A 55501-nucleotide genomic window follows, 5' to 3' on the forward strand; every position below is an offset into this window, starting at 1 on the left:
GAATCTGATTCGGAGGGAAGTTGAAGGACCTTCCGTCCTTCCGTCCCGGCCGGTCGGCCCGGACGCGGAGCTGTCCGTCGGGAGCCCGGGAAGTCTGAAGGTGCCGAGCCCGCCGCGTCCGACGGAGGGCATGGAGCTGCTGCTCGAACTGGGCCGCTGTGAACCGCGCATGGCGCTCGCGGGCAAGCCCCTGACGGATCAGGCCGCCCGGGTGGAGGGGCTGCTCGCGGGCGGCTGGACCCGGGACGCGCTGACGGGCATCCTGTCCGCCCCGCTCCCGGAGAAGATCACCCGAAGTGTCGGCGCCGTCCTGGCGGCACGGCTGACGAAGGTGCCCCCGTTCCCATCCGCCCACCGGCCGGCACCGTCCGAGGCTGCTCCGGCGCCTCGCCAGGCGTCTCCCGAGTGCCAGGGCGACGACGGCCTGTGCCGTCGGCCGGTCCCGAGTGCGGACCGACTGTGCTCGGAGTGCCGGGACCAACCGTGAGGACGCCACTAGCTTGATCTTTAACCTGTGCGTTCTGCCAGGTTGTGGCTGGTCGACGAGCCGGAGGTTGCTCAGATATTCGATCGTCGACCAGCGGGTAACTTGGCAGACTGCTCGTCATGAGCAACTCGTACGCGCAGGCAGTGCTAAGGACGACGGATGTTGCGGAGGCACTGCGAGTTGCTGGGCAACTGCTCGATCTCGCTAACACCGGGGAACTCGAAGTCGACTTCGAAGCACGGGTCTCCACGATCCGCGAGCTGGAGCGGTTGAGCGGAGTGATGCCGAACGCTGACTGGTGGTCCTACGGAGCCGACCGGCGTGGCTCCTCGCGCAATGGCGACTCCCCGTCAGAGTGCCTTCCGATCTTTATGAGCAGATGGTGCATGGCGCAGGAAGACGTGGAGGCGTTCTTGGCCGCGGCAGGGAACGTCCCGGCCATGGTGCGCTGGGATTTCAGTGGCTGGCCTGAGGCTCCGGAGGTAGGTCTCGGTCCCGGGGGTACCAGAGGCGCCTACGTGACGGTATGTGTGAACGCCCGCGATCTCTATCTTGAGGAGCCCGCGACAGATCACACGGTGTTCGTCCATGTCAAGCAGGTCGAAGCCCAACGGGCTGCCTGGCTGGCAGCGCGAGTCGGCCTTGAGGTTATCGGCGAGTTGCATATGGCACCCCTCTGAGCCAGGTTGCTCTACGAGGCGGGTCACGGCCTGCTTGTGATGAAGTTCCGGCATTCGCCGGACAGCGGTACGGCCCTGGCGTGATCATGTGCGTTGCGAAGCACCCATGATCACCAACCAAGGCCGTAAGGACGAGCGTGCTGGAAGACGCTGTACGCGTCGAGTCCCTGACCGTGCTGTCCAACTTCCGGACCGATGTCTACCGCTGCCTGACCGCCCGCGCGGACGCTCTGTTCGAACTCACCGACGCCCTGCTCTGCACGGACGGGCCGGTCAAGGCCCTGGTCGACCTGGCGCTGGCGCCCGAGCACCGTCGCGGGCATGGCGCCCTCTACGACGCGCTCAACAGTGGCCGAATCGAGGCAGAGCGGCTGCGGGCGGCACTGGCCGCTCTGCCGCTTCCCCGTACCAACGACGGGCGGATCGTCCTGGCCGTGGACGTCAGCTCCTGGCTGCGATCGGACGCGGCGACCAGCCCGGACAGGCTGTTCTGTCACGTCCACGGTCGTGCGAAGAACGCCGCGCAGTTCATCCCAGGCTGGCCCTACTCTTTCGTCGTCGCCCTGGAGAGCGGCCGCACCTCCTGGACCGGGATCCTGGATGCGGTCCGGCTGCGTCCCGAGGACGACGCCACGGCGGTGACCGCCGAGCAGCTCCGCGCCGTCGTCGAGCGGCTGATCGCGGCCGGGCACTGGACCGAGGGCGACCCGGACGTCCTGGTGGTCATGGACGCCGGCTACGACGTCACCCGCCTCGCGTTCGTCCTCGCCGACCTGCCCGTCGAGCTCCTGGGACGCATCCGTTCCGACCGGGTCCTGCGACGGCCGAAGCCATCCAGGGTTCCGGGCACCAACGGCCGCCCGCCCAAGCACGGGCCCGAGTTCGCCCTCAACCAACCCGCCACCTGGCCCCCGCCGCAGCACACCACCACGACCGCCACCACGCGCTATGGCACCGCCACCGCCGAGAGCTGGGACCGACTGCACCCCCGACTCACCCACCGCACCTGCTGGCTCGACCATGACGGTGAACTCCCCATCATCGAGGGAACGTTGCTTCGCCTGCAGGTAGACCACCTGCCCGGCGACCGTGATCCCAAGCTGGTGTGGTTGTGGTCCTCTGCCACCGGCGTCACGGCCGCCGACATCAACCGCTGGTGGCAGTCCTACCTCCGCAGATTCGACCTTGAACACACATTCCGGCTGTTCAAGCAGACCCTTGGCTGGACCCGCCCCAGGCTCCGCGCCCCCGAGGCCGCCGACCGCTGGACCTGGATCGTCATCGCGGCCCACACCCAACTCCGCCTCGCCCGACCCCTCGCCGAGGACCTCCGCCGGCCCTGGGGAAAGCCCGCCGCCCCGGGCCGCCTCACACCGGCCCGCGTCCGCCGCGGATTCAGGAACATCCGCCCGATCAGCGCACTACCCGCCAGAGCACCGAAACCCGGCAAACCCGGCCCGGGACGACCACCCGGCTGCAAAAACCGCACACTCGCACCCCGCCACGATGTCGGCAAAACCGTCAAACGCGACCTCACCATGACCGAACACCAAGATCGCAGAGGTTAAAGATCAAGACTAGGGCGTGTATCGAAAGTGCCTAGTGAAGAGGACGGAGAGCCCAATTGTGATCCAGAATGATTGGATGGTCACGCTTGAGACTCCCCGTTTGATCCTGCGTCGTTGGCGCGAGGAAGACGTTGCGCCCATGGCCGCCGTCAACGCCGACCCCGAGGTCATGCGGTGGATCCGCGACGGCAGCGTCCTTGACGAACAGCAGACACGCAGCCGGGTCCAGGCATGGGAGAGCGAGTGGGAGTCACAGGGCTTCGGCCTGTTCGCCGTGGAGATCCGGTCCACTGGCGAGCTGGCCGGGTTCACCGGCCTTTCGGTGCCCGACTTCTTGCCGGAGGTACTCCCGGCGGTTGAGGTCGGCTGGCGGCTGGGACGTTCACACTGGGGGCAGGGCTTGGCCACCGAGGCTGCTGCGGCCGCTGTACGGTTCGGGTTCGAAGAGCGAGGGCTGGAGCGGATCGTCAGCATCACGCAAGTGGGCAACGACGCCTCCGAACGGATCATGACCAAACTGGGGATGCATCCGGTCCGTGAGACCGTCAATCCCACCGGCGGTCGGCGAGTACGGGTGTTTGAGGTGTCGTCGGATCAGTACGTCACAACCACTCGTTGATGGCTGCGACGAGGGCGGTCGCCTCGTAGCGGACCGCGAGTTTGTCGTACCGTGTGGCTACAGCGCGGTGTCTTTTGAGCCGATTGATGCCGCATTCGACCGCGTGCCTTGCCTTGTAGTCTTCGGGGTCGAACTTCAGTGGACGACCGCCGCGTGAGCCGAGCTTCTTGCGGTTGCGGGCCTGGTCGGCCTTGTCCGGGATGGTGCAGCGGATTCCGCGACGCCGCAGATAGGCGCGATTCTTCCGGGAGGCGTACGCCTTGTCGGCGCGCACGCGATCGGGTCGTGTGCGTGGCCGGCCCGTTCCACGTGCCACGAACCAAGATCATCTCGCGTTGAGATCCACTTTCGATATACGCCCTAGCTGGCAGGCGTGCCGCGCTCCCACAGCTCTTCGGCGTGCGCGGCGAATCGATCGAACATGCCATCGTCCTGTTGGCGCCGCAGGTGCATCATGGGGGAGTCGTGGCCAACGAAGCGTGCCAGGTGCGGGGTCACAAGCGCATCGGTGTCGAAGCGGAAGACGCTGAGACTGACGTGATTGGAGCCGTCTTCAGGCGCGCTGAACCGCGCCTCTATCCCGTCGACGTCCGCCAGCTTGTCCAGATGCTCCAAAGTGATTCGGATCCTGGTGGAGACGGTCAGCGCCACGTCCTCGATGCGCTCGCGTTGAAGGGTGGTCTCCGATGCGGGGTCACCCATCAGAAACCGGATACGGCAGCCTGCAGCGGCTTTGCGACGCAACGTCTGCACGATCGCGGGTTGCTCCAGCCACACGAAGTAGTTGGTGTAGCCCGCCAGGAAGATGTCTGACGTGGCACCGGCGATCAGCTGACCCCACACGTCCCGAGGGCAGGCCGATCGGTACGGATACACGGCGAAGACCTCGCGATCGTGGCCGGTCTTGATAGACGCGCGCACCGCCGCCGGCCAGATCATCTGTTCATCAACCCCTAGGGCCGCACACGCGTCCAATCGGTTCTTCTGATGCGGCACGATCGACGCATCCGACACCCAGCGTTCCACGGTCTTAGGTGTGACCCCGACCCGGGTAGCCAGTTTGCGGGGAGTGAGCCCCGCAGCAGCCATACCTTGTAGCAACGCCGTGTTCAAGTGATTCCCCCGAGACATTTGGGCCTTCTTGCACGCTAGCGCCGAGACGACCCTCATGTCTCGGCAATGGGGGCGAATTGACCCGCCTGGACGCCGATGATCTGGGGTGTTGGCGAGTGGGAAGGGCCATGACCATGGCAGCAGTACGCAAGACCCAGTTCAGCCGTGAGTACACCGTGGACGCCTCCCCGCCTCGCCCCAAGCCGGGCCGAGTCGCCATAGCGCCGAAGTCCTGGGTGCCGTTGGACGACTACCTGAACGCCCGGCGTCCCAGCGCCTTCGACAGCACTGCCGAGGTGCTGAGCAAGGCTGCTGTCCTCGCGCACTGCGAGTGCGTCAACTGCACTGTGGGGAGGTCGGCGTGAGTGCCTTCCTGCCGGTTCCGCCCGCCGAGCGCCGGGGGCGCGGGCTGTGGCGGTTCCTGGAGTGGACGCTTCAGGCCGATGTCGCGCCGGACCGTCCTCCTGTCCGCCACCGGTTCCGGTGCGTGGGGGAGTACGAGGACGGTCAGTTGTGCGGGGAGGAGGGGCCGGTCTGTGACGACTTCGCGGACGCGCAGCGCTGGACGGCATCCCACCTCAAGGTTCACCAGGACCACCGGAACTACGAACACGTGGCCGTGACGCCGTGGTTGATGGTGCCGGCGGAGGAACCCAGCTGGTGAACGCTGCGAAGAAGGCCGTCGCCAACCGCGTGTCGAACGCGGGCGGCGCGTTCGCACACGAGTGGACCCACCTCGCCCAGAACAAGGTCTGGCCCGCCATGTCCTACGCCCACATGCGCATCGCCCTCCAAGCCGATGCCGACGGCCTCCCGCCCGAGCAGCGCCGCACCACCCACCACGTCATCGAAGGCCACGCCCAATGGGTCCAGCGCCAAGCGGTCGAGGAGCTGTGCGGCGTGGCCACCGCACAGCTCCGGCTGGACGGCGAACCGAAGCCCACCAAGTGATTCCGTTGGCTCAAGACGCAGTCGCCCCTGGTCAGCATCTACGACCAGGGTGACGCCTTCATCAGCGCCCTCCACGACACCGGCGGACACCCGCTGATCGAGCGCCTGCTCAGGAACGAAGACCTCCTGCCCACCCTCGGCGAGATCACCAACCCCACCGCCGGGCTGAAGCGCTACGCCCTGGCACTGAGCGGGGCGTGAGAACGGCGGCCCCGAACTGCCGCCAACCCCTGAGGGTAAGGGCTCTGGTTCGGAGGGAATTCGAGGCTGCTCCGGTGCCTCACGAGTGCCAGGACGACGGCCTGTGCCGTCGGCCGGTCCCGAGTGCGGGCCGGCTGTGCTCGGCGTGCCGGGACTGAAGGGTGCTGGAGACAGGGAGAGACCCCACCACATCGGGGAGAGGTGGCGGGGTCTCGGGTGGGGCGCGCTCAGGGCGCAGCATCAGATGGTGCCGAAGTCACCAGACTTGACGCCCGCGACGAACGCGGCGAACGCGGCGGCGGGGAAGACGAGTGCGGGGCCTTCGGGATCCTTGGAGTCACGGACGGGGACGACGCCGGAGAAGTGGGGGGCCACCTCGACACAGTCGCCGCCGTTGTTGCTGTGCCGCGACTTCACCCACCGAGCGTCGGTCAGATCGATGTGTGTCATTCAAGTCCCTTTCTCACCGCGCGAATCATGGCGAGCGAGGCCACCTTCGACAGTGACTCCACCTGTAGCTGATCGTAGTCTCTCTCCCACGCTGCGACGGCCTCGCGCGACCGCTCAAGATGGCCCCTGGCCTGGGATTCGGCATATCCGATGACCGTGTGATCGGGCAGCGTCAGCAGTACGACGGGCATCGTGAACGGGACGTGCTCCCCGAGGCTGAACGGGGCGACCTGGATCGTCACGTGGGGACGACGCGCCAAGTCCTCCAGGTGGTCGAGCTGGGCGAGCATCACATCACGCCCTCCCACCGGACGGGCCAGGCAGCTCTGATCCATGACCGTGTGGATGACCGGCGGCGACTTCTTCTCCAGCAGTTGCTGGCGGTTGGCGAGGAACGCGACCCGCTCGTCAGCCTGGTCCCGGGTGATGGAGCCTCGCTCCACGGCCGCCAAGGCCAGAGCGGTTGTGTAGGCAGGGGTCTGAAAGAGGCCAGGGACCACACTCAACTCGAACCTGCGCAGTCGGCGGCAGCGCGCTTCTGCCTCCGCGAACTCCGCGAAGCCTTCCAGCAGCGCGGCGCGCGTGTACCGCCGGTACAGCTCGGCGAACTCCCCCGCGGCGCCGAAGGCTTCGTCAGCTTTGACAGCGAAGTGTTTTGTTGGAGGTCGCTTCCCTCTTTCGAGGTATGAAACGAGGCTGGGGGAGAAGCCCATGCGCCGGGCCAGTTCGCTCTGGGACCATCCTCGCGCCCTGCGCGACCTGCGGACTTCGGCACTGAAGCGCGCCGCCGGAGATGATGACGGGTCAATTTCGCTTTCGTTCATGGCTGATGCCACCTATGACTAGACGGAATGGTCAAGGTCATACCCCTGGCAAGCCTAGCCGTGACTGCCGATCCTTGTAACGGAGCGACTACGGAAAGGAACGGCCATGGGTGCAACCGGATCGGGCGACTCCCTGCTCTCCCGCATGGTTGGGAAGCAGCGAAGAGCGGCCCGCAAGGCGTGTGCGGAGATGCGCGAGGCCACGGAAGAAGCCGGATGTCGGCTTCCATCACTGGGCCTTGACGCCCCGTCGGGCATCACCGGTGAAGTGCTGGTGGACATGGGGCGGGCTGCCCCGGACGTCATCACGCGCCTCGCGGAGGTCATCCGGGTGGGCGCGGCGGCCCTCGCCGCCGAGGCGCCAGACGGCCCCGACAGTCCCGACAGCCCCGAGGGAACGGTGACGCACCTCTGGGCGCCGCGTGTCGGTGACCTGGTGGTGGACATCTCGGCCGGGCTGGTCGGTGAGTTCTGCGGCGAGGACGGCGACCGGTGGCGACTCGCCCCGCTGGCCGGCGGGGACGAGTGGACGGCCGATCCCGTCACCGTGCGGTTCACGACCCCGGCGGACCGCGCACGGGGCGGCCCGATCCCCTACGCGGCCACCTGTAACCAGCCGAGGGCGGGATAGTGGCCAGATCCGCCAAGGTGACTCGCTTCGGCGACTGGCTACTGCGCGAGGACACCGGACCCGACATCGACCCGCCGGCCTACCTCATGGTGTGCAAGTCCGAGGGCGAGGACGGCGCCCCGTGCGGGAAAGACTCCGGTGAGGTCAACTCCGTTGCCGAGTCCGCCGAGTGGACTCGCAAGCATGGGTGGGCGCACCCCGACCACCGGTCCTTCCGCCTGCTGGCCGACGTGCCGATGGTGATCGTTCCCGAGGTGGAGCCGCTCTGATAGGGCGGCCCCCGTTTCTCCCGTCCCGGGCGTTCTTCCGTTCCGCCCGGGACGGGGCACCGATCCCGGCACGCGGTGGCGCGCCGGGCAGCTCCGGGGCTTGATCACGCCCCGTGAGCCCCGCCCCGGTCGTTTCGCGCCGACCGGGGCGGGAACCCAAGACCCCCGCCCCGGTGCTGTCATGGCCGACTTCCCCGGGGCGGGCACCAGCCGCCGGCCGCCTGTGCAGGGCCGGGCGGAGCACAACCCCCGCCCCGGTGGCGTGACTTCGGATCCACGGACGACCGGGGCGGGGGCTTCTACGAGGAAAGGCGCCATGGCAAACGGGCCCGACACGAGTCCGGTTCAGTCGCAGATCATCGCGGCCACCGCGGACATGATCCTCGGCTCGTCCGACGACGATCTGCTTCCGGGCGCCGGGGGATGTCACTGCCTCCACCGGGCCGCCGGGGGCTGTGTCACGGACCTGCGTCCGGTGCTCCACACCATCCTGACCGTCTTCGGACACACGGGTCTGGTGATCAGGATCAGACGGATCTACGACCCCGTGTCCCAGGTCCTCCGTCGCACGGAAATCCGTCTCCGAGGGGTTGCCCCGGACACCGGACGGCCGACCGAATGGATCGCCGAGTGCGCCCGCACGGCGCGGGCCGAAGGGGGGTCGCAACGTGCCGTTCGCTGAACTGGAATGGAGCCTGCCCGGCGGGGAGCGGTTCCCCGTGGCGTTCCGGATACCGGGCGAGCCGGCCCCGACCACGGCGCCCCGCCACTACCACCTGTTCCACAGCCATGCGGAGGAGCCCGTCGCCGGAGGGTACCGACTGGTCAGGGCGGCGGCATGGCGGTTGGACACCACCGTGCGGACCGCAGAACGGGCCGTCGAGTGGCTGGTGGCTGCCTGGGTGCGGGCCGGACGGCCGCACCCGGTACCGCCGATACCTTCGGCCGTGCGCACGCACCGCGCGCTGGTGTCCCTGGCAGCCGGCGTCGACATCGAGTGGGCCGGGTGGGTGCCCGGCGACCGGGGGCCCTACGTCCGGCTGGTGGCCGCGTGCTGTAGCCGTACGGGAATCCACCCCCCGGCACCGCCCCCGTTCTGATCCCGAGCCCCGGATCGGCGGCGCCGTGCGACCGCCGATCCGGGTGGCTCCGGGAGCACGCACCTGGCGGTGTCAGCCCGGGGCTCTGTACTGCTCAGCCCTCGGCGGGCTTGAGCGTCAGGGAGATGCTGTTGATGCAGTAGCGCTGGTCGGTCGGCGTGCCGTAGCCCTCGCCCTCGAAGACATGGCCCAGGTGGCCGCCGCAGCGGGCGCAGCGGACCTCCACCCGGCGCATGCCCAGCGAGGTGTCCTGGATGTACTGGACCCGGTCCTCGGCGAGCGGAGCGTAGTAGGACGGCCAGCCGCAGTGGCTGTCGAACTTGGTCTCGGAACTGAACAGCTCGGCGCCGCAGGCGCGGCAGCTGTAGACGCCCACCGTCTTGGTGTCGGTGTACTCACCGGTGAACGGGCGCTCGGTGCCGGCCTCGCGGAGCACGTGGTACTCCTCGGGGCTGAGCTGGGCGCGCCAGTCGGCGTCGGTCTTCTCGATCTCGTAGCTCATGTCGGCGGACTCCCGGTCGGGGCGGACTCAGACGTTGGTGGCAACGCTCGCGAGGTGCTCAAGGCCCTTCTCCAATTGTTCCAGGACGGCCGGCCCCAGGTTGGTGACATCGCCCGCGCCCATGGTGAGCAGCAGGTCGCCCGGGCGGGCCAGGCCGGCCAGCAGCGCGGGGGCGGCGTCGAAGGAGTGCTCGGCGGTGACCTCGGCACCGGCGCGGCGGGCCGCGTCGATGATCAGCTCACTGGTGACGCCGGGGACCGGGTCCTCGCGGGCCGGGTAGATGTCGAGCACCACCGAGGCGTCGGCGAGGGCGAGCGCCTGGCCCATCTCCTCGGAGAGCTGCTGGGTGCGGCTGAACAGGTGCGGCTGGAACACCACCAGGACCCGGCCGGCCCCGTCCAGGCCCTCGCGGATCGCCTCCAGGTCGGCGGTCATCTCGGTCGGGTGGTGGGCGTAGGAGTCGATCACCTGGACCCCGCCCGCCTCGCCCTTGAGCTGGAGCCGGCGGCGCACCCCGGTGTAGGCGCCGAGCGCCTTGGCGAGGTCGGTGGCCGGGACGCCGAGCGCGACCCCGGCGGCCAGCGCGGAGACCGCGTTGTGGGCGTAGTGCCGGCCGGGCACCGAGACGGTGAAGGCCAGCTCCGCGCCGTCCAGCAGCACGGTGACCTCGCTGGTCATGCCCCGGGCGACCACCGACAGGACCCGCACGTCGGCGTCCTCGGCGGCACCGACGGTGACCACGTTCAGGCCCTCGCGGCCGGCCACCCGGGAGGTCAGCTCGCGGGCGCCGTCGTGGTCGGCGGAGACCACCAGCGTCCCGCCGGGGGTGATCCGGCCGACGAAGGTCTCGAAGGACTCGTAGATCTCTTCGATCGAGGCGTAGTTGGCGTGGTGGTCCAGCTCCACGTTGAGCACGATCGCCACCTCGGGCGCGTACTTGTGGAAGCTGCGGTCGCTCTCGTCGGCCTCGGCGACGAAGATCTCGCCGCCGCCGTGGTGGGCGTTGGAGCCCGGCGCGTCGAGGTCGCCGCCGATCGCGTAGGACGGGTCCAGACCGAGCTCGCCGAGGGCGACGGCGAGCATACTGGTGGTGGTGGTCTTGCCGTGGGTGCCGGCCACGGCCAGCGCCCGGCGGCCGCCCATCAGCGCGGCGAGGGCGTCGGAGCGGTGCACCACCGGGATGCCGCGCTCGCGGGCCACGGCCAGCTCCGGGTTGTCGGCGCGGATGGCGCTGGAGACGACGACACTGCTGGTGCCGGCCGGCACGTGCTCGGCGGCGTGGCCGATCCGCACGGTGGCACCGAGGGCGCGCAGCGCGTGGACGGTCTCCGACTCCTTGGAGTCGCTGCCGGAGACGCTGGCGCCGCGGACCGCGAGGATCTTCGCCAGGCCGGACATCCCGGCGCCGCCGATACCGATGAAGTGCGGGGCGTGCAGATCGTGCGCGGCGTCGTTCAAGGCGGGACTCCGTACGGGCGGGGGCGGGACGGTGGAGGTGCGGACGATGTGCGAATCGTCCTCGCGGACGGGCCGCAAGGACGATTCTGCACCACCGGCGACGGGCTCCTCGCCCGCCTCCGGCCGGGAGCCACCCCGCCCGGGGGCGGGCGGGGAGCGACGGTCAGGAGTCGCTGGCGAACAGCCGCAGGACCGGGACACCCACCTTGTGCCGGGCCTGGGAGGCCCAGTCACGGTGGAAGAACTCCTCCACGAAGTGCGGCGAGGTGAGCACCACGACCTCGTCGGCCCGGTGCTCCTCGACCACCGCCCGCAGCCGCTCCAGCGGCTTCTCCTCGACCAGCTCGCCGACCGCCTCGGCACCGGCCCGGCGCAGGTGGCGCAGGCTGTGTTCGAGCGACTCGCCGGCCACCGTCGGCCCGCTCTCGGACTCGTCGTGCTCGTGTGCCAGCCTGTCGAGGTGGCCGAGGGCGACGTCGTCCAGCGCCCGCAGCAGCTCGTCCTGCTTGCCGCGGGGCTGCATCAGCACCACGAAGGACACCTTCTCCTCGCTGTGGAGCGTGGTGACCAGCTCCACATCGGCGTCCGAGAGCGCCTTTTCGATCATCAGTACCGTCTTGAACACGTGAGTCCCTTCCCATGGCCGGCCCCCGGGCTCCGGCGTCGCATCCCATACTGCCCGGCGGAAGCTTTCCGCACGCTGCTCACCCGGCACACGGGCCACGCGGGCGGAAACGCCGATGGGAGCAGGATCACCATCCGGAGGTCACGGGGTCGGCGGACGCAGGTAGCGAGTGAAGAGGAATCCTTTCTGCTCGATCAGTGAGACCAGCCTCATCCGCTGCACGTCAGGCATCCGCGCATGGTGGATGATGCGCGGCGCGTCGCCGGCCGTGATCAGCGGCGCCAGCGACAGGCACAGCTCGTCCAGCAGGCCGGCGGCGGCCAGCTGTCCCAGCAGCCGGGGGCCGCCCTCGCTCAGCAGCCGGGTCCAGCCCCGGTCGGCCAGCGCCGCCACCGCCGCCCGCAGGTCCACCGAGCCCTTCCCTGCCACCACCACGTCCGCCACCCCGGCGACCGCGCGCAGGTCCGCCGCCGGCACGTCCTCGGTGGTGATCACCACCGTCCGCACCAGCGGCTCGGTGAACAGCGGTGCCGTCAGGTCCAGCGCCAGCGAGCGGCTGACGATCGCGATCGCCGGCGCCGGGGCCTGCCCGGCCGCCCGGCGCGCCGCGGCGAAGTCGGCGCGGGCCCGGGCCGGCCGGTACCCCTCGGCGCGGACCGTCTCGGCGCCCACCAGCACCACGTCCGACAGCGCCCGCAGCACCCCGAAGATCCGCTTGTCGGCGTCCCCGGAGAGCCCCTCGGAGAGCCCGTCCAGCCGGGCCCCGCCGTCGAGACCGGCCACCATGTTGGCGCGCAGCCACGGGCGGCCCCGGTTCACCTGGTCGGGGTACGCGTACACGGCGGCGAGCGACTCCAGCGAGGCCGGGTCGGCGAACGGCTCGCTCAGCGGGCTGATCAACTGTTGCATGTCAACCAGTCTCGTTGCATGTCAACCCGGGTTCCACCCCCGGCCGGCACCGAAGGTCCCGCCCTGACCGCTCCACGACCAGGCGTACCCTCTACTAACGTGCCCGCAGCCCCACACCCCGACGCCGCGACCGAGTCCATAGCGACCGTGAGCGCGGCCGGCGCCCCCGTCGCGCTCACCGACCGCCGCCCCGTCGTCCCCGCCGAGCGCCTGGTCGCCGAGATGGTCCCCCCGCCGCGCTTCTCCGACGTCAGCTTCGGGACGTACCTCCCGGACCCGAACCAGCCCAGCCAGTACGAGGCCGTCCAGGTCCTGGAGCAGTTCGCCGGCGCGCTCAACAGCGGAAACGGTTCCGCCCCGAAACGCGGCTGGTTCCGCCGCACCGCCCCCGCGCCCACCGGCCCGGCCGGCGTCTACCTGGACGGCGGCTACGGCGTCGGCAAGACCCACCTGCTCGCCTCGCTCTGGCACGCCGCCCCCGGCCCCAAGGCCTTCGGCACCTTCGTCGAGCTGACCAACCTGGTCGGCGCCCTCGGCTTCCAGCAGGCCGTGCAGACCCTCTCCGGCCACCGGCTGCTCTGCATCGACGAGTTCGAGCTGGACGACCCGGGCGACACCGTCCTGGTCTCCACCCTGCTCGGCCGCCTGGTGGCGAACGGCGTCAAGCTCTGCGCCACCTCCAACACCCTGCCCGAGAAGCTCGGCGAGGGCCGCTTCGCCGCCGCCGACTTCCTGCGCGAGATCCAGGGCCTGTCCGCGCACTTCCGCCCGATGCGGATCGACGGCCAGGACTACCGCCACCGCGGTCTGCCGGACGCCCCGCCGCCCTACCCGGACGAGACCGTGGACGCCGTCGCCGCCCGCACCCCGGGTGCCTCCCTGGACGACTTCGGCGCCCTTCTCGGCCACCTCTCCGCCGTCCACCCCAGCCGCTACGGCGCGCTGCTGGACGACGTGAGGGCGGTCTGCCTGCGCGGTGTCCGGCAGGTCGACGACCAGTCCACCGCGCTGCGCCTGGTCGTCCTCGCCGACCGGATGTACGACCGCGAGCTGCCCATCACCGCCTCCGGCATCCCCTTCGACCAGGTGTTCCCCGAGGAGATGCTGCGCGGCGGCTACCGGAAGAAGTACCTGCGGGCGATCTCCCGCCTGGTCGCCCTCGCCCGGGACAGCGCCCGGGGCGGGACGGAGTAGTCCCCGCTTGTCACTGGTGGGTCGTACGGTGGACCCGTGCGACCCATCACGAGCATTGAGCGGTCAGAGGCGCCCTTCGAGGTCGTCAGTCCCTACCAGCCCAGCGGTGACCAGCCCGCGGCGATCGCCGAGCTGGAGCGCCGGGTCAGGGGCGGGGAGAAGGACGTCGTCCTGCTCGGCGCCACCGGCACCGGCAAGTCGGCCACCACGGCCTGGATGATCGAGAAGCTGCAGCGCCCCACCCTGGTGATGGCGCCGAACAAGACCCTGGCCGCCCAGCTGGCCAACGAGTTCCGCGAGCTGCTGCCGAACAACGCGGTCGAGTACTTCGTCTCGTACTACGACTACTACCAGCCCGAGGCGTACGTCCCGCAGACGGACACCTACATCGAGAAGGACTCCTCGATCAACGAGGAGGTCGAGCGGCTGCGCCACTCCGCGACCAACTCGCTGCTCACCCGCCGGGACGTGATCGTGGTCGCCTCCGTCTCCTGCATCTACGGCCTCGGCACCCCGCAGGAGTACGTCGACCGGATGGTCCGGCTGAAGGTCGGCGAGGAGATCGACCGCGACGTCCTGCTCCGCCGCTTCGTCGACATCCAGTACACCCGCAACGACCTCGCCTTCACCCGCGGCACCTTCCGGGTCCGCGGCGACACCATCGAGATCTTCCCGGTCTACGAGGAACTCGCCGTCCGGATCGAGATGTTCGGCGACGAGATCGAGGCGCTGTACACCCTGCACCCGCTCACCGGCGAGATCATCAGCCAGGACGACTCCGTCCACGTCTTCCCCGCCTCGCACTACGTGGCCGGTCCGGAGCGGATGGAGCGGGCGGTCAACGGCATCGAGCGGGAACTGGCCGGGACGCTGGCCAGGCTGGAGAAGCAGGGCAAGCTGCTGGAGGCCCAGCGGCTGCGCATGCGCACCACCTACGACATCGAGATGCTCCGCCAGATCGGCACCTGCTCCGGCGTGGAGAACTACTCGATGCACTTCGACGGCCGTGAGCCCGGCTCGCCGCCGAACACCCTGCTCGACTACTTCCCGGAGGACTTCCTCCTGGTCATCGACGAGTCGCACGTCACCGTCCCGCAGATCGGCGCGATGTACGAGGGCGACGCCTCGCGCAAGCGCACCCTGGTCGAGCACGGCTTCCGGCTGCCCTCCGCGATGGACAACCGCCCGCTGAAGTGGGAGGAGTTCCTGGAGCGGATCGACCAGACGGTCTACCTCTCGGCGACCCCGGGCCCGTACGAGCTGTCCCGCGGCGACGGCCAGGTCGAGCAGATCATCCGCCCGACCGGCCTGATCGACCCCGAGGTGATCGTCAAGCCGACCGAGGGCCAGATCGACGACCTGGTGCACGAGGTCCGCAAGCGGGTCGAGCGGGACGAGCGCGTCCTGGTCACCACCCTCACCAAGAAGATGGCCGAGGACCTCACCGACTACATGCTCGGCCTGGACATCCGGGTCCGGTACCTGCACAGCGACGTCGACACGCTGCGCCGGGTGGAGCTGCTGCGCGAGCTGCGGGCCGGGCGGTACGACGTGCTGGTCGGCATCAACCTGCTCCGCGAGGGCCTGGACCTGCCCGAGGTCTCCCTGGTGGCGATCCTGGACGCGGACAAGGAGGGCTTCCTGCGCTCCGGCACCTCGCTGATCCAGACCATCGGGCGCGCCGCCCGTAACGTCTCCGGCCAGGTCCACATGTACGCGGACCGGATCACCCCCTCGATGGAGAAGGCCATCGACGAGACCAACCGCCGCCGGGCCGTGCAGCAGGCGTACAACACCGAGCACGGGATCGACCCGCAGCCGCTGCGGAAGAAGATCGGCGACATCCTGGACACCCTCTCCCGCGAGGACGTGGACACCGAGGAGCTGCTCTCCACCGGCTACCGGGGATCGGGCGGCAAGGGCAAGGCCCCGGTGCCGGCGCTGGGCGCGGACCGCAAGCCGGCCAAGAGCATGCCGGCCGCCGAGCTGGCCGAGCTGATCCAGTCGATGACCGACCGGATGCACACCGCCGCCGCGGACCTCCAGTTCGAGGTCGCGGCCCGGCTGCGGGACGAGGTCAAGGAGCTGAAGAAGGAGCTGCGGCAGATGCGCGAGGCGGGTATCGCGTAGGGGCTGCCCGGGCACGTCCGCGGCGCTCATCCCGGGCCGGCCGGGATCCGTCACCGGTCAAGCCCGGAGGTGTCTCAGCCCTGCCACAAAGGGGTAGACGTTGACCGATGCGCCCGGGGGGCGGCACCGCAGGCCCTAGGCTGGCCTGCGGTGCCGCCCCGGGCGGGCGGTGCGCATCAGGGGGCCTCAGCCGGGGGACGGCAACGGGGTGTTCCACCGTGGAGCCGGCGCGGCGAGCGGCCGCGTGGCTCGGGCAGAGAGGACAACGCCGTGTCGGTGAACCTTGCCAAGGGGCAGCAGGTCAGCCTGCAGAAGGGCGCGGGCGAGTCGCTGACGGTCGTCCGGATGGGGCTGGGGTGGCAGGCCGCACCCAAGCGCGGCCTGTTCGGCAGCCGGACCAGGCAGATCGACCTGGACGCCTCGGCCCTGCTGTACGCCGAGCGGACCCCGTCCGACGTGGTCTTCTTCCAGCACCTGGAGAGCACCGACGGCTCGGTGCGGCACACCGGGGACAATCTGGCCGGCGGGGCCGGCGCGGGGGGCGACGACGAGTCCATCCTGGTCGACCTGGCGCATGTACCGGCGCACATCACCCAGGTGGTGTTCACGGTCAGCTCGTACACCGGGCAGACCTTCGCCGAGGTGCGGAACGCGCACTGCCGGCTGGTGGACGACTCCACCGGGGTGGAGCTGGCCCGGTACGAGCTGGCCGGCGGCGGCCCGCACACCGGGCAGATCATGGCGAAGGTGTTCCGCGAACCGGCCGGCGGCTGGGGGATGCTGGCGATCGGCGCACCGGCCCGCGGCCGGACCTTCCAGGACCTGCTGCCGGCGATCGAGCCCTTCCTGTAGGCCCCGGTCTGTAGGCCCCGGTCTGTAGGCCCCGACCGAGAGGGTTCTTTACCTTCTTTACCTTCTTTACCTTCCTTTGGCCTTCCTGTTACTCTCGATGGCAGCGGAGGGGAGTATTCCCCCGCAGCTGTCCCGTCATCACGGGTGCCCCGAGCGGCGCCCCGGGGCGCTGGTCCGTGCGGCGCCCCGGAGCGGGCCCGGCGGGCGGAAGAGACCTCCGGCAGTGACGATGTCTGTCTCGCCTACCTGCCGGAGGAGCAGTAGTGGACGTTTCCGTAGCCATGTGGGTCTCAACGATCGGTGTGTTGATCGCACTGATCGTGGCCGACTTCTTCATCGGAGGGCGCAAGCCGCACGAGGTCTCCATCAAGGAGGCCGGTATCTGGACCGCGGTCTGGGTCGTGCTGGCGCTGATCTTCGGCGGGTTCCTCTGGTGGCACTCCGGCTCGACGCCGGCCGGTGAGTTCTTCGCCGGTTACATCACCGAGAAGTCGCTCAGTGTCGACAACCTCTTCGTGTTCATCCTGATCATGGGCAAGTTCGCGGTGCCCAAGATCTACCAGCAGCGTGTGCTGATGTTCGGTGTGATCATCGCGCTGGTGCTGCGCGCGGGCTTCATCGCCGGCGGCGCCGCCCTGGTCTCCACCTTCTCCTGGGTCTTCTACTTCTTCGGCGCGTTCCTGGTCTGGACGGCCTGGAAGCTCATCAAGGAGGCCCGCGCCGAGGAGGCCGACGAGGAGTTCGAGGAGAACCGCCTGCTCAAGTCCATCGAGCGGCGCTTCCCGTCGACCGACGTCTACCACGGCACCAAGCTGTTCATCCAGGAGAACGGCCGTCGGCTGATGACGCCGATGCTGATCGTCATGCTGGCGATCGGCACCACCGACGTCCTGTTCGCGCTGGACTCGATCCCCGCGATCTTCGGTCTCACCCAGGACCCGTACATCGTCTTCACCGCCAACGCCTTCGCCCTGATGGGTCTGCGGCAGCTGTACTTCCTGATCGGCGGGCTGCTGAAGAAGCTGGTCCACCTCTCGTACGGGCTGTCGGTGATCCTCGGCTTCATCGGCGTGAAGCTGGTGCTGCACGCGCTGCACGAGAGCGGTGTGCACGTGCCGGAGATCAGCATCCCGGTCTCGCTGGGCGTCATCGTGGTGGTGCTGGCCGTCACGACCGTGACCAGCCTGATCGCCGCGAAGAAGCAGGACCGCAGCGGCGACCACCCGGAGAAGATCGACGCCTGATCCACCGGCCCCGGCCGGACGAGCACGGCGGACCCGCGACCGGGCAGTGGTCGCGGGTCCGCCGCCTTTCCGCTTCCGGGAGCCCGTCGGGCCGGGGGGGGGCTACCAGCCGCGCTCGCGCCACTCCTGGAGGTGCGGGCGCTCGGCACCGAGGGTGGTGTCGTTGCCGTGGCCGGGGTAGACCCAGGCCTCGTCGGGCAGGACGTCGAAGATCTTCTCGTTGACGTCCCGGAACAGGCTCTCGAAGGCCGCCGCGTCGCCCCAGGTGTTGCCGACGCCGCCCGGGAAGAGGCAGTCGCCGGTGAACACGTGCGGGTGGCCCTGCGGGTCGTCGTAGACCAGCACGATCGCGCCGGGGGTGTGGCCGACCAGGTGCCGGACGGTCAGCTCGACCTGGCCGACCCGGACCGTCCCGCCGTCCTCCAGCAGCACTTGGGTCGGCACGTCGATGCCCTCGGCGTCGTACCGCCCGGCGGCGGTCCGGGCGCCGGTGGCCGCGACCACCTCGGCCAGCGCGCCCCAGTGGTCGTGGTGCCGGTGCGTGGTGACGACGGTGGCCAGGCTCTCGCCCACCGACTCCAGCAGCACCGGCGCCTCGGCGGCCGCGTCGATCAGCAACTGCTCGTCGGTGGCCCGGCAGCGCAGCAGGTAGGCGTTGTTGTCGTACGGGCCGACGGCCACCTTGGTGATGATCAGATGGGCCAGCTCGCGCACGTCCGGCGGTCCGCCGACCTTCACCGCTCCGTGGTACGTCATCCGTCCGCTCCTCGTCGTGTCGGGTCCGCCGGGCACCTCGCCCGGCCGAGTCGTCGCTGCTGCCAGCATGGTCGGCCGACCGTCCGGTGTCAGCCCAGGGGCGGGAGCGACGGCAGCGCGGTGCGGGCGTCGGCGAGCTGGACGCCGCCCCGGTGGACCTGGAGGCCGTCGCCGTCCGAGCGGCCGGCGAGCCAGGCGGCCAGCGCCCGCACCGGGCCCTCGGCGGTCAGCCCGGGTGCGTCCGGGGCCGCGCCGATCCGGGCCCGGTCCGCGGTGTCGTCGGCGATCAGCTCGACCGGGGGCAGCTCCGCGCTGTCGGCCAGCCGTGCGGCCAGGCGATGGAATTCGGCCACCGCGAAGGACTCCGGCCAGTGCGCGGGGGTGTGACCGGCGTCCAGGTCGACGTGGTGGTACTCGAGCTCCATCAGCCGCTTCCAGGGGATCTCCGCGGCCTCGAAGGTGTAGCCGGCCCGGTGGCGCACCTCGGCCGACCAGGCCTCGGCGGGCAGCTCCGCGGCCGCGGCGGCGAACCGCTCGGCGGACTCGCGCAGGTCGGCGAGCTGCGCGTCCAGCGGGCGCGGCGCGCCCTCCTCGATGCCCTGGTCGCGGGCCTCGGCGCTGGCGTACTGGGGGATGTCGGTGCCGGTCCGGGCGCCGTTCAGCAGGTTGACCAGGGAGTCGGCGTTGCGGGCGAGGTGGGCCAGCACATGCCCCCTGGTCCAGCCGGGCAGGGCCGAGGGCTCGGCGACCGCCTCGGGCTTCAGGCCGGCCACGGTGTGCAGCAGCCGCCCGGTGCTCTCGGCGGCCAGACGCAGCCGCTCGGCGGCCGTGGCTGCGGGGGTGGTGGCGGTGGCGGCTGCGGAGCCGGCGGTGTCGGTCTGCGGGTCGGTCATCGGTCGGGCCCTCCGATCGGCTGGTTCTCGGCGTTGCCCGCGCGGGGCTCCGCTCGTTGACCAGCCGACGCTACCGCTGATCCCGGCCCTGAGCAGGAGCTTTTTCGGACTGGGTGCGGACGCGCCAGGTCACGACCGCACTCGTTCGGGTGAACTCCACTGGACATGGTCGAGAATCGAACGCATGAGCTATAGGCTGGCTGCCGCATCCTGGAAGAAGTACACATCTCACCGCAAGCCATCTCGCCCCGGAGAAAGGCGCCAGAAGCAGTGGCCGACCGCCTCATCGTCCGCGGTGCTCGCGAGCACAATCTGAAGAACGTCTCGCTCGACCTGCCCCGCGACTCCCTCATCGTCTTCACGGGCCTCTCCGGCTCCGGCAAGTCCTCGCTCGCCTTCGACACGATCTTCGCCGAGGGCCAGCGCCGCTACGTGGAGTCGTTGTCCTCCTACGCCCGTCAGTTCCTCGGGCAGATGGACAAGCCCGACGTCGACTTCATCGAAGGCCTCTCCCCGGCCGTCTCGATCGACCAGAAGTCCACCAACCGCAACCCCCGTTCCACCGTCGGCACCATCACCGAGGTGTACGACTACCTGCGCCTGCTGTTCGCCCGGATCGGCAAGCCGCACTGCCCGCACTGCGCCCGCCCGATCGCCAAGCAGTCCCCGCAGGCCATCGTCGACAGGGTGCTGGAGCTCACCGAGGGCACCCGGTTCCAGGTGCTCAGCCCGGTGGTCCGCGAGCGCAAGGGCGAGTTCGTCGACCTGTTCGCCGACCTCCAGTCCAAGGGCTACGCCCGCGCCCGGGTGGACGGCGCGACGATCCAGCTCGCCGAGCCGCCCAAGCTCAAGAAGCAGGAGAAGCACACCGTCGAGGTGGTCATCGACCGCCTCACCGTCAAGGAGAGCGCCAAGCGCCGGCTCACCGACTCGGTGGAGACGGCCCTGCGGCTCTCCGGCGGCATGGTCGTGCTCGACTTCGTCGACCTCCCGGAGGACGACCCCGAGCGCGAGCGGATGTACTCCGAGCACCTCTACTGCCCGTACGACGACGTGTCGTTCGAGGAGCTGGAGCCGCGCTCGTTCTCCTTCAACTCGCCGTTCGGCGCCTGCCCGGACTGTTCGGGTCTGGGCAACCGGATGGAGGTCGACCCGGAGCTGGTCGTCCCCGACGACGAGAAGTCGCTGGACGAGGGCGCCATCCACCCCTGGTCCGGCGGCCACACCAAGGAGTACTTCCAGCGCCTGATCGACGCGCTCGCCGGCGAGCTGGGCTTCCGCACCGACATCCCCTGGGCCGGGCTGCCGGCCCGCGCCAAGAAGGCGCTGCTGTACGGGCACAAGCACCAGGTCGAGGTGCGCTACCGCAACCGCTACGGGCGCGACCGGTCCTACACCACGGGCTTCGAGGGCGCGGTCCCGTTCATCCAGCGCCGGCACACCGAGGCGGAGAGCGACAGCAGCCGCGAGCGCTTCGAGGGCTACATGCGCGAGGTGCCCTGCCCGACCTGCGAGGGCACCCGGCTCAAGCCGGTGGTGCTGGCCGTCACCGTCGAGGGCCGCTCCATCGCGGACGTCTCGGCGATGTCGATCAGCGACTGCTCGGACTTCCTCGGCGCGATGAAGCTCAACGCCCGGGACAAACAGATCGCCGAGCGCGTCCTCAAGGAGGTCAACGAGCGGCTGCGGTTCCTGGTCGACGTCGGCCTGGACTACCTCTCGCTCAACCGGGCGGCCGGCACCCTCTCCGGCGGCGAGGCCCAGCGCATCCGGCTCGCCACCCAGATCGGCTCCGGCCTGGTCGGGGTGCTCTACGTGCTGGACGAGCCGTCCATCGGCCTGCACCAGCGCGACAACCACCGCCTGATCGAGACCCTGGTCCGGCTGCGGGACATCGGCAACACCCTGATCGTCGTCGAGCACGACGAGGACACCATCAAGATGGCCGACTGGGTGGTCGACATCGGCCCGGGCGCCGGCGAGCACGGCGGCAAGGTGGTGCACTCCGGCTCGCTGAAGCAGCTGCTCACCAACAAGGAGTCGCTGACCGGCCAGTACCTCGCCGGCAAGCGCTCCATCCCGATCCCGGCCGGCCGCCGCGAGCGGGACAGGAAGCGCCAGCTGACGGTGCACGGCGCCCGCGAGCACAACCTCAAGGACGTCACGGTCGGTTTCCCGCTCGGGACGTTCACCGCGATCACCGGGGTCTCCGGCTCGGGCAAGTCCACCCTGGTCAACGACATCCTCTACACCCACCTCGCCCGGGAGCTGAACGGCGCCCGCAGCGTGCCGGGGCGGCACACCCGGATCACCGGCACCGACCTGGTGGACAAGGTGGTGCACGTCGACCAGTCGCCGATCGGCCGGACGCCGCGCTCCAACCCGGCCACCTACACCGGCGTGTTCGACCACGTCCGGCGGCTCTTCGCGGAGACCCAGGAGGCCAAGGTCCGCGGCTACCTGCCCGGCCGGTTCTCCTTCAACGTCAAGGGCGGCCGCTGCGAGAACTGCTCGGGCGACGGCACCATCAAGATCGAGATGAACTTCCTGCCGGACGTCTACGTGCCGTGCGAGGTCTGCCACGGTGCCCGGTACAACCGGGAGACGCTGGAGGTCCACTACAAGGGCAAGTCCATCGCCGAGGTGCTGGACATGCCGATCGAGGAGGCGCTGCACTTCTTCGAGGCCGTCCCGGCGATCGCCCGGCACCTGAGGACGCTCAACGACGTCGGCCTCGGCTACGTCCGGCTCGGCCAGTCCGCGCCGACGCTCTCCGGCGGTGAGGCGCAGCGCGTCAAGCTCGCCTCCGAGCTGCAGAAGCGCTCCACCGGGCGGACGGTCTACGTGCTCGACGAGCCCACCACCGGCCTGCACTTCGAGGACATCAGCAAGCTGATCAAGGTGCTCTCCGGGCTGGTGGAGAAGGGCAACACGGTGATCGTCATCGAGCACAACCTCGATGTGATCAAGACCGCCGACTGGGTCGTCGACATGGGCCCCGAGGGCGGTTCCGGCGGCGGCACCGTGGTTGCCGAGGGCACCCCGGAGCAGATCGCGGCGGTCTCGGAGAGCCACACCGGCAAGTTCCTCCGGGACATCCTCCCGGGCGAGTTCACCGACGCCCCGGTCGCTCCGGTCAAGGCGAGGGCCCCGCGCAAGCGGGCCGCCGCCAAGAAGTAGCGCGCGACATCCCGCCCGGCCGCCCCCGTCGACGGAGGCGGCCGGGTAAGCGCCGCATAGACTTCCGCCGACGCGCGCAGCAGCCGATCCCAGGAGTGAACCACGATGTCAGAGGCCCCCGAGAGCCCCGCCACCTCCCGCCGCACCCTGCTCTGCGGGGCGGCGGCCGTCCTCGCGGCCGGCGGCGGCGCCCTGGCGGTCTCCGGCTGCTCCTCGTCCTCCTCCGACTCCTCCGGTGGCGCCAAGTCCCCGGTGGACGTCGGTCCGGCGGCCGGTGTGCCGGTCGGCGGCGGCACCGTCTACCGCGACAAGAAGATCGTGGTGACCCAGCCGACGGCGGGGGAGTACAAGGCGTTCAGCGCCAAGTGCACCCACGCCGGCTGCATCGTCGACCAGGTCAAGAACCAGCAGATCCAGTGCCCCTGTCACGCCAGCCGGTTCGGCATCGCCGACGGCGCGGTGCAGGACGGTCCGGCCCCCACTCCGCTGCCCGCCTACACCGTCGTGGTCGAGGGCGGCAACCTCAAGGTGACCCCGAGCTGAAGCAGTTGATCTCCCCTCCGCAGCCCCGGCCCGACTCGGTACGGTGGACCCATGGCTGACCCGTCCACCTACCGCCCGGCACCGGGTGCGATCCCGACCTCACCGGGTGTCTACAAGTTCCGCGACGCCCACGGGCGGGTCATCTACGTCGGCAAGGCCAAGAGCCTGCGGCCGCGGCTGTCGTCCTACTTCCAGGACCTCGCCGGGCTGCACCCGCGCACCGCGACGATGGTCACCACCGCCGCCTCGGTGGAGTGGACGGTGGTCTCCACCGAGGTCGAGGCGCTCCAGCTGGAGTACTCCTGGATCAAGGAGTTCGACCCCCGGTTCAACGTCAAGTACCGCGACGACAAGAGCTACCCGGAGCTGGCGGTCACCCTCGGCGAGGAGTACCCGCGGGTCCAGGTGATGCGCGGGGCGCACAAGAAGGGCGTGCGCTACTTCGGCCCGTACGGGCACGCCTGGGCGATCCGCGAGACGGTCGACCTGCTGCTGCGCGTCTTCCCCGTCCGGACCTGCTCCAACGGCGTCTTCAAGCGCGCCGGCCAGGTCGGCCGGCCCTGCCTGCTCGGCTACATCGGCAAGTGCGCCGCGCCCTGCGTCGGCAAGGTCTCGGCGGACGAACACCGGGCGCTGGCCGAGGACTTCTGCGACTTCATGGCCGGGCGCACCGGCAACTACCTGCGCCGGCTGGAAGAGCAGATGCGGGAGGCCGCCGAGGATCTGGAGTACGAGAAGGCCGCCCGGCTGCGCGACGACATCGGGGCGCTCAAGCGCGCGATGGAGAAGAACGCGATCGTGCTCGCCGACGCCACCGACGCGGACCTGCTCGCCGTCGCCGAGGACGAACTGGAAGCCGCCGTCCAGATCTTCCACGTCCGCGGCGGCCGGGTCCGCGGCCAGCGCGGCTGGGTCACCGACAAGGTCGAGGACGTGGACACCGCGGGGCTGGTCGAGCACGCCCTCCAGCAGCTCTACGGCGGCGGCAACGAGGCGGTGCCGCGCGAGGTGCTGGTGCCCGCGCTGCCCGAGCCGGCCGAGCCGGTCCGGGAGTGGCTGGCCGGTCTGCGGGCCGGCCAGGCGGGCAAGGCGGGCCAGGTGGACCTGCGGGTGCCGCAGCGCGGCGACAAGAAGGACCTGATGGCCACCGTGCAGCGCAACGCCCAGCAGGCGCTGGCGCTGCACAAGACCAAGCGCGCCTCCGACCTCACCACCCGCAGCCGCGCCCTCCAGGAGATCGCCGACGCGCTGGAGCTGGACTCCGTCCCGCTGCGCATCGAGTGCTTCGACATCTCCCACCTCCAGGGCGAGGACGTGGTCGCCTCGATGGTGGTCTTCGAGGACGGCCTGGCCCGCAAGAGCGAGTACCGCCGCTTCCAGATCAAGGGCTTCGAGGGCCAGGACGACGTCCGCTCGATGCACGAGGTGATCAGCCGCCGCTTCCGCCGCTACCTCCAGGAGCGCGAGCAGACCGGCGAGTGGGCTGTCCCCGAGGCCGACGACCCCGGTGCCGAGACCGGTGCCGAGACCGGTGCCGTCGACCGGGCGGCCCCGGGCCAGGAGGCCCCCGCAGGACCGGTCGACCCGGAGACCGGCCGCCCGCGCCGCTTCGCCTACCCGCCGCAGCTGCTGGTGGTGGACGGCGGCCAGCCGCAGGTCGCTGCCGCCAGACGCGCCCTGGACGAGCTCGGCATCGACGACATCGCCCTCTGCGGCCTGGCCAAGCGGCTGGAGGAGGTCTGGCTGCCCGGCGAGGACGACCCGGTGGTGCTGCCCCGCAGCAGCGAGGGCCTCTACCTGCTCCAGCGGGTCCGCGACGAGGCGCACCGGTTCGCGATCGGCTACCAGCGCACCAAGCGTTCCAGGCGACTCACCGCCGGAGAACTGGACTCCGTCCCCGGCCTCGGCGAGACTCGCCGCCGGGCGCTGCTCAAGCACTTCGGTTCGCTGAAGAAGCTCCGGGCGGCCACCGTCGACGAACTCTGCGCCGTCCCCGGCATCGGGCGGCGGACCGCGGAGACTGTTGCGGCAGCGTTGTCCTCCCGTACACCGGCGGCACCGGCCGTGAACACCGCGACCGGCGAGATCATCGATGACAGTGCCGACGAGGCCGCCGAGCCGGCGCCCGCCGCAGCCCAGACCGCACCATCCCGGGAGACGCCATGACGGCCGACGCCGACCGTCAGCCCGCGCGCCCCGCGTTCACTCGCCCGAGTGAGCCGGGGAAGCGCGGCCGCGCCACGCGCGTTCTCCTCAGCAGAACCACCGAGAGCGGGGAACCGAAGTGACGATGTCCGACGATGGGGGTACCCCCCGGCCGCCGGCCGCGGGGGAGAACACCCCGGAGCTAGTGATCATCTCAGGTATGTCCGGAGCCGGCCGCTCCACCGCGGCCAAGTGCCTGGAGGATCTGGGCTGGTTCGTGGTCGACAACCTGCCGCCCGCCCTGATCCCGACCATGGTCGACCTCGGCGCCCGTTCCCAGGGCAACGTCGCCCGGATCGGCGCCGTGGTGGACGTCCGTGGCCGCCAGTTCTTCGACGACCTGCTCACCTCGCTGGACGAGCTGGAGAAGCGCGGCGTCCGGCTCAGCGTGGTCTTCCTGGACTCCTCCGACGACGCGCTGGTCCGCCGGTTCGAGAGCGTGCGCCGCCCGCACCCGCTCCAGGCCGACGGCCGGATCGTCGACGGCATCGCCCAGGAGCGGGACCTCCTGCGCGAGCTGCGTGGCGAGGCCGATCTGGTGATCGACACCTCCAACCTCAACGTGCACCAGCTGCGCGCCAAGCTCGACGCCCAGTTCGCCGACCACGACGAGCCCGAACTGCGAGCCACCGTGATGTCCTTCGGCTTCAAGTACGGCCTGCCGGTCGACGCCGACCTGGTGGTGGACTGCCGCTTCCTGCCCAACCCGCACTGGGTGCCCGAGCTGCGGGCCCGGACGGGCACCGACGCGGACGTCGCCGACTACGTCTTCCAGCAGCCCGGCGCCAACGAATTCCTCAACGGCTACGCCGAACTGCTGAGGATCGTCACCGAGGGGTACCGACGCGAGGGGAAGCGCTACATGACCCTTGCCGTAGGCTGCACCGGTGGCAAGCACCGCAGCGTCGCGATGTCCGAGCGCCTGACGAAGCGTCTCATCGCCGATGGTGTCGAGACGGTGCTCGTCCACCGTGACATGGGACGGGAGTAGCCGCCGCGCCCCTGCCGGCCCGCCGGCGGAGACCGGCGGCGGGCGAGAGGAACGCGAGGTAGGTGTGACGGGATACGTGCCCGGGCGGCAGTTTCAGAACAAGACCGCCGACCGGACGGGGGGCCCGTCGCGCACCGCGGCGCCCAGTCGGCCGCGGACCAGCCCGGCCCGCACCAACCCGGCACCCAGGATCGCCGCCCTCGGCGGCGGCCAGGGCCTGTCCGCCTCGCTCTCCGCGCTGCGCCGGCTCACCACCGACCTCACCGCCGTGGTCACCGTCGCCGACGACGGCGGCTCCAGCGGGCGGCTGCGCGAGGAGCTCGGGGTGCTGCCCCCGGGGGACCTCCGCAAGGCGCTGGCCGCGCTCTGCGGGGACGACGACTGGGGCCGCACCTGGTCCGAGGTGATCCAGCAGCGCTTCACCGGCACCGGCGAGCTGGGCGGCCACGCCGTCGGCAACCTGCTGATCGTCGCGCTCTGGGAGAAGCTCGGGGACCCAGTGGCCGCCCTGGACTGGGTCGCCCGGCTGCTGAACGTCCAGGGCCGGGTGCTGCCGATGTCGGCGGTGCCACTGGACATCGAGGCGGTCGTCCGGGGCCACGACCCGGCGCGCCCGGGCGAGCTGTCCGCCGTGCGCGGCCAGGCCAGCGTCGCGGTGACGCCGGGCACGGTGCAGTCGATCCGGCTGCTGCCGGACGGGCCGCCGGCCGTCCCGGAGGCCGTCACCGCCGTCCGGGAGGCGGACTGGGTGGTGCTCGGCCCCGGCTCCTGGTTCACCAGCGTGCTGCCGCACCTGCTGGTGCCCGAGCTGGCCAAGGCGCTCACCGAGACCCGCGCCCGCCGGCTGCTCACCCTGAACCTGGCCCCGCAGCCCGGCGAGACCGAGGGCTTCACTCCGCAGCGCCACCTGGAGGTCATCGCCGACCACGCCCCCGCCCTCGCGGTGGATGCGATCCTGGTGGACGAGCGCGCCGTCAGCGGGGGCGCCTTCGGTCAGGCGGACCTGGCCGGCCTGGAGAAGGCCGCCGAGCGGATGGGCGCGGCCCTGGTGCTCGACCGGGTCGCCCGCGCCGACGGCACGCCGCGACACGACCCGGAGCTCTTGGCAGCCGCGTACGACCGGATTTTCCGGACACATGGAAGGATCGGGCCATGGCGATGACTCCAGCGGTGAAGGACGAAATCAGCCGGCTCCCGGTCACGAGGGCCTGCTGCCGCAAGGCGGAGGTGTCGGCGATCCTGCGATTCGCGGGCGGGCTCCACATCGTGAGCGGCCGCATCGTGATCGAGGCGGAGCTCGACACCGGCGCGGCGGCACGGCGACTGCGCAAGGACCTGCTGGAGATCTTCGGACACTCCTCGGACCTGGTGGTGATGGCACCCGGCGGCCTGCGGCGCGGCAGCCGCTACGTGGTCCGGGTGGTCAAGGACGGCGAGCTGCTGGCGCGGCAGACCGGCCTGGTGGACGGCCGAGGCCGCCCCATCCGGGGCCTGCCCCCGGCGGTCGTCTCCGGCGCGACCTGTGACGCCGAGGCGGCCTGGCGCGGGGCCTTCCTGGCGCACGGCTCGCTCACCGAGCCGGGCCGGTCCTCCTCGCTGGAGATCACCTGCCCCGGCTCCGAGGCGGCCCTGGCCCTGGTCGGCGCGGCCCGCCGGCTGGGCATCCCGGCCAAGGCCCGCGAGGTGCGCGGGGTGGACCGGGTGGTGATCCGCGACGGTGACGCCATCGGCGCGCTGCTGACCCGCCTGGGCGCCCACGAGTCGGTGCTGGCCTGGGAGGAGCGCCGGATGCGGCGCGAGGTGCGGGCCACCGCCAACCGTCTGGCCAACTTCGACGACGCCAACCTGCGCCGCTCGGCCCGCGCCGCCGTCGCGGCCGGCGCCCGGGTGCAGCGCGCGCTGGAGATCCTGGGCGAGGAGGTCCCCGAGCACCTGGCCGCCGCAGGCCAGCTGAGGATGCAGCACAAGCAGGCCTCGCTGGAGGAGCTGGGCGCCCTGGCCGACCCGCCGCTGACCAAGGACGCGGTGGCCGGCCGGATCCGCCGGCTGCTGGCGATGGCGGACAAGCGCGCCTCCGAGCTCGGCCTGCCCAGCACCGAGGCCAACCTGACCGACGAGATGGCGCTGAACTAGGCCTGGCCGGCCCTGATCCGGCCGGTGAAACCGACGACCGGTGCCCCTGACAGGGGCACCGGTCGTTTCGCGTTCGAACCGAGGGGACCAAGGGCCCGGCGGGCCTCCGGAGGGCGGGACCAACTGCCCGCAAGGCCAAGGACGGAAGCCCTGACCGCGCCCTCTTGACACGCCACGCCAAGGGCTCCGGCCCGGCCTGATGTGCCCTCCCAGGCCTTGGAGAGGTAGGGTCATGGGTGGTCGGGGACATCCCAAATTTCACCCCCGTCGGCATAGCTCCGGCGTACCTAACGAGGAGATCGGTTTCGTGACGATCCGGGTAGGCATCAACGGATTCGGCCGCATTGGCCGCAACTTCTTCCGTGCGGTTCAGGCCCAGGGCGCGGACATCGAGATCGTCGGTGTCAACGACCTGACCGACACCAAGACCCTGGCGCACCTGCTCAAGTACGACTCCATCCTGGGCACCTTCCCCGGCGAGGTCTCGCACACCGAGAACAGCATCACCGTCAACGGCAAGACCTTCAAGGTCATCGCCGAGCGTGACCCGGCCAACCTGCCCTGGGGCGAGCTGGGCGTCGACATCGTCATCGAGTCGACCGGTATCTTCACCAAGGCCGAGGCTGCGAAGAAGCACGTCACCGCCGGTGCGAAGAAGGTCATCATCTCGGCGCCCGCCACCGACGAGGACGTCACCATCGTCATGGGCGTCAACGACGAGAAGTACGACGCCGCGAAGCACACCGTCATCTCCAACGCCTCCTGCACCACCAACTGCGTGGCGCCGCTGGCCAAGGTGCTGAACGAGAACTTCGGCATCGTCAAGGGTCTGATGACCACGGTGCACGCGTACACCAACGACCAGGTCACGCTGGACTTCCCGCACAAGGACCTGCGTCGCGCCCGCGCCGCCGCCCTGAACATCATCCCGACCTCCACCGGTGCCGCCAAGGCCACCGCGCTGGTGCTGCCGGAGCTGAAGGGCAGGCTGGACGGCACCTCGCTGCGCGTCCCGGTCCCGACCGGTTCGATCACCGACCTGGTCGTCACCCTGGAGCGCGAGGTCACCGTCGCGGAGGTCAACGAGGCCTTCCAGAAGGCCTCCGAGGGCTCCCTCAAGGGCATCCTGCAGTACACCGAGGACCCGATCGTCTCCTCCGACATCGTGAACTCGCCGTTCTCCACGATCTTCGACTCGCTGATGACCATGGTCCAGGGCAACCAGGTCAAGGTCTTCGGCTGGTACGACAACGAGTGGGGCTACTCGAACCGTCTCGTCAACCTGACCACCCTCGTCGGCGGCCAGCTCTGACGCAGCGGGAGCTGACGTGATGTAGGGGTGAGGGCCCGGACGGCGTGTGCGGCCATCCGGGCCCTCGCTCTGCGCTCCCTCACCCCTCGGCGGCCCGGTGCAGTGCCGCCCCTCTGCACCACATCTCCCCAGGAGACCCGGAGACCTGTGAAGACCATCGAAGACCTCGACGTCGTCGGCAAGCGCGTGTTCGTCCGTGCGGACCTGAACGTCCCGCTGTCCGACGGCACGATCACCGACGACGGCCGGATCCGCGCCGTCGCCCCGACCATCGCCAAGCTCGTCGAGCGCGGTGCGAAGGTCGTCGTCGCCTCCCACCTCGGCCGCCCCAAGGGCGAGCCGGACCCGCAGTTCTCCCTCGCACCGGTGGCCGTCCGCCTTGGTGAGATCCTCGGCCGGTCGGTGTCCTTCGCGACCGACACCGTGGGTGAGAGCGCGAAGGCCACCGTCGCCGCCCTGGCCGACGGCGAGGTCACGCTGCTCGAGAACCTGCGCTTCAACGCCGGTGAGACCAGCAAGGACGACGCCGAGCGCGGCGCCTTCGCCGACCGGCTGGCCGAGCTGGCCGACCTGTACGTCGGCGACGGCTTCGGCGCGGTGCACCGCAAGCACGCCTCGGTGTACGACCTGCCGGCCCGCCTGCCGCACGCCGTCGGTGACCTGATCGCCACCGAGGTGGGCGTGCTCAAGCGCCTCACCGAGGAGGTCGAGCGCCCGTACGTGGTCGTGCTCGGCGGCTCCAAGGTGTCCGACAAGGTCGGCGTGATCGACAACCTGCTCGGCAAGGCCGACCGCATCCTGATCGGCGGGGGCATGGCGTACACCTTCCTCGCGGCCCAGGGCCACGAGGTCGGCATCTCGCTGCTGCAGAAGGACCAGATCCCGACGGTCCTGGACTACCTGAAGCGCGGCGAGGAGAACGGCGTCGAGTTCGTGGTGCCGGTGGACGTCGCCATCTCCGGGAGCTTCCCGGACACCAGGACGCACGCCCCGGTCGAGGACTTCGAGATCGTCGACGCGGACAAGATCCCCGCCGACAAGGAGGGCCTGGACATCGGCCCGAAGACCCGCGAGCTGTTCGCGGCGAAGCTGGCCGACGCCCGGACGGTGTTCTGGAACGGTCCGGTGGGCGTCTTCGAGCACCCGGCCTTCGCCGAGGGTACCAAGGCCGTCGCGCAGGCCCTGCTCGACAGCGACGCGTTCACCGTGGTCGGTGGCGGCGACTCCGCCGCGGCCGTCCGCATCCTGGGCTTCGACGAAACGAAGTTCGGGCACATCTCGACCGGCGGTGGCGCCAGCCTTGAGTACCTGGAGGGCAAGACCCTTCCCGGTCTCGCCGCCCTGGAAGGCTGAGGCAATGACTGAGCGTCTCCCGCTGATGGCGGGCAACTGGAAGATGAACCTCAACCACCTTGAGGCCATCCAGCACACCCAGAAGCTGGCCTTCGCGCTGGCCGACAAGGACTACCAGGCCGTCGAGGTCGCCGTCCTGGTGCCGTTCACCGATCTGCGCTCGGTGCAGACCCTGGTCGACGGCGACAAGCTGAAGATCAAGTACGGCTCGCAGGACATCTCGAAGCACGACTCCGGTGCGTACACCGGTGAGGTCTCGGGCCCGATGCTGTCCAAGCTGAAGTGCACCTACGCGGTGATCGGCCACTCGGAGCGCCGGCAGTACCACGGCGAGAACGAGGAGATCGTCAACGCCAAGGTCAAGGCCGCCTACCGCAGCGGGATCACCCCGATCCTGTGCATCGGCGAGCCGCTGGAGATCCGCAAGGCCGGCACCCACGTCGAGTACACCCTGGCCCAGCTCGACGGCGGCCTGCAGGACGTCCCGGCCGACCAGGCCGAGTCGATCGTGGTCGCCTACGAGCCGGTCTGGGCGATCGGCACCGGCGAGGTGGCCACCCCGGAGGACGCCCAGGAGGTCTGCGCGGCCATCCGTCGGCGGATCGCCGAGCTGTACAGCGCCGAGCTGGCCGACAAGGTCCGTGTGCTGTACGGCGGTTCGGTCAAGTCCTCCAGTGCGGCCGGCCTGATGGCCAAGCCGGACATCGACGGCGGCCTGATCGGCGGTGCCTCCCTGGACGCCGACGAGTTCGTCAAGATCGTGCGCTACCGTGACCAGGCAGTAGGCTAACGCCGCCGCAGCAACGTAGGCTTTGGGGCCGGACCGCCGTACGCGGCCCGGCCCCTTCGCCGAAGATACGAGAGAGTTGGTCCCGTCGTGGTTATCGGGTTCTCGATTGCCCTGATCATCTTCAGCCTGCTGATGATCCTCCTGGTGCTGCTGCACAAGGGGAAGGGCGGCGGCCTGTCCGACATGTTCGGTGGCGGCGCGATGTCCACCGGTGGCGGTTCGGCGGTGGCCGAGCGCAACCTCGACCGCATCACGATCATCGTCGGCGGCGCCTGGTTCGCCTGCATCATCGTGCTCGGCCTGGTGCTGAAGTACAAGAGCTGAGGTATTCCTGACGCCCCGTCGCCCCAGCGCCTATCCTGGGAGCGGCCGGGGCGGATGCGGTGGTGGTGGAACCTTAACTGCTGCTTACACTAGGACGACTTCGCCACCGACGCGCACCGCGGCGGGTCGGCGCACCAGCACGCAGGGAGTCAGACCGTGGCAAGTGGCAATGCCATCCGTGGCAGCAGGGTCGGAGCCGGCCCGATGGGCGAGGCGGAGCGCGGCGAGTCCGCCCCGCGCAACCGGATCTCCTTCTGGTGTGCCAACAAGCACGAGACCCGCCCGAGCTTCGCCGCCGAGGCCGTCATCCCGGACACCTGGGACTGCCCGCGCTGTGGCTTTCCGGCCGGTCAGGACGAGCACAACCCACCGGCTCCCTCGCGCAACGAGCCGTACAAGACCCACCTCGCCTACGTCCGCGAGCGGCGCACCGACGCCGACGGCGAGGCGATCCTCGCCGAGGCGCTGGCCAAGCTGCGCGGCGAGATCTGAGCCCGGGGCCGGTACCCGGTCCAACGCCGAAGGGCGTCACCGTCGAACGGTGACGCCCTTCGGCGTTTCCTGCCCGGCCGTCAGGCCGAGGCGGGCGGGTACAGCTGCGGCGGGATCTGCGCCGCCGCGGCGCGGTCGAGCAGCCACAGGGTGCGGCCCCGCCCGTACGCGCCGGAGGCGGGCGCCTGGATCTCGCCGGGGCCGGACAGCGCCACCGCGACGGCGTCGGCCTTGTCCTCGCCCGCCGCCAGCAGCCAGACCTCGCGGGCCTCCCGGATGGCCGGGAGGCTGAGCGAGATCCGGGTCGGCGGGGGCTTGGGCGCACCGCGGACGCCGATCACCGTCAGCTCGGTCTCCCGTACGCCCGGGTGCTCGGGGAAGAGCGAGGCGACATGGGTGTCCGGGCCGACGCCGAGCAGCAGCACGTCGAAGCAGGGCACGCCGAGCCGGTCGCCCGGCCCGGCGGCCTTCGCCAGCTCCTCGGCGTAGCGGGCCGCGGCGGCCTCCACGTCCGAGCCGTCCACGCCGTCCGAGGCGGGCATCTCGTGCACCCGCGCCGGGTCGAGCGGAACGGCGTCCAGCAGCTCCGCGCGGGCCTGGACGGCGTTGCGCTCGGGGTCCTGGGAGGGCACGAAACGCTCGTCGCCCCACCAGAGGTCCAGCCGGGCCCAGTCGACCGCGTCCCGGGCCGGGGAGGCGGCGATGGCGGCCAGCAGGGCGTTCCCGTTGCGCCCGCCGGTGAGCACCACCGAGGCGGTGCCGCGGGCGGCCTGGGCGTCCACGATCCGGGTGATCAGCCGGGCCGCGGCCGCCTGCGCCATCAGCTCCTTGTCCCGGTGGACGACCAGCTGCGGGGTGGCGGCGGTCACGAGTCGCTCCGCTTGGTGGTGCGCTTGGCCGCCTTGGCGGGGGCCTTCTTCGCCGCCGCAGGCTCCGCGGCCGGGGCCGCGCTCTCCGCGGACGCTTCCTCCGCAGCCGCCTTCTCCGCAGCCGCCTTCTCCGCGGTGAGCACCGCGGCCGTCACCCGGGCCGGGTTGGCGACGGTGGCCTCGGCGACGGTGGCCTCGGCGATCGCGTGGGCGACCTTCTCGGCCGCCGCCGTCTCGGCGTTGGCCGGCTCGCGCAGCCGCTCCACGGGGGTGCGTACGGCCGTGGCGTAGATGTCGTCCGGGTCGAGCCGGCGCAGCTCCTCGGCGATCAGCTCGGACGTCTCACGACGCTTGAGCGCCACCTGGCGGTCCGGGGAGCCGGGCATCGAGAGGGTGCCCATCAGGCCGTCCGGGCGGTCCAGGGTGATGTCCCCGTCCGCGGTACGCAGGTGCACCGCGGTGATGCCGGGGCCGCCGGTGACGACCCGCTCGACCGGCACGTGCAGCCGGTTGTGCAGCCAGAGGCCGAGCAGCTCCACGCTGGGGTTGTAGGACTCGCCCTCGACCACCGCGGAGGTGATCCTGGCGGGCCGCTGGTCCAGCGCGGCGGCCAGCATCGAGCGCCAGCCGGTGATCCTGGTCCAGGCCAGGTCGGTGTCGCCCGGGGTGTAGCTCTGGGCCCGCTGGGCGAGCTGGCCGACCGGGGACTCGGCGGTGACGGCGTCGGTGATCCGGCGCTGGGCGATCGAGCCCAGCGGGTCCTGCGCGGGGTGCGCGGGGGAGTTCTCGGGCCACCAGACCACCACCGGGGCGTCCGGCAGCAGCAGCGGCAGGACGACCGACTGGGCGTGCGCGACGAGCTCGCCGTGCATGCGCAGGATGACCGTCTCGCCGGAGCCGGCGTCCGAGCCGGCCAGGATCTCGGCGTCCAGACGGGTCTCGGCGCGGGCCCGGGGCGAACGCCCGGCGCGCTTGATGACCGCCAGGGTGCGCGAGGGGTGCTCGCGGGAGGCGTCGTTGGCGGCCTTGAGGGCGTCGTACGCGCTGCCCTCGTCGGTCACGATCACCAGGGTGAGCACCATGCCGGCGGCGGTGGAGCCGCTGATCCGGCGCGCCTCCATCAGGGCTGCGTTGATCTTGCTGGACGTGGTGTCCGTGAGGTCGATCTTCATGGCCGGCGCCAGCTCCTGCCGTCTCGTGCGAGCATCTCGTCCGCCTCGGCGGGGCCCCAGGTCCCGGCCGGGTACTGGGCGGGCCTGCCGTGGGTGTCCCAGTACCGCTCGATCGGGTCGAGGATCTGCCAGGAGAGCTCGACCTCCTGGTGACGCGGGAACAGGTTGGCGTCGCCGAGCAGCACGTCGAGGATGAGCCGCTCGTACGCCTCCGGGCTGGACTCGGTGAAGGACTCGCCGTAGGCGAAGTCCATCGTGACGTCGCGGACCTCGAAGGAGGTGCCCGGCACCTTGGAGCCGAACCGCACCGTCACGCCCTCGTCCGGCTGGACCCGGATGACCAGGGCGTTCTGCCCCAGCTCCTCGGTCGCGTAGGAGTCGAACGGCAGGTACGGGGCGCGCTGGAAGACCACCGCGATCTCGGTGACCCGGCGGCCGAGCCGCTTGCCGGTGCGCAGGTAGAACGGCACACCCGCCCAGCGGCGGTTGTTGATCTCCAGCTTGATGGCCGCGTAGGTGTCGGTCTTGGAGTCCGGGTCGATGCCGTCCTCGTCGAGGTAGCCGCCGACCTCCTCGCCGCCCTGCCAGCCGGCCGCGTACTGGCCGCGCACGGTGTGCCGGCCGAGGTCGGCCGGGAGCTTGACGGCGCTGAGCACCTTGAGCTTCTCGGCCACCAGCGCCTTGGGGTGGAAGGACGCCGGCTCCTCGATGGCGGTGAGCGCCATCAGCTGCAGCAGGTGGTTCTGGATGACGTCCCGGGCCGAGCCGATGCCGTCGTAGTAGCCGGCGCGGCCGCCGATGCCGATGTCCTCGGCCATCGTGATCTGGACGTGGTCGACGTACGACCGGTTCCAGATCGGCTCGAACATCTGGTTGGCGAAGCGCAGCGCCAGGATGTTCTGGACGGTCTCCTTGCCCAGGTAGTGGTCGATCCGGAAGACCTCGTCCCGGGGGAAGACCTCGTGGACGATCCGGTTCAGCTCCTGGGCGCTCTCCAGGTCGTGGCCGAAGGGCTTCTCGATGACGGCGCGCCGCCAGGAAGCCCTGCTGGGCCCCTCCTGCCCGTTGGCGGGCGAGGAGGGCGGATCGGCCAGACCGTGCTTCTTCAGCTGCTGGACGACGGTCGGGAAGAACTTCGGCGGGACGGAGAGGTAGAAGGCGAAGTTGCCGCCGGTGCCCTGCGCCTTGTCCAGCTCCTCGATGGTCTCGCGGAGCTTGTCGAAGGCGTCGTCGTCGTCGAAGGTGCCGTGGACGAAGCGCATGCCCTTGGCGAGCTGCTGCCAGACCTCTTCGCGGAACGGGGTCCGGGCGTGGTCCCGGACGGCGTCGTGGACCTCCTTGGCGAAGTCCTCGTCGTCCCACTCGCGCCGGGCGAAGCCGACGAGCGAGAAGCCCGGCGGCAGCAGACCGCGGTTGGCCAGGTCGTAGATGGCCGGCATCAGCTTCTTGCGGGACAGGTCGCCGGTGACTCCGAAGATGACCAGACCGGACGGCCCCGCGATGCGCGGGAGCCGTCGGTCGGCGGGGTCACGAAGCGGGTTGACGGGGGCCGGCGGACCATCGCCGGCGTCCGATTCGGACGTCAACTCGGGGTAGTCAGTGCTCACTGAAGGGGCTCCGCTTTCGTGCGCTGGCTGTGAGCGGGGGTCACTTCTCGTCGGCGAAGGAGGCGAGCGAGGCGGTGACGGTGTCGAGCAGCTCGTTCCAGGACTGCTCGAACTTCTCGACGCCCTCGTCCTCCAGCACCTGGACCACGTCGTCGTAGTCCACGCCGGCGGCGGCGATGGCGTCCATCACGGCCTTGGCGTCGGCGTAGTTGGGGACGATGGTGCCGCCGGTGATCACGCCGTGGTCGCCGGTGGCGTTCAGGGTGGCCTCGGGCATGGTGTTGACGGTGCCCGGGGCGACCAGCTCGGTGACGTACAGGGTGTCCGGCAGGGCCGGGTCCTTGACGCCGGTGGAGGCCCAGAGCGGGCGCTGCGGCTTGGCGCCGGCGGCCTCCAGGGCCGTCCAGCGGTCGCTGCCGGCGGTCTTGCCGTCGACGCTGCCGAAGACCTCCTCGTACGCCTGGTAGGCGAGGCGGGCGTTGGCCAGGGCGGCCTTGGAACGCAGCTGCCGGGCCTCGCCGCCGATCTTGTCGAGGCGCTTGTCGATCTCGGTGTCCACGCGGGAGACGAAGAAGGAGGCGACCGACTCGATCTGGGAGAGGTCCAGGCCCTTGGCCTTGGCGGCCTCCAGGCCGGTCAGGTAGGCGTCGATGACCGCGCGGTAGCGCTCCAGCGAGAAGATCAGCGTGACGTTGACGCTGATGCCCTTGCCGATGACCTCGGCGATCGCGGGCAGACCGGCCTTGGTGGCGGGGATCTTGATGAACACGTTCGGGCGGTCGACCAGCCACCACAGCTGCTTGGCCTCGGCGATGGTGGCGGCGGTCTCGTGGGCCAGCCGCGGGTCGACCTCGATGGAGACCCGGCCGTCGCGGCCGTTGGAGGCGTCGTAGACCGGGCGCAGCACGTCGGCGGCGTCGCGCACGTCCGAGGTGGTGATCATGCGGACGGCCTCGTCGGTGGTGACCTTGCGGACGGCGAGGTCGCGCAGCTGGCCGTCGTAGGAGCTGTCGCCGCCGCCGATGGCCTTCTGGAAGATGGTGGGGTTGGTCGTGACACCCACCACGTGCTTGTTCTGCACCAGCTCGGCGAGGTTGCCGGTGTTCAGCCGCTTGCGGCTGAGGTCGTCCAGCCAGATCGCCACGCCTTCGTCGCTGAGGCGCTTCAGTGCGTCAGTCATGGTGCTTCAGTCCTTACTTCTCTTTGTCTGTCTGTCTGTGGGGTCGTCAGACCGGCCGGGGGGCCCGATGTGCGGTCGGGCACCCCCGGCCAAGGGCCGTCAGCGGTTGACGGCCTCGAGCGAGCGCAGCGCGTTGTGCGCCTCGGCCACCACGGCCTCGGCGGTCAGGCCGAACTCCTGGAACAGCACCTTGTAGTCGGCGGAGGCGCCGAAGTGCTCCAGCGAGACGATCCGGCCGTGGTCGCCGACCAGCTCGCGCCAGCCCTGGGCGATGCCGGCCTCGACCGACACCCGGGCCTTGACGGTGGGCGGCAGCACGCTGTCGCGGTAGGCCTGGTCCTGCTCCTGGAACCACTCGAAGGACGGCACCGAGACCACGCGGGTCGCGATGCCCTCCGCCTCCAGGACCTCGCGGGCCTTGACGGCCAGCTGGACCTCGGAGCCGGTGCCGAGCAGGATCACCTGCGGGACGCCGTTGGAGGCCTCGGCCAGGATGTAGCCGCCCTTCGCGGTGCCCTCGGCGGAGGCGAACACCTCGCGGTCGAAGGTCGGGACGTTCTGGCGGGTGAGCGCCAGGCCGACCGGGCCGGGGTGGCTGGTCTGCCGCTCGATGACGGTGCGCCAGGCGACGGCCGTCTCGTTGGCGTCGGCCGGGCGGACGATGGACAGGCCCGGGATGGCGCGCAGCGAGGCCAGGTGCTCCACCGGCTGGTGGGTCGGGCCGTCCTCGCCGAGGCCGATCGAGTCGTGCGTCCAGACGTAGGTGACCGGCAGCTTCATCAGCGCGGCCAGGCGGACGGCCGGGCGCATGTAGTCGGCGAAGACCAGGAAGGTGCCGCCGAACACGCGGGTCCGGCCGTGCAGCGCGATGCCGTTCATGGTCGAGCCCATGGCGTGCTCGCGGATGCCGAAGTGGATCGTCCGGCCGTACGGGCTGGCGCTCTTCAGCGGGTTGCCCTCGGGGAGGAAGGAGCTCTCCTCGTCGATGGTGGTGAGGTTGGACTCCGCGAGGTCGGCCGAGCCGCCCCACAGCTCCGGGATCACCGCGCCGAGCGCCTTGAGGGTCTCGCCACTGGCCTTGCGGGTGGCGACCTCCTTGCCGGACTCGAAGACCGGGACGGACTTCTTCCAGCTCTCGGGCAGCTCGCCGGCCTGGATGCGGTCGAACTCGGCGGCGCGCTGCGGGTGGGCGGCGCGCCAGGCGTTGAACGACTGCTCCCACTCGCCGCGGGCGGCCTTGCCGCGCTTGATCACCAGGCGGGCGTGCTCGATGACCTTGTCGCTGACCTCGAAGGTCTTCTCCGGGTCGAAGCCCAGGACCTTCTTGGTGGCGGCGATCTCGGCGGCACCGAGCGCGGAGCCGTGCGCCTTGGCGGTGTTCTGCGCGTCCGGGGCGGGCCAGGCGATGATGGTGCGCATCGCGATGATCGACGGGCGGGAGGTCTCGGCCCTGGCCGCGTCCAGCGCCTCGGCGAGGGCGGCCACGTCGATGTCGCCGTTGGACCTCGGGGTGACCCGCTGAACGTGCCAGCCGTACGCCTCGTAGCGCTTGAGGACGTCCTCGGAGAAGGCCGTCTCGGTGTCGCCCTCGATCGAGATGTGGTTGTCGTCGTAGAGCGCGACCAGGTTGCCGAGCTTCTGGTGGCCGGCGAGCGAGGAGGCCTCGGCGGAGATGCCCTCCTCCAGGTCGCCGTCGGAGACGATGGCCCAGATGGTGTGGTCGAAGGGGGACTCGCCGGCCGGGGCGTCCGGGTCGAACAGACCGCGCTCGAAACGGGCGGCCATCGCCATGCCCACGGCGTTGGCGATGCCCTGGCCGAGCGGGCCGGTGGTGGTCTCGACGCCCGCGGTGTGGCCGTGCTCGGGGTGGCCCGGGGTGCGGCTGCCGGCGACCCGGAAGGCCTTGAGGTCGTCCAGCTCCAGGCCGTAGCCGGAGAAGTAGAGCTGGGTGTAGAGGGTCAGGCTGGTATGCCCGGGGGAGAGGACGAAGCGGTCGCGCCCCACCCAGGCCGGGTCGGTCGGGTCGTGGCGCAGGAAGCGCTGGAAGATCAGGTACGCCGCGGGGGCCAGCGACATGGCCGTCCCGGGGTGTCCGTTGCCGACCTTCTGGACCGCGTCCATGGCCAGCACACGGGCAGTGTCCACCGTCCGCTCGTCCAGCTCGGACCACTCGAATGCATTCGTCGGCGTCGTGCTCACCCTGTCTCAGGGCTCCTTCCGTTGTGAAGAGTGACCCCGTGAAGGGGACCGGGTCGGCCACGTCGCTGTGGCCCGACGCTTGGGTGGTGCCGGTCACGGAGGGTAGATCCCGCTTCTTCGTGCGAGCCTACCGTCCGGGCCGGGGCTCACCCTCCGTGGTTGCACAACCCACGTGTCCGGGCCACCATTCCCCGTCCGGGTGGACAGAGTCTTTGTCCAGCCTCGCCCAGGTTCGGACGGTTTGCCTCCCCGGCGCGCGGACGGGGGAGTTCCGGCCTCCGGAGGGCCGCCGAGGCATCCGTCCAGGCCACCGCGGCGGGGTTCACCCGGGGGTGTGCGATCCGCCCCGCCGGGGGACCCCGGAGCCGGTGGGGAGATATGGAGCGTCTAAGGTGGCGTGGTACGCGCAGGGCGGACGATTCGGGAACTTTGTTCCGATGGACGCCTGCGAAGGTTCATCTTCAGTTGGGGTGTTAGTGACCGCCGTCGAATCCCGTCCCGCCGGGGTCACCGGGGCGACGCCTGCGCACCGGCCGTTCGGGGCCCGTGTCGGCGCATTCGTCGCTCTGACCAAGCCTCGGATCATCGAACTGCTGCTGATCACCACCGTGCCGGTGATGTTCCTGGCGCAGCGCGGTGTTCCGGATCCGCTGCTGGTGCTGGAGGTCGTCATCGGCGGCTACCTCTCGGCGGGCGGCGCCAACGCGCTGAACATGTACATCGACCGCGACATCGACGCGGTGATGTCGCGGACCGAGCGGCGGCCGCTGGTCACCGGCATGGTGTCGCCGCGCGAGGCGCTGGTCTTCGGCATCGCGCTGGCGATCGGCTCCACGGTCTGGCTGGCCTACTTCGTCAATGCGCTGTCGTCGCTGCTGGCGCTGTCGGCGCTGCTGTTCTACGTCTTCGTCTACACGCTCGGCCTGAAGCGGCGCACCGCGCAGAACATCGTCTGGGGCGGGATCGCCGGCTGCATGCCGGTGTTCGTCGGCTGGGCGGCGGTCACCAACTCGGTGTCCTGGTCGGCGCTGGTGCTCTTCCTGGTCATCTTCTTCTGGACGCCGCCGCACTACTGGCCGCTGTCGATGAAGGTGCGCGAGGACTACGAGCGGGCCGGCGTGCCGATGCTGCCGGTGATCAAGGGCAACCTGGCGGTCGCCAAGCAGATCGTCATCTACTCCTGGGTCATGGTCGCCGTCTCGCTGGCGCTGTGGCCGCTGGCGGAGACCAGCTGGCTGTACCCCGTCTCGGCGGTGCTGCTGGGCGCGGCCTGGCTGAAGGAGGCGCACGGGCTGTACGCCCGCGCCAAGGCCGGGGTGGTGGGCGCCAAGCTGAAGGAGATGCGCCTGTTCCACTGGTCGATCACCTATCTGACGCTGCTGTTCGTGGTGATCGCGGTGGATCCGTTCGTGAAGTAGAAGTAGGAGCCGCACCCGAAGGGCCCCGGTCGTCGACCGGGGCCCTTCGGCGTTCTTGCGCGGCCGTTCGGCGGCCCGTTCAGCGGCGCGGCAGACCACTCGGCCCGACGTGGCCGTCCAGCCAGTCCTTGAGGGGCTGGGAGGCGCGCAGGAAGCCGGTGATCCGGCGGTGGGCGGCCCGGGTGCCGAGCCACTCGGCGGGCGGCCACTCCTGCCAGGCGATCAGCCCCTTGTGGCGCAGCAGCTCGATCCTGGGGTGGTCCCTGGGGTAGCCGCGCGGGGCGGACTTCAGGCTGTCCCGGCCGACGACCTGGGGGCCGGCCGCGCGGACCCGGGCGATCACCCGCTCCAGCTCGGCGCCGCCGACGTCCTCGGCGACGGCCGCCCGGTAGCGCTCCAACTGGTCGGCCGCCAGCTGGTAGAGGCCGTTGCCGCAGGCCAGGCCGTCGGCGGAGAGCTGGATGTAGCCGCCGGCCGCCAGATGGGCGCCGATGTGGGTCTTGTACGGGGACTTGTCGGCGCTGAACCGGACGTCGCGGTTGGGCCGGAAGATCTTTCCCGGTCCGAACTCGGGTTCCAGCTCGGCCAGCAGCCGCTCCATCGGCTCGCGGACGGCCTGCTCGTACCGGGCCTTGTGGGACTGCCAGAAGGTCTTGGAGTTGTCGGCCTCCAGGTGCTCGTAGAAGTCGAGCGCCTCGGCCGGCCAGCCTTGGAAGGTCACCGTTCCAGTATGTGGCCCGGTGCACAGTCCGCTCCCGTCGCCAGCTCCGCTACCGATGGGTAGCATGCGGGCATGAGCAGCGCAGAGACCGCCACCACCGCCGCGCCGGACGCCCGCGCCGAGCGCCGCGCCAAGCGCATCGCCAAGCACCTCAGCAGCTTCGCCCGGCAGCACGGCGGCAGCGCCGACGGCGTCGTCGAGTACATGGGCTCCATCGGCACCCGGATCGTGGTGGTCGGCGCGGACGGCGCCTGGGGCGACCAGGTCGCCCCGAGCTACGCCGTCGGGCGCCGGGCCGCCGAACTGGCCGGGGTGACCCTGCACGACAGCTTCGAGGGCGAGCTGGGCCTCCGGGTGAAGACCGGCCCGTACGAGTGGAAGCGGATGGCCGGCATCCAGCTCGGCTGATCCCGCGTACGGCGACTGATCCCGCGTACGGCGACGGCCCGGCCCCCCGCTTCGGGGGGACCGGGCCGTACTGCCGTTCCGGCCGCTCGCCGGCCGCCTGTCGGCCGCCTCAGACCGTGGCGGCCTGCGGGGCCTGGGTCTGGGCCTGGGCCGGCAGCGGGGTGGCGGGCGCGTCCTCGCGGACCCGCAGCGCCAGCGGGATGCGCAGCGCGGCGATCCAGGTCAGCGTGGCGCCCAGCATGTGCAGGCCGACCAGGATCTCCGGCACGTCGGTGAAGTACTGGACGAAGCCGAGCACGCCCTGGACCAGCAGCACCGCGAACAGCTCGCGGGCCCGGGCGCGGGCGGCCGGCGGGGCCTTCACGGCGGCGAAGACGAAGATCACCGCGATCGCCAGGCCGACCGAGACGAACGCCAGGTCGGCGTGGACCTGGGTGAGCCGGTCGTAGTCGATCGGGATCCGGGGGACGAGCTTGTTGTCCTTGGGCGTCCCCGGGTGGTGGCCTGCGCCGGTCACCAGCGTCCCGGCCGCCACCAGCAGGCCGATCACGGTGACCAGGACGTACGACAGCTGGACGATCGGGCGGGCCACCGCCGGCCGCGGCGGGCCGTCGCCCTCCTTCGTCCGCTCCCACATCAGCAGCGCGACCCAGACCAGGCCCATCGCGGCGATCAGGTGCAGCGCCACCGTGTACGGGTTGAGGCCGGTCAGCACGGTGATGCCGCCGAGTACGGCGTTGCTCATCACCAGCCAGAACTGCGCCCAGCCCAGCTTGGTCAGGCTGCGCCGCCAGGGCCGGTGACAGCGGGCGGCCAGGATCGCCCAGCCGACCGCGGCGCTCAGCACATAGGTGAGCATCCGGTTGGTGAACTCGACGATGCCGTGGAAGCCCATCTCGGGCGTCGGCGTCAGGCTCTCGTCGGTACAGCGGGGCCAGGTGGTGCAGCCGAGGCCGGAGGCGGTGAGCCGGACGGCGCCGCCGGTCACGACGATCACCACGCTCATCACCAGCGCGGTGAACGCGGCGCGCCGGACCATGGCGGCGGACGGCTGCCAGCGTTCGGCGAGCAGGGAGAAGGGGGTACGCACGGGGTCAATCGTAGGCGGCCTTACAGGCGATCTTGGGGCGGGGCGGTGCCGCGCGGCCGGTTCTTTCCGGGTTTGCCTTCGAGGCAAGGCCGGCGGGCGCAAACGGGACTGTTCGGACATGGTGGTCATTGGTCTTGACCAATCACCCGTTTGGCCGAAAGAGTGCGGTTTGGTCCATACCTTTTTAGGGACCACTCCCACCCCCCGCACCTCAAGCGGAGATCCTGCACATGCGCATACACATACCCGCCGCTGCGCTCGCACTCGGCGGATCCCTTGCCCTGGCCGGTCTCATCGCCCCGGCCGCCCACGCCACCGGCTCCGGCGAGCAGTGCCAGAGCCTCGGAGTGGCCAATCTCTACGGGGAGTTCATCGAGGGCGACGACACCCATACCCCCGACGCCGAAGGCGCGGTGGCGGTCGGCGGCAACGCCAACTTCACCGGCGGCTTCTCGGTCGGTCAGGAGCTCACCCCCGGCCAGATCGCGGCCCTGCCCGGCGGCAACGCGCTGGTCGTCGCCGGCAGCATCACCGGTCACAACACGCAGGTCATGAAGGGGAACGGCGTCTTCGGCTCGAAGGCCAACGCTGCCGTCATCGACGCGCACCAGGGCAAAATCAGCCAAGGTGCCTCCCCGATCGACTTCAAGGCCGAGTTCGCCAAGCTGCGCTCCGCCTCCTCCTCGCTCGCCGCCGCGCCGCAGACCGCCGGTGCCAAGGTCGAGGCGAAGGGTGCGGACCTCTACCTGAGCAGCGGCGACGCCAAGCTGAACAGCTTCACCGTCAGTGCCGGCACGCTCCAGGGCGCCACCAACGTCTTCATCAAGGTGCCGGCCGGTTCGGTCACGGTGATCAACGTGACCGGTGACGCGTACGACATGGCCGCCGCCAAGACCACCGGCTTCCACCTGTGGGACGCGGCCAAGGAGTCCTACGTCCTGGACGACAAGCTCCAGAGCGCCTCCGGCGGGGCCGTCCGGGCCAAGCTGCTCTGGAACTTCCCGACCGCGACCAGGGTGGTCAAGAACAGCCAGGCCGCCTGGGCCGGCACCGTGCTGGCGCCGAACGCCGCGTTCGACCTCGGCAGCGCCGGACCGGTCAACGGTTCGGTGATCGCCAAGTCGCTGACCGGCAAGGGCGGTGCCGAGACGCACCACTACCCGTTCACCGGCTGCCTGCCGACCGTCGTCCCGCCGCCGACCACCGTGCCCACCGTTCCGCCGGTGGTGCCGAGCGGTACGCCGTCGGCGACCACCACCCCGAGCACGCCCGGCACGCCGGGTACGCCGGAGGCCTCGGCGACCCCGGGGGCCTCCGGCAGCCCGTCCGCCCCGGCGAGCGGCCAGCCCAGCCCGGGTGCCTCGGCCAGCCCCTCGGCCTCCGTCTCGGCGGTGGCGAGTGCCGGAGCCTCGGCCAGCCCGTCCGCGGAGGCGAACGCCGGCGGCGGTCTGGCGCACACCGGCTCCGGGCCGGTCGTTCCGCTGGCGATCGGCGGGGCGGTCGTGATCGCCGCCGGTGGCGCGATCGTGGTGGCCACACGTCGCCGGGCGGCCAAGAAGGCCTGACCGCATGCCGATTGATCGTTCATGTTGCCCTCGGTGGTCGAATCGGACCGCCGGGGGCAACACTTTTTGGCCGGTGTGACGGAATCCATTCAAGTTTGCCGAATCGGTGTTGTGCGAGGTGACGGGTGTGATGGGCTGGCCATGCACATCCGGGGGCGGACGGACAGACGAAATCCGGCCGTACGACGGGGTGTGGTGAGGTGCGGGGGTGCCGGTAGAGTCCCCCCGGACAGCCGTAGCGGGCCACCGCCTGACCACTCAACAAGCCTGCTGCACAAGACCGTTCGGAGGGGACAACGAAATGGCGCGACAGCAGCGGCAGCTCGGCATCAGGAGCGCGGCACTCGCGGGAACGGCGGCGGCCGCCGTCCTCCTGCCCGTGGCCCTGGCGACCAACGCCTCGGCGCACATTCCCACGTGGACGACGAGCTGCGACAAGGTCGTGATCGACCTGACCAATTACAGCGACACGAACGGTGTGAAGAACACCGTCAGCCTCACCATCGACGGCGAAAAGGTGCTCGACCAGAAGGAGTTCGGCAAGGAGTACCACGGTGCCTTCCCGGTGAAGGACCACTCCGCGCCGGTCGCCGCGACCTTTGTGGTCACGACCACCGAGGACCCGAAGAACAGCGACTGGAACAAGACGGAGACCAGGACGATCGAGGTCTGCCACACCCCGACTCCGACCCCGACCCCGACTCCGACCCCCACGCCGACGCCGACGCCTACGCCCACCAAGACCCCCACGCCCACACCGACACTCACCCCGACCCCCACGCCCACGCCCACCCGGACCCCGACGCCCACGGCGACGCCCACGCCCAGCCGGACGCCCACCCCGGTGCCCACCACCCCTGGCCCGGTGCTCGCCCAGACCGGTAGCAGCGACGCCACCCCCGCCATCGCGGCGGCCGGCGGCGGTGTCCTCCTCCTCGGCGGCGCCCTCGTCCTGATCACCCGCAAGCGGCGCGGCGGCAACCACAACTGACGTCACGTCGTAACAGGGTGGCCCCTCGCTCGGATGAGCGAGGGGCCACCGGCGGAACTCCGCGACGCCGCGCGCCCCGGGTCTCGTCATGACCCATGGTGCGCGCCTTCGCACCCAGGGCATCTCGGGGCCGTACCGGTCCGCGGCCACGTCCGCGCCGAGGATCCACGCTGCGGGGGCCGGCCGGGCACTGACGAAGATCAGCGCGCGATCGCCGACCACTTCTGGTTGGCGCTGCCGGTGGACGCCCACTGATCGGCGGTGGCACCGTTGTTGGTGGCCCAGCCGCCCATCTCCAGCACGAGAACGCGGTGGCCGTTGGTGATCCGCCAGCCCCCGCTGGGGCTGTTGCGCTCCCAGCTCCAACTCTGCTTCATACCGCGGGTGCAGTCCCACTGGCGGACCGGTGCGCCGTTGTCGGTCCGCCAGTCCGCGACCTCCAGGCACTTTCCGCTGTGCACGTTTACCGAACCGGATGACCATGGCCTCGGGCGGTCGCGCGGCGGGCTGACCACCAAGCTGCACCTGGCTGTGGAACGGGGGCAGAAGCCACTGTCGCTGCGCGTCACCGCCGGCCAGCGCCATGACAGCCCGCAGTTCCAGCCGGTCCCGGAGGGCATCCGGGTGCCCCGCACGGGTCACGCCTGGGCGTGGACCTGGATGATGCCGTACTTGCCGCTGGTCCGCCACGGCTCCCCCGTGGCCTCCAGCCCGGCGACCACCGGTCCGTCCAGACCGACGATGACGTCCGACTTCAACGTGCGGAGCGCTGCCACAGGGGAGGGGAAGTGGCCGACCCGCTCGGCGAACGGGACCGTGGCGTCCCAGAGCTGGTCCCCGACGAGGCGGCGGTAGTTGAGGTCGCCCTTGGTGATCGTCAGCGTGGCGCCGGAGAGCTCGCTGCTGAGATCGGCGGGCATGTCGTGGAACGGCAGCGGCGCGCAGAAGAACTGGTGCGTGCGGACCGTGAGGGTGCCGCTGTTCATCGCCTGCCAGAGCCGGCGGCCGATCAGTTCCGCTTCCCGGCCCGGGCCGCTGCGGAGCCGGTCGACGGTCGCGAGGACGTCCGCGGTGGTCGCGTCCGACACGTAGTAGGGGAAGGGCTTGACGTACAGGACGATCTCGGCGGCGATCCCGCTCGCGAGGAGGTGGTCGATCAGGACGAGGTCGGGCAGCAGCTCCCGGCCGGCGTTGTCCGCGACGACGCAGACCCTCGGGTCGCGCGCGGCCGCGAGCATGGACCACAGGAGCGGGCCGTCGTCGGCGATCAGCGCGGGCAGCGGGGCGTCGTCGGCCGAGGCGGTGATCTGGAAACCGAGGTCGGCCCGGTTGCCCCAGAGCGCCGACGCGAGCAGCACCTCGCCCCGCTTCTCGGTGGCCAGAGAGGGCAGGCCGCTGAGGGCCGCCAGCTCGGCGTCGACGGCCGGGCCGGCGAGTTCGGCGTGCTTGAACGGTGCGAACGGGTCGATGCCCTGCCAAGTCCCGGGCCGGAAGAAGCCGGTGGCTTCGAGCAGCCTGCGGTAGAAGTAGCTCTCGGCCCACAGGAACGGCGCCTCGCTCCACGGCCGTCCGAACACGCCCTCGCCGCCCCACTCCAGCCACTGCTGGTGATCGTGGGCACTCTCGTCGAGCGGCTCCAGCACACCGCTGGTGCTCTCGGCGAGGAGTTCTTCGATCGCGGTTCGCTCGAACGGCCCGTAAGGCAGTGCGTCGAGCACCTGCTGGATGAGCTTCGGGTGCCGCTCGTGGAAGACGCCCCGGGCGAACGAACCGGGGGTGCCGCTCAGGATCACGGGTGCGGTGGGCATGTTCGGACTCCGGGTCGTGGGGACGGACATCTCGGCGGTCATCCTCGCGGAGGCGGAGGGCCCGGCCGTGAACCCCGGCTCCGGGGAGCCCGGAGTCGCATGCCGGGGTACCGTTGTTCGTTTCCGTCGTCGTCGCGACCGACGCAGGCGAGCCGGCGACCGCGCCCCGAGTTTCGCGAGATGGAGTCACCGTGTCCTCGAACGTCTTCCGCAGCGGCATCGGACGGCTGCTCTTCGACCGGGGGCCCGATGAGCTGAGGGTCTGGAGTGTGGCACAGGTGCCGAGGAGCACACTGTACGGTGCCCCCGTCGAGGCCAACATTCTGCTCGAAGGTACCGACGACATCGACCAGGCCGATCTTCTCCTGGTCGGCGAGGTACTCGGCAGGCTCGACCACTACCTTGAGACGGGGCTCCGCTTCGTGCGCGAGGCGTTGGAGGCCGACCCGGCTTTCTTCGGTCTCACCGAAGCGGAGTCGGAGTCCTACCGCGGCCTGCCTGTCGCAGACTTTCCTCTGGATTCCCCGCAGCTCAACTTCTACATCGACGAGTGGCACCTGCGTTTCGCCGAGGGGCGTATGCCCATCTGCGACCCCTACGGTCTCGTGATCGTGTTCAACGGGCAACGGCCGTTGAAAGTGGAGGACTTGAGCGACGCCACTGCCGTCGACGCCGATGACACCGACGGCTCGGGGCGACAGGATTCCTGAACCACCGGCAGGTTCTTCACGGAGTGCGACTCCGCATGATGTGGCCCGATGCCCTGGTCGAGACGGCGAAGCAGATCACCGTCCCGATCGAGTTCGCCATGCCGTGGGACAACGAGCGCATCCCGCGCGAGGCCGGCCTCGCGCTGTTCGACGCCTTCGCCTCGAAGGAGAGGACGTCGCACGCCAACACGGGCCAGCACTTCGACATGCCCAGGTTCGAGGCCGACAGCGCGGCCCGGTTCCTCGCCCGGCACCTTGGCCGGACGGTCACCTCACCGGCCCGAGGTGAGCGGCAGCGGCGTCCGGTCCGCCGATCGGGCGCCGCGACCGCGGCCCGGGAGTCCTTCGGCCAGGTGGTGTCCTGGTCGTCTCGGCCAACAGCGACACGGACAAGCGCGAGTTGGACCAGCTCTGGGCCAGTACTCCGGTGACCGGGCGCCCGGCCCGCGAGGGCGCCACCCCTTCAGGCCGAGGAAGTCGGCCTGAAGGGGGCGCCGACGGCGAAGCGGCGTGCTCAGCGGGCGCCTGGGGCGTCCGGCAACCGCACGACGGCGGTACCGGCCTGGGACTCGCCGAACCGCCGGCTCCGCACCCCACAGCTCCACCTGATCCGACGTCACCACGCGACGATCATTGCGGGCAGGATGACCCACGCGGCGAGTGTCGCCGCGACACCACGGGAGACCCGCATGGCTGACTACTTTCCGTACCGCATCGTGACCAGGAGAGGGGACCTGACGCTGATCTGGCGGCCCGGCGAGGGCGATGCACCCGATGAGCTCCTCGTTGACGACCTCGGAGGACTCCTCGCGTTCCAAGACCTCAAGACGCTGCGGGAATACTGTGAGCGCAACGACCGGGAGCTCATCTGGGAGGGCGAAGGCACTCTCGATCTGGCCGTCGTACGGCGATGGGTCGAGCACCCCGACCTTGACTCGGTGTCGGCAGGACTGCTGTTGGAGGCGTGGAACTTCTTCGAAGACCTCTCCCGCAGCCTGAAGGCCGGCCCGCCCCTTCCCTCCCAGGGATCAATCCACGACAGCGCCTACGAAAAGATATTCGGCGGTGACGCTCTCGAACCGACCGCCGGCGAGGGAGCCTGGACGGACGAGGAGACCGCGGCCGTGCGCGAACTCCTCCGAGCCGGGCTGGACCTCTGGGAGCATGCCGTGCGTGGGTCCGGCACCGGCTGATCGAATCTCCGGGTCTTTCCGCGCACCCAGCTCAAGTGCCGCTGGACACCAGTCCTGTCGGCATGCGAGATCGACTGCGCTGGGCGAGGCTGGGTGAAGCCGTCCGTTCGACCACCGATGACCCAGGAGGTGCTGAATGAGACGCACGCACTATGCCGCGATCGCGGTCACCGCCGCTGTGCTGTTCACGGGAACCGGAGCGACGTACGCGGCCGGAAGCGACGTACGGCCTGCCGTGACGCACAGTACTCTGGCAGGCACCGCGCAGCCCGCCACCGTCACGCCGCCCACTCCAGGGCAGATCGCCGCCCTGTTCGACGGCTGGAACGCGGCACTGGCCACCGGCGACCCGAACCGTGTCGCGGATCTCTACGCCCCGGGCGCCGTGCTGCTGCCCACCGTCGCAAGCATCCGCACCACCCGCGCCGGGATCGTCGATTACTTCACGAAATTTCTGGAGAGCAAGCCCGTCGGAAAGATCCAGGAGCGGTACATCAACATCCTGAACGATACGAGCGCCATCGACACGGGCCTCTACCAGTTCACGCTGACCGACAAGGACGGCAGCAAGAGTACGATCAACGCCCGCTACACCTACGTGTACGAGTTGCGTGGCGGCCACTGGCTGATCATCAACCACCACTCCTCGAAGGTGCCTACGGGCTGAGATCCGTCTCCTGGCCTCCGCCCCTTGTTCCATGCGGGTGCTGCGAGGCTCGCCCCCACAGCCTCGCAGCACCCGACGTCGAAAATGTCCGTTTCGGTGGTCATCACCACGATCGTCAAGCCGCAGCAGCGTGTCTCAGCGCGCATTCACCCGCGCGGCCCCGGCCATCGGTCGGTACACAAACGGAGCCGGACGCGGCCGCTGCGTGCCGTTGACGCAGCCAGGGATGAGCGGCTATCCGCAGGGCGGAGACCGGTGGCCGCTGCGGCCTGACTACAGCGACGCCCGCGAGGCTGCCCCCGCGAAGGCGACATGCAGGTCGATGACGACCTCCTCGCCCTCCCAGCGGCCGCGCTCCGAGATCTCAAGGCCGATCAGTGCCAGATCACCAGCCTGGCCCCGCAGCTCGTACTGCTCATGGGTCTCCTCACCGAGGTCACCCAACTCGTCACGCTCCCAAGCGGCCACCGCGGCCTCGGCCACAGCCCTGGGCAGTCGCACCGTGACACGGCCGACCTGGGCGTCGACATGCTCCCCGATCGCTGCCAGCACCTTCGAGTCTTCCCGATACCGGACGTACTCCTCTTGATCCACCACAGGGCGAGGCTACTCGGACTGCTGGACCGGTCCCGACTGAATCAACCCGGCGTCTATGCGGTCAGAGCACTGGCCCTCAGCGGGCCGGGTCGCCCGGGTGATCCACTCAAGGTACGGCAGCGGCCCGGACAGGATCGGCAGTGCGATTACCTCCGGGATGAAGATCCAGGAGCGGTGCTGCCAGGGTTTGAGCGCGTCCTGGGCGAGCCGGCGGCGCACGGTCGACGCCGACATGAACGGGGCGATGCCCCGCCGGGCGGCCTCGCGGGCCAGTTCCGGGCACGACCAGCGTGAGAGCGGTACTTCACTCTCGGCAGGCAGCCGGCAGGTCGGCGCCCTGACCTCAGCGGCCTGCAGCGGTGTGAACGAGGCGGGACGGCCGCAGCGTTGACGGTCTTCGAGCCCGGGCAGGCCCGCCTGGGCGAACCGGCCACGCCAGCGGCGCACGGTGTCCAAATGCAGCCCCGTCTCCCGGGCGATGCATGCGTTGGGGCGTCCACGCGCGGCGTGCAGCACCACTGTGCCCGCACCCGCAGCCTGCCCCGCCCGTCACCGCCCCAGCCCCCGTAATGACCGGTGCAAGAGGCCACTTGGGCAGGAAAAACGCAACTTCGACATGGGCCGCAGAGGCAGCTATCTTCACCTGGTCTTCGGCGATCGCCCACGGCCGCACAGGAGTTCCTTCAGGCCGAGCCACCCGCGACGGGACGAGTCGGTCACGCCCCACGAATCCTCGCCCCCATGCCCAAGCCACCGAACCAGGTCCACACCAGGCACCCCCCGACCAGGGAGAGACGCATGCCCCGTCTTGCGCTGTACACATTCGGCGTCCTGCAGTCACCTCTCGCCGATCCCGCACCTCTCACACGCGAACTCCACGACAGCGGCGAGGCCATCTACCGGAAGATCAGCCGGCACCCCGGATACCTCGCTCATGCCGAAGCGGCGGACGGCGGCCAGGGCACACACTTCGACCTGGACTGGGGTGCGTGGGGAGAGTTCGTCGTACCGACCTGGTACGGCAAGGGCCAGACGGTGGAAACCATCGCCCTGGCCGCGACACTCTCACTCTGGACCGACCTGCGCCCCGCCTTCGACGCCATCTACACCGGTCTGCACCGTGAGGCGCTGAACAGGCGTTACGACTGGTTCGAGAGGACAGGACACCCGGCTTACGTGTTCTGGTGGGTCTCCGACGGCGTGACACCCACCTGGCAGGACGGGGTTTCCAGGCTGGAACACCTCCACGACCACGGCTCCGCGCCGCACGCCTTCACCTTCCACCACTCGTTCGCCCCGGACGGAACTCCGACCAGGATCGAAGGCATCGGGCCGAAGAGCGACCGGTTCGCTGACAAGGAAGCCTGAACGACTGGGTTCGCTGTCAAACGCCTCGATTGAATGACGGCGAACAGATGCGTCTGCGCTACGGCGGATCCGCCAGTACCTGGGGCTTCGCCCTCTACCTCGCGAGCACCGACGAGCACCAAGACGCCATCCTGCCCACCAGCGGCTTCGCCGGCACCCCCGAAGACGCCCTCGACTGCGCCTGCGGCACCGGTTGTTGGTGCTCAGTGACGGTACGAGGCCGTCGCGGTCCTGACGAAGGATCGGATCAACGGGTTGGTGTCGCCTTCGTTCCACACCGCCACCACTTGGCTCGGCGGCATGTCGATCAGCGGCACCACGGCCAGTTCCGAGGGCAGGTCGTGTCCGAGCGGGGCCAGGCCGACCGTGCCGTTCCACAGCACGGTCTGCAGGCATTCCTGGACGGCGCGCACCACTGGGCCTTCGCGCGGCCTGCCGCCGTTCCAGTACGACTGCCAGACGGGGTCGGTACCCTGCGGGAACTGGAACCAGCGGCGGTCGTTCAGCTCGGCCAGGCGCAGCCCGTCGCGGCGGGCCAGCGGATCGTCGGCGCGCAGGACCACGCCGACCGGATCGGTCCGCAGTGCCCGCATCGTCAGGGCGGTCTCGTCGAATGGTGCCCGAGTCAATGCGATGTCGACCAGTCCGGCGCGCAGCCCGCAGGTTGGGTCGGTCAGGTCGGTGTCGCGGATGCGGATGTCGATGCCGGGGTGGCTTCGGCGGTAGGCGGCGGCCAGCCTGCCCACTCCCGGGTCGGTGCTGTCGCCCAGGATGCCGATGGTGATGGTCGCGACGCCGGCCGCCTCGCTCACGAGTCCCCGGACGCGGTCGGCATGGTCGAGCAGGGCCCGCGCCTCGTCGAGCAGCACCGAGCCCGCCGGGGTGAGCGTGACCCCCGTGGGCGAGCGGGTCAACAGCAGGGCCCCGACATCGGCCTCCAACTGCTTGATCGCCCGGCTCAGCGGCGGCTGACTCATGTGCAGTCGGGTGGCGGCCCGGCCGAAATGGAGTTCCTCGGCGACCGCCACGAAGTAGCGCAAGGTCCTTAGCTCCACACTGCAACGATACCCACCGGGTATCGGCGCCACGGGATGGGTCTTGGACGCGGGCAGGTTCTCGGCGGTGCACTTGTGAGCATGACCGAAGAAGCGAAGACCAGCGCGTCACAGACTGATCCCGTCGTGTCAGTGGTGGGTCCCGGTGACGGCGAGACGATTGTTCTGGGCACCACGCGCATGCGCGTTCTGGAGGACGGCAGCCACACCGGGCACCGCCTCGCGATCGCCGAGTCCGTCCTCGCCCCGCACACCCAGGGGCCGCCGCAGCACCGCCATGGCCTGCACGACGAGGGCTTCTACATCCTCTCCGGCACCGTGCGGTTCACCGTCGGGGACGAGGACTACGACGCCGCCGTGGGCACGCTCGTGATGGTTCCGCCCGGTACCCCGCACACCTTCGCCAACCTGACCGACCTACCCGCCGTCATGCTCAGCACCTTCACCCCCGACCTGTACGTGCAGTACTTCCGGGACCTCCAGGAGGTGCTCGGCAGCGGCCGACCGCTGACGCCGCTGGCCAACATCGACGCGATGAGCCGCTACGCAACCGAGCCCGCTGCCGACCTCGCCTGAAGCCGACGGCATGGTCCGGACCGGCCACCTTCCTTCGACCGGCAGGGCGGTGGCGCTTCCACGGTCCGTCGTCCGAGTCCCTCGGACGACGGACCGGGCCTTCACCAGGACTCTTCTGGCAAGCGACGCGATCGACGGGTCCCCGTGAACCGGTGGCCCATGAACGGGAACCATGAACATCGCCTATTGGATCGTCGCGGGGCTGCTCGCGCTCTTCTACTTCTATGCAGGCACGCTGAAGGTGATCCGCAGCCGCGATCAACTCCGACCGATGATGGCCTGGGTCGATCGCGTACCCCTGCCTGCCCTCAGGGCGCTGGGGGCGGTCGAGATACTCGGTGCGACCGGCCTGATCCTGCCACCGCTGACCGGCATCGCTGTCTTGTCGGCGCCAGCCGCGGCCATCGGCTTCGTACTCCTCCAGACCGGCGCGATCGCCGTGCACCTGATGGGCCAAGACCGCCGGATCGCACTCAACGCCGGGCTCACCGTCACCGCAGCCGTGACCATCTGGCTGGCCACCAGGCTGTGATCGAGCACGGTCCTCGACCGGCGGACGCGACTACAAGTGTGGCCACCCACGGGGCGCTGTTGGTGCCGATCATCAGGGAGGCGTGTTGTGTCGCAGAACGCAGGGCAGCCGGCGGTGCCCGGCTTTGATGACCTGCTGGCCGGGGCTCAACGGTCGGCGGTGCATCTGGAGATGCGAGACGCCTACGGCGTGGGTGGCGAGTCCTCCGGTTTCAGGCGGTGGCAGAAGACCGGCGAGCGGGACAACGACCCGAGCTCGGACTACTGGCGGCCGTGGGTCGAGCAGATCGCGGCGACTGTTGCCCGTGGCGTGGTGATCCGCCGCGCCCGGATCGTGTCGGAGCCTGTGACCGACTACATCCGGTACGAGTACGGCGGCACCGTTGTCAACCTCGCGTCCGGGGAACAGGTCCGGTGGTTGCCGAGGCGTCAGGCCTCGGACCTGGTACTTCCGGGGAACGACTTCTGGGTCTTCGACGGGGGGACGGTTGTCTTCAACCACTTCACCGGTGACGGGGACTGGGCTGAACCTCCGAAGGAGCTCCGGACCGAACCGGCTGTGGCGAAGCTGTGCGTGGACGCCTTCGAATCGGTCTGGGAGCGGGCCACCCCGCACGACCAGTACAACGTCTGACCCTCGCCGCAGCAGCTACGAACACCGGACAGCCAGCTCATGCCGTCAGCTTCCCCGTCATCCAGCGCTCAAGCCGCACGGAAGGCGCTCGCAGATCGACTTCAGGGCATCCGGAAGGATGCGGGGATCAACGGGCGTGAACTGTCTGCCCGGTGTGGCTGGCACCCTGCCAAGACCTCACGCATCCAGGATGGCCAAACCGCCCCGTCCGAAGCCGACATCAGGGCGTGGTGCGAGGCGTGCGGAGCCGGAGATCAGGTGGACGACCTGATCGCGGTGTCAAGGGCCGTCGAGTCCATGTACATGGAGTGGCGAAGGCTTCGGGCCGGCGGCCTTCGGAACCTCCAGGACTCGTACGCCAAG

59 protein-coding genes and 2 pseudogenes (1 of these 61 cut by a window edge) are annotated in these 55501 nt (G+C 70.3%); 39 read left to right on the forward strand and 22 right to left on the reverse strand.

Translation table 11 applies throughout. The features are described 5' to 3' along the window. The first annotated feature begins 130 nt into the window (after window positions 1-130). From AB0P06_RS27595 to AB0P06_RS27610, 4 genes are all read left to right on the forward strand, one after another. Entirely contained in the window at window positions 131-487 is a 357-nt protein-coding gene (locus AB0P06_RS27595; RefSeq protein ID WP_363611901.1) for a hypothetical protein, read from the forward strand. Window positions 488-606: 119 nt separating this feature from the next. Continuing rightward, window positions 607-1167, forward strand: a complete 561-nt coding sequence (locus tag AB0P06_RS27600; RefSeq protein ID WP_363611903.1) for a hypothetical protein — start codon at window positions 607-609, stop codon at window positions 1165-1167. A 137-nt stretch (window positions 1168-1304) separates the two neighbouring features. Beyond that, window positions 1305-2735, forward strand: coding sequence for an NF041680 family putative transposase (locus AB0P06_RS27605; RefSeq protein ID WP_363611905.1), 1431 nt, complete (start codon window positions 1305-1307; stop codon window positions 2733-2735). A gap of 76 nt (window positions 2736-2811) precedes the next feature. Continuing rightward, window positions 2812-3354, forward strand: a complete 543-nt coding sequence (locus AB0P06_RS27610; protein ID WP_363611907.1) for a GNAT family N-acetyltransferase — start codon at window positions 2812-2814, stop codon at window positions 3352-3354. Here the strand turns inward: AB0P06_RS27610 and AB0P06_RS27615 are convergent. Beyond that, window positions 3338-3655 (reverse strand): annotated as a pseudogene (locus AB0P06_RS27615) (transposase); the annotation flags it as partial. The gene AB0P06_RS27610 and the pseudogene AB0P06_RS27615 sit on opposite strands and share 17 nt — an antisense overlap. A gap of 59 nt (window positions 3656-3714) precedes the next feature. Then, on the reverse strand, window positions 3715-4380 hold the full coding sequence (locus AB0P06_RS27620; protein ID WP_363611909.1) for a DUF5919 domain-containing protein: 666 nt from the start codon (window positions 4378-4380) through the stop codon (window positions 3715-3717). Between the two features lie 221 nt (window positions 4381-4601). Between AB0P06_RS27620 and AB0P06_RS27625 the strand changes: the two genes are divergently transcribed. The 3 genes from AB0P06_RS27625 to AB0P06_RS27635 are packed head-to-tail and all read left to right on the forward strand — an operon-like array spanning window position 4602 to window position 5418. Then, window positions 4602-4832, forward strand: a complete 231-nt coding sequence (locus AB0P06_RS27625) for a hypothetical protein (RefSeq protein ID WP_363611911.1) — start codon at window positions 4602-4604, stop codon at window positions 4830-4832. Next, a complete protein-coding gene (locus AB0P06_RS27630; RefSeq protein WP_363611913.1) occupies window positions 4829-5131 on the forward strand; it encodes a hypothetical protein in 303 nt (100 codons plus the stop codon). Before AB0P06_RS27625 ends, AB0P06_RS27630 begins: the two co-directional genes overlap by 4 nt. After that, window positions 5128-5418, forward strand: coding sequence for a hypothetical protein (locus AB0P06_RS27635; protein WP_363611915.1), 291 nt, complete (start codon window positions 5128-5130; stop codon window positions 5416-5418). Before AB0P06_RS27630 ends, AB0P06_RS27635 begins: the two co-directional genes overlap by 4 nt. 441 nt (window positions 5419-5859) lie before the next feature. Here the strand turns inward: AB0P06_RS27635 and AB0P06_RS27640 are convergent, their stop codons facing one another. Then, a complete protein-coding gene (locus AB0P06_RS27640) occupies window positions 5860-6069 on the reverse strand; it encodes a DUF397 domain-containing protein (RefSeq protein WP_363611917.1) in 210 nt (69 codons plus the stop codon). Beyond that, complete coding sequence (locus tag AB0P06_RS27645) at window positions 6066-6893, reverse strand: helix-turn-helix transcriptional regulator (RefSeq protein WP_363611919.1); 828 nt, start codon at window positions 6891-6893, stop codon at window positions 6066-6068. The genes AB0P06_RS27640 and AB0P06_RS27645 overlap by 4 nt, the downstream gene beginning before the upstream one ends. 106 nt (window positions 6894-6999) lie before the next feature. On the opposite strand from AB0P06_RS27645, the gene AB0P06_RS27650 reads away from it, so the two are divergent. From AB0P06_RS27650 to AB0P06_RS27660, 3 genes are all read left to right on the forward strand, one after another. Beyond that, window positions 7000-7524: a hypothetical protein gene (locus AB0P06_RS27650; protein WP_363611921.1), complete on the forward strand. Its 525-nt coding sequence runs from the start codon at window positions 7000-7002 to the stop codon at window positions 7522-7524. 17 nt (window positions 7525-7541) lie between these two features. Beyond that, the gene (locus AB0P06_RS27655) at window positions 7542-7793 is read left to right on the forward strand and encodes a hypothetical protein (protein ID WP_363611923.1); all 252 of its coding nucleotides are present in this window, start codon (window positions 7542-7544) and stop codon (window positions 7791-7793) included. 668 nt (window positions 7794-8461) lie between these two features. Then, window positions 8462-8893 (forward strand): hypothetical protein, encoded by a 432-nt coding sequence (locus AB0P06_RS27660; RefSeq protein ID WP_363611925.1) that lies wholly within the window; start codon window positions 8462-8464, stop codon window positions 8891-8893. Window positions 8894-8987: 94 nt separating this feature from the next. On the opposite strand, the gene msrB is transcribed toward AB0P06_RS27660, so the two are convergent. From msrB to AB0P06_RS27680, 4 genes are all read right to left on the reverse strand, one after another. Beyond that, entirely contained in the window at window positions 8988-9395 is a 408-nt protein-coding gene (gene msrB / locus AB0P06_RS27665) for a peptide-methionine (R)-S-oxide reductase MsrB (RefSeq protein WP_363611927.1), read from the reverse strand. A 27-nt stretch (window positions 9396-9422) separates the two neighbouring features. Continuing rightward, a complete protein-coding gene (murC, locus tag AB0P06_RS27670; RefSeq protein ID WP_363611929.1) occupies window positions 9423-10853 on the reverse strand; it encodes a UDP-N-acetylmuramate--L-alanine ligase in 1431 nt (476 codons plus the stop codon). Window positions 10854-11016: 163 nt separating this feature from the next. Beyond that, a complete protein-coding gene (locus AB0P06_RS27675; RefSeq protein ID WP_363611931.1) occupies window positions 11017-11478 on the reverse strand; it encodes an indole-3-glycerol phosphate synthase in 462 nt (153 codons plus the stop codon). A 141-nt stretch (window positions 11479-11619) separates the two neighbouring features. After that, window positions 11620-12387: a pyrimidine reductase family protein gene (locus AB0P06_RS27680; protein WP_363611933.1), complete on the reverse strand. Its 768-nt coding sequence runs from the start codon at window positions 12385-12387 to the stop codon at window positions 11620-11622. A 138-nt stretch (window positions 12388-12525) separates the two neighbouring features. Between AB0P06_RS27680 and zapE the strand changes: the two genes are divergently transcribed. The 4 genes from zapE (at window position 12526) to AB0P06_RS27700 (ending at window position 17807) form a co-directional block, all read left to right on the forward strand. Then, window positions 12526-13581 (forward strand): cell division protein ZapE, encoded by a 1056-nt coding sequence (zapE, locus tag AB0P06_RS27685; RefSeq protein ID WP_363612022.1) that lies wholly within the window; start codon window positions 12526-12528, stop codon window positions 13579-13581. 36 nt (window positions 13582-13617) lie between these two features. Further along, on the forward strand, window positions 13618-15711 hold the full coding sequence (gene uvrB / locus AB0P06_RS27690) for an excinuclease ABC subunit UvrB (protein ID WP_363611935.1): 2094 nt from the start codon (window positions 13618-13620) through the stop codon (window positions 15709-15711). A gap of 270 nt (window positions 15712-15981) precedes the next feature. Beyond that, window positions 15982-16563: a TerD family protein gene (locus AB0P06_RS27695; protein WP_363611937.1), complete on the forward strand. Its 582-nt coding sequence runs from the start codon at window positions 15982-15984 to the stop codon at window positions 16561-16563. Window positions 16564-16826: 263 nt separating this feature from the next. Beyond that, the gene (locus tag AB0P06_RS27700; protein ID WP_363611939.1) at window positions 16827-17807 is read left to right on the forward strand and encodes a TerC family protein; all 981 of its coding nucleotides are present in this window, start codon (window positions 16827-16829) and stop codon (window positions 17805-17807) included. 102 nt (window positions 17808-17909) lie between these two features. On the opposite strand, the gene AB0P06_RS27705 is transcribed toward AB0P06_RS27700, so the two are convergent. Beyond that, a complete protein-coding gene (locus AB0P06_RS27705; protein ID WP_363611941.1) occupies window positions 17910-18563 on the reverse strand; it encodes an MBL fold metallo-hydrolase in 654 nt (217 codons plus the stop codon). Between the two features lie 89 nt (window positions 18564-18652). Further along, the gene (locus tag AB0P06_RS27710) at window positions 18653-19456 is read right to left on the reverse strand and encodes a maleylpyruvate isomerase family mycothiol-dependent enzyme (protein ID WP_363611943.1); all 804 of its coding nucleotides are present in this window, start codon (window positions 19454-19456) and stop codon (window positions 18653-18655) included. 270 nt (window positions 19457-19726) lie between these two features. Between AB0P06_RS27710 and uvrA the strand changes: the two genes are divergently transcribed. From uvrA to AB0P06_RS27765, 11 genes are all read left to right on the forward strand, one after another. Further along, complete coding sequence (gene uvrA, locus AB0P06_RS27715; protein ID WP_363611945.1) at window positions 19727-22636, forward strand: excinuclease ABC subunit UvrA; 2910 nt, start codon at window positions 19727-19729, stop codon at window positions 22634-22636. Between the two features lie 105 nt (window positions 22637-22741). Next, a complete protein-coding gene (locus AB0P06_RS27720) occupies window positions 22742-23179 on the forward strand; it encodes a Rieske (2Fe-2S) protein (protein WP_363611947.1) in 438 nt (145 codons plus the stop codon). 51 nt (window positions 23180-23230) lie between these two features. Further along, entirely contained in the window at window positions 23231-25345 is a 2115-nt protein-coding gene (gene uvrC / locus AB0P06_RS27725) for an excinuclease ABC subunit UvrC (protein WP_363611949.1), read from the forward strand. 124 nt (window positions 25346-25469) lie between these two features. Beyond that, window positions 25470-26375, forward strand: a complete 906-nt coding sequence (gene rapZ / locus AB0P06_RS27730; RefSeq protein WP_363611951.1) for an RNase adapter RapZ — start codon at window positions 25470-25472, stop codon at window positions 26373-26375. A 64-nt stretch (window positions 26376-26439) separates the two neighbouring features. Next, window positions 26440-27537: a uridine diphosphate-N-acetylglucosamine-binding protein YvcK gene (gene yvcK / locus AB0P06_RS27735; protein ID WP_363611953.1), complete on the forward strand. Its 1098-nt coding sequence runs from the start codon at window positions 26440-26442 to the stop codon at window positions 27535-27537. Then, complete coding sequence (gene whiA, locus AB0P06_RS27740; RefSeq protein WP_148642545.1) at window positions 27528-28508, forward strand: DNA-binding protein WhiA; 981 nt, start codon at window positions 27528-27530, stop codon at window positions 28506-28508. Before yvcK ends, whiA begins: the two co-directional genes overlap by 10 nt. Before the next feature lie 307 nt (window positions 28509-28815). Further along, on the forward strand, window positions 28816-29820 hold the full coding sequence (gene gap / locus AB0P06_RS27745) for a type I glyceraldehyde-3-phosphate dehydrogenase (RefSeq protein WP_363611956.1): 1005 nt from the start codon (window positions 28816-28818) through the stop codon (window positions 29818-29820). 147 nt (window positions 29821-29967) lie between these two features. Continuing rightward, window positions 29968-31173: a phosphoglycerate kinase gene (locus AB0P06_RS27750; protein WP_363611958.1), complete on the forward strand. Its 1206-nt coding sequence runs from the start codon at window positions 29968-29970 to the stop codon at window positions 31171-31173. Window positions 31174-31177: 4 nt separating this feature from the next. Beyond that, window positions 31178-31963 carry a triose-phosphate isomerase gene (gene tpiA, locus AB0P06_RS27755; protein ID WP_363611960.1) on the forward strand — a complete coding sequence of 262 codons (786 nt, stop codon included), beginning with the start codon at window positions 31178-31180 and terminating at the stop codon, window positions 31961-31963. An 87-nt stretch (window positions 31964-32050) separates the two neighbouring features. After that, window positions 32051-32287 (forward strand): preprotein translocase subunit SecG, encoded by a 237-nt coding sequence (secG, locus tag AB0P06_RS27760; RefSeq protein ID WP_363611962.1) that lies wholly within the window; start codon window positions 32051-32053, stop codon window positions 32285-32287. Window positions 32288-32491: 204 nt separating this feature from the next. Beyond that, complete coding sequence (locus AB0P06_RS27765) at window positions 32492-32779, forward strand: RNA polymerase-binding protein RbpA (RefSeq protein ID WP_030308030.1); 288 nt, start codon at window positions 32492-32494, stop codon at window positions 32777-32779. Window positions 32780-32859: 80 nt separating this feature from the next. On the opposite strand, the gene pgl is transcribed toward AB0P06_RS27765, so the two are convergent. From pgl to tkt, 5 genes are all read right to left on the reverse strand, one after another. Then, window positions 32860-33648: a 6-phosphogluconolactonase gene (gene pgl / locus AB0P06_RS27770; RefSeq protein ID WP_363611964.1), complete on the reverse strand. Its 789-nt coding sequence runs from the start codon at window positions 33646-33648 to the stop codon at window positions 32860-32862. Beyond that, entirely contained in the window at window positions 33645-34820 is a 1176-nt protein-coding gene (opcA, locus tag AB0P06_RS27775) for a glucose-6-phosphate dehydrogenase assembly protein OpcA (RefSeq protein WP_363611966.1), read from the reverse strand. The genes pgl and opcA overlap by 4 nt, the downstream gene beginning before the upstream one ends. Further along, on the reverse strand, window positions 34817-36406 hold the full coding sequence (zwf, locus tag AB0P06_RS27780) for a glucose-6-phosphate dehydrogenase (protein ID WP_363612024.1): 1590 nt from the start codon (window positions 36404-36406) through the stop codon (window positions 34817-34819). The genes opcA and zwf overlap by 4 nt, the downstream gene beginning before the upstream one ends. Window positions 36407-36467: 61 nt before the next feature. Then, the gene (tal, locus tag AB0P06_RS27785; protein ID WP_363611968.1) at window positions 36468-37607 is read right to left on the reverse strand and encodes a transaldolase; all 1140 of its coding nucleotides are present in this window, start codon (window positions 37605-37607) and stop codon (window positions 36468-36470) included. Between the two features lie 99 nt (window positions 37608-37706). After that, window positions 37707-39806 (reverse strand): transketolase, encoded by a 2100-nt coding sequence (gene tkt / locus AB0P06_RS27790; RefSeq protein ID WP_363611970.1) that lies wholly within the window; start codon window positions 39804-39806, stop codon window positions 37707-37709. A 476-nt stretch (window positions 39807-40282) separates the two neighbouring features. Here tkt and AB0P06_RS27795 point away from each other — a divergent pair, with 476 nt between their 5' ends. Continuing rightward, window positions 40283-41224, forward strand: coding sequence for a heme o synthase (locus AB0P06_RS27795; RefSeq protein ID WP_363611972.1), 942 nt, complete (start codon window positions 40283-40285; stop codon window positions 41222-41224). Window positions 41225-41303: 79 nt separating this feature from the next. On the opposite strand, the gene AB0P06_RS27800 is transcribed toward AB0P06_RS27795, so the two are convergent. Further along, window positions 41304-41945: a DUF2461 domain-containing protein gene (locus AB0P06_RS27800; protein ID WP_363611974.1), complete on the reverse strand. Its 642-nt coding sequence runs from the start codon at window positions 41943-41945 to the stop codon at window positions 41304-41306. 72 nt (window positions 41946-42017) lie between these two features. On the opposite strand from AB0P06_RS27800, the gene AB0P06_RS27805 reads away from it, so the two are divergent. After that, entirely contained in the window at window positions 42018-42353 is a 336-nt protein-coding gene (locus AB0P06_RS27805) for a hypothetical protein (RefSeq protein ID WP_363611976.1), read from the forward strand. Window positions 42354-42462: 109 nt separating this feature from the next. Here AB0P06_RS27805 and AB0P06_RS27810 read toward each other — a convergent pair whose 3' ends face one another. Then, the gene (locus tag AB0P06_RS27810) at window positions 42463-43392 is read right to left on the reverse strand and encodes a COX15/CtaA family protein (protein WP_363612026.1); all 930 of its coding nucleotides are present in this window, start codon (window positions 43390-43392) and stop codon (window positions 42463-42465) included. Window positions 43393-43673: 281 nt separating this feature from the next. Between AB0P06_RS27810 and AB0P06_RS27815 the strand changes: the two genes are divergently transcribed. Then, window positions 43674-45008, forward strand: coding sequence for a choice-of-anchor A family protein (locus AB0P06_RS27815; protein ID WP_363611978.1), 1335 nt, complete (start codon window positions 43674-43676; stop codon window positions 45006-45008). Window positions 45009-45309: 301 nt separating this feature from the next. Beyond that, window positions 45310-45999 carry an LAETG motif-containing sortase-dependent surface protein gene (locus AB0P06_RS27820; protein ID WP_363611980.1) on the forward strand — a complete coding sequence of 230 codons (690 nt, stop codon included), beginning with the start codon at window positions 45310-45312 and terminating at the stop codon, window positions 45997-45999. Between the two features lie 200 nt (window positions 46000-46199). On the opposite strand, the gene AB0P06_RS27825 is transcribed toward AB0P06_RS27820, so the two are convergent. Beyond that, entirely contained in the window at window positions 46200-46460 is a 261-nt protein-coding gene (locus AB0P06_RS27825; protein ID WP_363611982.1) for an RICIN domain-containing protein, read from the reverse strand. Window positions 46461-46485: 25 nt separating this feature from the next. Here AB0P06_RS27825 and AB0P06_RS27830 point away from each other — a divergent pair. Beyond that, window positions 46486-46626, forward strand: a pseudogene (locus tag AB0P06_RS27830) (IS5/IS1182 family transposase); the annotation flags it as partial. An 11-nt stretch (window positions 46627-46637) separates the two neighbouring features. On the opposite strand, the gene AB0P06_RS27835 reads toward AB0P06_RS27830, so the two are convergent. After that, window positions 46638-47807, reverse strand: coding sequence for a damage-control phosphatase ARMT1 family protein (locus AB0P06_RS27835; RefSeq protein ID WP_363611984.1), 1170 nt, complete (start codon window positions 47805-47807; stop codon window positions 46638-46640). A 191-nt stretch (window positions 47808-47998) separates the two neighbouring features. Here AB0P06_RS27835 and AB0P06_RS27840 point away from each other — a divergent pair, with 191 nt between their 5' ends. The 4 genes from AB0P06_RS27840 (at window position 47999) to AB0P06_RS27855 (ending at window position 50377) form a co-directional block, all read left to right on the forward strand. Beyond that, window positions 47999-48517, forward strand: a complete 519-nt coding sequence (locus tag AB0P06_RS27840; RefSeq protein ID WP_363611986.1) for a hypothetical protein — start codon at window positions 47999-48001, stop codon at window positions 48515-48517. A 35-nt stretch (window positions 48518-48552) separates the two neighbouring features. After that, window positions 48553-48948, forward strand: a complete 396-nt coding sequence (locus tag AB0P06_RS27845; protein ID WP_363611988.1) for a hypothetical protein — start codon at window positions 48553-48555, stop codon at window positions 48946-48948. Between the two features lie 258 nt (window positions 48949-49206). Beyond that, window positions 49207-49710, forward strand: coding sequence for a hypothetical protein (locus tag AB0P06_RS27850; RefSeq protein ID WP_363611990.1), 504 nt, complete (start codon window positions 49207-49209; stop codon window positions 49708-49710). Window positions 49711-49846: 136 nt separating this feature from the next. Continuing rightward, a complete protein-coding gene (locus AB0P06_RS27855; RefSeq protein ID WP_363611992.1) occupies window positions 49847-50377 on the forward strand; it encodes an SgcJ/EcaC family oxidoreductase in 531 nt (176 codons plus the stop codon). Between the two features lie 273 nt (window positions 50378-50650). Here the strand turns inward: AB0P06_RS27855 and AB0P06_RS27860 are convergent, their stop codons facing one another. Then, the gene (locus AB0P06_RS27860) at window positions 50651-50974 is read right to left on the reverse strand and encodes a hypothetical protein (RefSeq protein ID WP_363611994.1); all 324 of its coding nucleotides are present in this window, start codon (window positions 50972-50974) and stop codon (window positions 50651-50653) included. Window positions 50975-50983: 9 nt separating this feature from the next. Next, window positions 50984-51493, reverse strand: coding sequence for a helix-turn-helix domain-containing protein (locus tag AB0P06_RS27865; protein WP_363611996.1), 510 nt, complete (start codon window positions 51491-51493; stop codon window positions 50984-50986). Between the two features lie 279 nt (window positions 51494-51772). On the opposite strand from AB0P06_RS27865, the gene AB0P06_RS27870 reads away from it, so the two are divergent. Further along, complete coding sequence (locus AB0P06_RS27870) at window positions 51773-52342, forward strand: DUF3291 domain-containing protein (RefSeq protein WP_363611998.1); 570 nt, start codon at window positions 51773-51775, stop codon at window positions 52340-52342. 203 nt (window positions 52343-52545) lie between these two features. Here the strand turns inward: AB0P06_RS27870 and AB0P06_RS27875 are convergent, their stop codons facing one another. After that, window positions 52546-53397, reverse strand: coding sequence for a LysR substrate-binding domain-containing protein (locus AB0P06_RS27875; protein ID WP_363612000.1), 852 nt, complete (start codon window positions 53395-53397; stop codon window positions 52546-52548). An 81-nt stretch (window positions 53398-53478) separates the two neighbouring features. On the opposite strand from AB0P06_RS27875, the gene AB0P06_RS27880 reads away from it, so the two are divergent. The 4 genes from AB0P06_RS27880 to AB0P06_RS27895 form a co-directional block, all read left to right on the forward strand. Beyond that, window positions 53479-53973: a cupin domain-containing protein gene (locus tag AB0P06_RS27880; RefSeq protein WP_363612002.1), complete on the forward strand. Its 495-nt coding sequence runs from the start codon at window positions 53479-53481 to the stop codon at window positions 53971-53973. 172 nt (window positions 53974-54145) lie between these two features. Then, window positions 54146-54505, forward strand: coding sequence for a DoxX family protein (locus AB0P06_RS27885; RefSeq protein ID WP_363612004.1), 360 nt, complete (start codon window positions 54146-54148; stop codon window positions 54503-54505). An 87-nt stretch (window positions 54506-54592) separates the two neighbouring features. After that, a complete protein-coding gene (locus tag AB0P06_RS27890) occupies window positions 54593-55138 on the forward strand; it encodes a DUF6879 family protein (protein ID WP_363612006.1) in 546 nt (181 codons plus the stop codon). Window positions 55139-55177: 39 nt separating this feature from the next. Then, window positions 55178-55501, forward strand: the beginning of a protein-coding gene (locus AB0P06_RS27895; protein WP_363612008.1) for a helix-turn-helix transcriptional regulator. Its footprint extends 528 nt past the window's final position; the window shows 324 of its 852 coding nt (coding positions 1-324); the start codon lies at window positions 55178-55180; its stop codon lies beyond the right edge, outside the window.

The sequence above is a fragment of the Kitasatospora sp. NPDC088351 genome (genome assembly GCF_040685575.1).
Classification (GTDB): Bacteria; Actinomycetota; Actinomycetes; order Streptomycetales; family Streptomycetaceae; genus Kitasatospora.

What these genes read in the sequence shown, in the direction of transcription:
- AB0P06_RS27595 (WP_363611901.1), top strand. Translation starts at nt 131, where the DNA reads ATGGAGCTGCTGCTCGAACTGGGCCGCTGTGAACCGCGCATGGCGCTC.
- AB0P06_RS27600 (WP_363611903.1), top strand. Translation starts at nt 607, where the DNA reads ATGAGCAACTCGTACGCGCAGGCAGTGCTAAGGACGACGGATGTTGCG.
- AB0P06_RS27610 (WP_363611907.1), top strand. Translation starts at nt 2,812, where the DNA reads ATGGTCACGCTTGAGACTCCCCGTTTGATCCTGCGTCGTTGGCGCGAG.
- AB0P06_RS27625 (WP_363611911.1), top strand. Translation starts at nt 4,602, where the DNA reads ATGGCAGCAGTACGCAAGACCCAGTTCAGCCGTGAGTACACCGTGGAC.
- AB0P06_RS27640 (WP_363611917.1), bottom strand. Translation starts at nt 6,069, where the DNA reads ATGACACACATCGATCTGACCGACGCTCGGTGGGTGAAGTCGCGGCAC.
- AB0P06_RS27645 (WP_363611919.1), bottom strand. Translation starts at nt 6,893, where the DNA reads ATGAACGAAAGCGAAATTGACCCGTCATCATCTCCGGCGGCGCGCTTC.
- AB0P06_RS27650 (WP_363611921.1), top strand. Translation starts at nt 7,000, where the DNA reads ATGGGTGCAACCGGATCGGGCGACTCCCTGCTCTCCCGCATGGTTGGG.
- msrB (WP_363611927.1), bottom strand. Translation starts at nt 9,395, where the DNA reads ATGAGCTACGAGATCGAGAAGACCGACGCCGACTGGCGCGCCCAGCTC.
- AB0P06_RS27680 (WP_363611933.1), bottom strand. Translation starts at nt 12,387, where the DNA reads ATGCAACAGTTGATCAGCCCGCTGAGCGAGCCGTTCGCCGACCCGGCC.
- AB0P06_RS27705 (WP_363611941.1), bottom strand. Translation starts at nt 18,563, where the DNA reads ATGACGTACCACGGAGCGGTGAAGGTCGGCGGACCGCCGGACGTGCGC.
- AB0P06_RS27710 (WP_363611943.1), bottom strand. Translation starts at nt 19,456, where the DNA reads ATGACCGACCCGCAGACCGACACCGCCGGCTCCGCAGCCGCCACCGCC.
- AB0P06_RS27720 (WP_363611947.1), top strand. Translation starts at nt 22,742, where the DNA reads ATGTCAGAGGCCCCCGAGAGCCCCGCCACCTCCCGCCGCACCCTGCTC.
- uvrC (WP_363611949.1), top strand. Translation starts at nt 23,231, where the DNA reads ATGGCTGACCCGTCCACCTACCGCCCGGCACCGGGTGCGATCCCGACC.
- rapZ (WP_363611951.1), top strand. Translation starts at nt 25,470, where the DNA reads ATGTCCGACGATGGGGGTACCCCCCGGCCGCCGGCCGCGGGGGAGAAC.
- whiA (WP_148642545.1), top strand. Translation starts at nt 27,528, where the DNA reads ATGGCGATGACTCCAGCGGTGAAGGACGAAATCAGCCGGCTCCCGGTC.
- tpiA (WP_363611960.1), top strand. Translation starts at nt 31,178, where the DNA reads ATGACTGAGCGTCTCCCGCTGATGGCGGGCAACTGGAAGATGAACCTC.
- AB0P06_RS27765 (WP_030308030.1), top strand. Translation starts at nt 32,492, where the DNA reads ATGGGCGAGGCGGAGCGCGGCGAGTCCGCCCCGCGCAACCGGATCTCC.
- opcA (WP_363611966.1), bottom strand. Translation starts at nt 34,820, where the DNA reads ATGAAGATCGACCTCACGGACACCACGTCCAGCAAGATCAACGCAGCC.
- tal (WP_363611968.1), bottom strand. Translation starts at nt 37,607, where the DNA reads ATGACTGACGCACTGAAGCGCCTCAGCGACGAAGGCGTGGCGATCTGG.
- AB0P06_RS27805 (WP_363611976.1), top strand. Translation starts at nt 42,018, where the DNA reads ATGAGCAGCGCAGAGACCGCCACCACCGCCGCGCCGGACGCCCGCGCC.
- AB0P06_RS27810 (WP_363612026.1), bottom strand. Translation starts at nt 43,392, where the DNA reads ATGGTCCGGCGCGCCGCGTTCACCGCGCTGGTGATGAGCGTGGTGATC.
- AB0P06_RS27815 (WP_363611978.1), top strand. Translation starts at nt 43,674, where the DNA reads ATGCGCATACACATACCCGCCGCTGCGCTCGCACTCGGCGGATCCCTT.
- AB0P06_RS27820 (WP_363611980.1), top strand. Translation starts at nt 45,310, where the DNA reads ATGGCGCGACAGCAGCGGCAGCTCGGCATCAGGAGCGCGGCACTCGCG.
- AB0P06_RS27835 (WP_363611984.1), bottom strand. Translation starts at nt 47,807, where the DNA reads ATGCCCACCGCACCCGTGATCCTGAGCGGCACCCCCGGTTCGTTCGCC.
- AB0P06_RS27845 (WP_363611988.1), top strand. Translation starts at nt 48,553, where the DNA reads ATGATGTGGCCCGATGCCCTGGTCGAGACGGCGAAGCAGATCACCGTC.
- AB0P06_RS27850 (WP_363611990.1), top strand. Translation starts at nt 49,207, where the DNA reads ATGGCTGACTACTTTCCGTACCGCATCGTGACCAGGAGAGGGGACCTG.
- AB0P06_RS27855 (WP_363611992.1), top strand. Translation starts at nt 49,847, where the DNA reads ATGAGACGCACGCACTATGCCGCGATCGCGGTCACCGCCGCTGTGCTG.
- AB0P06_RS27870 (WP_363611998.1), top strand. Translation starts at nt 51,773, where the DNA reads ATGCCCCGTCTTGCGCTGTACACATTCGGCGTCCTGCAGTCACCTCTC.
- AB0P06_RS27880 (WP_363612002.1), top strand. Translation starts at nt 53,479, where the DNA reads ATGACCGAAGAAGCGAAGACCAGCGCGTCACAGACTGATCCCGTCGTG.
- AB0P06_RS27885 (WP_363612004.1), top strand. Translation starts at nt 54,146, where the DNA reads ATGAACATCGCCTATTGGATCGTCGCGGGGCTGCTCGCGCTCTTCTAC.